The sequence below is a fragment of the Nocardia sp. NPDC058480 genome (assembly GCF_042720495.1).
In the GTDB taxonomy this organism is placed as follows: domain Bacteria; phylum Actinomycetota; class Actinomycetes; order Mycobacteriales; family Mycobacteriaceae; genus Nocardia.
In genome coordinates this window covers 454,078-509,703 of sequence record NZ_JBHXMN010000003.1, presented here as the reverse complement: position 1 = coordinate 509,703, position 55,626 = coordinate 454,078, and the positions used below count along the sequence as shown (strand labels likewise).

Sequence of the window (55,626 nt, the reverse complement as noted above, 5' to 3'; positions counted from 1 at the left end):
CAGGCTGTGGCCGATAATGAAACCGTCCGCGCCGCCTAGGGACACGCCGAGCGACACCGCAGCGACCAGCACGGAGTACAGCCCGGCGATGCTCACCGTGATCCATACACCGGTGACAAGCGCGGGATCGTCGCACCGTCGCAATCGCGGCACAGTCCACGCCACCATCGCCGCCACGCCAAGCCCGACCACGGCGGCCACCGCCGTCGAGACATCGAGTTTGTCGTCGGCAAGTCGTTGCAGTGCAAGCGTTTCCGGTGTGGCGATCGCCAGCATCACCAGCCCGCCAAGCAATGCGAAGGCGATTCCGAGCCCAGCGGCCACCCGCGTGCGAGTCGCCGCGGCAACCGCGAGAAACGCGAGGCCCACTGCGAACAACAGAGTCGGGAGCAGTCGAGGGTGACCGCCCGCTGCGATGGTGCAGGTCTGCAACAGAGCGACGGCTCCGGTCAATCCCGCCACCAGCGCTGTGTGCCGCGCAATCCGCAACGGTCCGGCAAGCCCTGAACCTACGGGACCCGGAACTACCGCGGCACGCGCGGGGCCGGGAACTGTCGCGGCATTCGCGGGACCGGGAACTGTCGCGGCATTCGCGGGACCGGGAACTGTCGCGGCATTCGCGGGACCGGGAACTGTCGCGGCATTCGCGGCGCCCGCCGGCGACTGCGCGTGCCTATGGATCTCAGCCGAAAGACGCGGCATCAGCGCGGTGGCCGCGAGGCCGAGCAGCACAGTGGCCAGCACCGCGGTGATCGAAGCGCTCACCACGCGGTCGAACAGCACGGCGGCGGCGAGCACCGGCAGCGCGGTCAGCGCGAGCGTGATGCTCGCGGTGATGTCGCCTGACCTGCGCCGCACCGCGAGCAGCGCACCTACCAGCCCAACCACCGCACACGCGATCGCCGCAACCAGCAGCCCTTGTCGCTGCTGCGCCTCCGAGCCGGAGATCGCCCCCTCGATCCCGCTGAGTACCACCATCCCCAGCACGGCGAGCACCACCGGCAAGGTGCGCGCCACGTGCAGCACCGGCCAATCCCTGCGCATCTGCACCGGAACCCCCGCGGCCTGCAACACCACCAAGAACCCGAGCAACATCAATTCGGTGGTCAACGCCGGTGACAACACCGCCGCTCCCAACACCACCCCCACCGCCAACGGCTGAGACTGCCACCGCACCGCGATCCCCACCCCGGCCAACGCCACCACAAGTGCCACCGCGAGCCCGACTCCACCTGGAATCCACCGGTAATACCCGGTGACCGCGACAACATCCAGATACAACCCGGCAATACCGGTGGCCACCAAGGCAATTCCACCAACGCGACCACCCGGCCGCCCGAATACCCGCCAGCCGAGTCCAACCAACACCACCGACAGTCCAGCTCCGGCAACAACTCTCGCCCCCGGACCGAAGAACCCCGCCTGCGCGGCCAACACCAAAAGCATCAACACCCCGACCAAGGTCACCCCGACCCCGGCCACCGCCAGCACCCGAGAAATCACCCCTTCCCGCTGCCACCACGGCACCCGAGCCTCCCGCGTCGGCCCAACTTGCCCGCCACGCCCCGCAACCCACCCCGCAGCACCAGGCCGGGTCGCCTGCCCTACCTGCCCGTACGGCACTGCACGCCCAGCATGCGGCCGAGTCGGACCCATCCAATTCGTCGGGACCCCTCCCGACCCGTACGGCGCAGCACGGCCACCGTGCGTCCCGGCCGGACCCACCCAATTCGCAGGCACTCCACTCGGCGCGTACGGCGCGGCACCCATCGGCACGCCGTGCCGCACACCCGCCTGCCATTCCGCCGGGCCACCAGCCGGACCTACATACCCAGGAGCCGCACCCGGAACTGCCTGTCTCGCAACACTGTGCGCGCCGCCAGCATCGTGGGCCGCACCCGCGACAGGCGACACCTCCGCCCGCAGCTGCGCGGACAGCACGTCCAGATCGCCCCCCAGCTGCCCCATACGGGCGCCGAGCGCGGTGAACTCACCCGAGAGCCGCGCAACCAGCGCGGGATCGATACCAGTACTCATAACCCAATAGTCGGCGCGCGAGGAACGCCGAACATGAGTAGAAACCCCTGCCCTGCCCACTGTTCCTACCCGAATTCGAACCGCACCCCGAGCAGCCGCCTGCCGAGCCCGAGCCGGATGTGCCCCTACGAACCCAGGAACCGTCTCCACTGAACCATCAACGGATACTTCGCCGTCACCGACCCGAACCGAATCCGACCGTGCACAACAAGATGCAACGGTCCGATCGGCGGCCCAGTGCGGACCTTGTTATTGGCCGAAGACCCCACCAAATCCAGACCGTTGAGGTCGACGGTCGCCGCCGCCGGAACAAGCAACGTCAAACTCGTGCAGTAATCGTCGACCTGAATCTCGACGATCTGCGTCTGCATGACCGCCTCGGTGAAGTCCAAGGTCACCCCGGACATCAGGTTGTTGAGATGCAGCACCGGCGGCACCTGCCACGGTCCCCGTCGATGAACCCCCGACAGCCGACTACGGATCGCACTCGGATTGGACCCGCCGGGCGGGACCGGGACGTGTCGTGGGCGCGGCATCGCGGCGGGCTGCGGCGTACCCGCCACCCGCATCCCGGGCAGGTCGACCAGCACGGCGTTGAGTTCACCACGAGTCTTGGCGGCCAGCGCGGTGTCCATCCGCTCGGTGAACTCCCCGAGCGAGAGCATGCCGAGCCCGACGGCACGCTGTAGCAACTGGCCGACGTGTTCACGTTCGGCATCGGAAACACGCAGCTCACGGTCGCCGACGGGACCAGCCGTCGCGGCGCCGGGTACGAAGAGGGATTCAGGACCGCCCATACCATCGAGGGTAACCAGACACTCACCTCGAGCACATCAGGGCAAACCCCTAATCACTACGACTACTCCAGACCCTGCTCGATCGCATAGCGCGTGAGCTCCACCCGATTGGCAAGCTGCAACTTGCGCAACGTGGCCTGCACATGGTTCTCCACCGTCCGATGCGAGAGATTCAACCGGGTAGCGATCTGTTTGGCCGACAATCCCTTGGCCACCATCCGCAAGACCTCCGTCTCCCGCTCGGTCAACGACGGCCGATGCGGCTGATCAGCGGCTGCCGGCGCGGTCGCCATCCGCCGATACTCCCCGAGTACCAACCCGGCCAACCCGGGCGTGAACACCGGCTGACCTGCGGCAGTAGCCTTGACAGCGTCGATCAACTCGGTGACTGAAGCGCTCTTCACGAGATACCCGCTGGCCCCGGCCTTGATCGCGTCGAGCACATCGTCGCGCTCGGCCGAAGCCGACAGCACCAGCACCCGACTGTGCGGCGAAACCCGCAACACCTCCGCGGTCGCCGCGGCCCCGTTGCCGTCGGTGAGTTGCATATCCATCAAGACCACAGCCGGCTGCACGGCCGCGGCGCGCCGAGCAGCCGTCCCGACGCCGTCAGCGGTGGCCAGCACCTCGAAACCGGCTTCGGCGAGATCGCGCGAGACTCCCTCACGCCACATCGGATGATCGTCGACCACCATCACCGTAATGACCGGCATCGCCCTGCTCCTCTTCTCAGCGCGCCGGGTGGCGCGGAATCCGGAATTCCCACTCGGTACCCAGGTCCTCACCTTCGGCCAGCAACTCGGCACTACCGCCGAGCGCCTCGATCCGGCCGACGATCGACCGCGAAACCCCCATCCGCCCTTCGGCTTCGGCCGCTCGCAGGCGCCCCGCCGCGATCCCGACACCGTCGTCACGCACACTCACCACCAGCACATCGCCGGTGTCTTCCAGCAGCACATAGGCTTTCGCGTCGGTCCCGGCATGCAGCGCGACATTCGACAGCGCGGTGGTCACCGCCGCCGCGATCTCGTGCGCGACCACCCGTCCGACGAGCACCGGATCGCCCGGCGTGGCCACCGACACCTTCGGCGTAGCGCGCGCGGTGAGCAGCGGTCGCAGATCCACTTCCCCCGAACCGGAATCGGGCAGCTCCGCCTGCTCGGACAACAGCACCCGCAACGCCACCTCCTGCTCCCCCGCTCGCTGCGCGAGTTCCTGTGCGGGCCCGCCTATCTCGCCACCGCGCCGCTTGATGAACGCGAGCACCTGCAACACCCCGTCGTGCACCTCGCGAGCCAACCGCTCCCGCTCCTGCGCCGCCGCCGTGATCCGCAACGCCCGCTCGAGCTGTCCTTGCGCCCGCCTGGCGGTGTTGGCCGCCAGCCCGAGCGCCAACCCCACCGAAACGAGTACCGGCGCGGTCGCATCGCCCCACACGTCCTGTCCCCACTGATCGCGCACGGTCACCACGACAGCCGACATCGCCAGTCCCGCGACAACACCCGCGACCGGACCGCGCAGAATCGCCATCGAGATCACCGAGTTCGCGATCCACAACGTGGTCGGCAAGGTCTGATGCCCGTGATACCAATCGTAGTCCGCGACAAGCCGAGTCGAGGCGATCAGCGCGATCGTCACCACCTGATCGCCGAACACCACCCAGCCGCGGATCTGCCCGGTCGCCTCGGGGAAATACCACTGCGACAGCAGCAGCGCCGAGCTGCCCGACCAGATCGCCATCACCGCGATCAGCATCCAGCTCAGGCGCGGATGCTCGTAATACGACACCGAAGCGATCTGCTGCCCGATCGCATACAGCAGCGTGACCAGCCGAAACGCCTGCGCGGCCCGCCACAGCGGCGCGGTCGCGGCATCGGCCGAGCTCAGCTCAGCTGTGTGGGTCCGCATCGCCGGACTCGGCTTCTTCCTTGCGCAGCCGTTTCGCCACGTCGAAACGGCCTGGGGGCTCCGGTTTGTCGGGCTCGGCGGTGAACCGTTTTCGTTCCTCGGTGGCGACCAATTCGCCGAAGGCCTCCGCCGGGCTGTCGGCGAGCAGGTACCGAATCGCGGTGTTGCCCACCGCGATCAACGGCACCGCGAGCAGCGCTCCCGCGATCCCGCCCACGACCAAACCGGCGGTGATGGCCAGCACCACGGCCAGCGGATGGATGCTCACGGCCCGGCCGAGCAGCAGCGGTTGCAGCACATGGCCTTCCAGCTGCATCACCGCGATGATGATGCCGAGCACGATCAGCGCGGTCACCGGCCCCTTGGTGACAAGCGCGATGAACACCGCGACGAACCCGGCGAAGAACGCGCCGATGATCGGGATGAACGCACTGATGAACACCAGCGAGGCCAGCGGCAGAGCGAGTGGCACATGCAGAATCGCCAGCCCGGCTCCTATCCCGATCGCGTCGACCGCAGCCACCACCACGGTGGCGCGCACGAACCCGACCAACGTGCCGAAGCCCAATTCGCCAGCGGTGCGGACCTTTTCGCGGTGCGCGGTGGGGATGATCCGGGTGATGAAGTTCCAGATCTGATCTCCGCCGTAGAGGAAGAAGATGAGGATGAACAGGATCAGGAACGCGCCGGTGAGAATATGGCCGATGGCGGTGGCGGTGGTCAGCGCACCGCTGGTGAGGCTCTCGCGATTGTCCTGAATGGTGCGCACGATGGTGTCGCCCGCGCTGCGGATCTGCTGATCGCTCAGGTGCGGCGGACCGTTGATCAACCAGTCCTGCACCTTGTGCACGCTGTTGGTGACCTCGTTGGACAGTCCGGGCACACCGTCGACGAACTGTTCGACGACAAAGGTCAACACCCCCGCGAGCAGCCCGATCGACCCGAGCAGCGCGACGAACACGCCGAGCGAGCGCGGGATTCCCACCCGCTGCATCCAGTCGACCAGGGGCGCGAGCAGCGCGGCGGCGAGCAACGCGATGGCCAGCGGGATCACCACCGTGGCGAACCTCTGCACGAGCATCCCCACCGCGAGCAACGCGCCGAAGATGATCAGCAGCCGCCAGCTCCATGCCGCGGCTTTACGGACCAGGGGATGAACTGCCTCGGCATCGGAGCTCCACGACGATGACGTGGGCCCCGAAATTACCTTCTGGTCGGTCACCCGACAGAGCCTATCGGTCCGAACGCTAGATTGGTGGTCGTGTCGGCGCCCCTGGAAGCGGTCAAACAGACCATGCGAACGCGCTGGCCGCTGTATCTGACGTCGGTGCTGTTGGCCAATGCCTTCGGCGCGGTGCTGGTGTGGGCGTTCATCCAATACGGCCTGCCGGTTCCCGAGGGCGATCCGGGTGGGGTGCGCCAGACCGGTCTGCTCGCGCCGCTGCTCGTTTTCGGTGTCGCCGCGGTGCTGAGCATCACCGCCGCCGCACTCATGCTGCGGCCGGTGATGCGCTGGCAGATGCGCGGCGGGCCGCCGAGCAGACGCGAGCAGATGGCGGCGCTGCACGTGCCGCTGCGGCAGTCGATCGTGCACCTGGTGCTGTGGATCATCGGCGGCGGGATCCTGGCAGCGCTGATCATCAACGAATCACCCCAGCTGGCAGGCGCGGTGATCGTCACCGAATGCATGGCCGCCACCATTGTGTTCGGCTTCACCTACATGCTCGGCGAACGCATCCTGCGCCCGGTCGCCGCCGAGGCGCTGACCGAGGGCACCTTCGACCACACGCTGACCCCCGGTGTCGGCACGCGCATGGCGATGACCTGGGGCATGGGCACCTTCGCGCCGACCATCGCGATCGTGCTGCTGTGCGTCACCCAGATCTCCTCGGATGTGAAGTTCTCGGCGAAGTCCCTGGCGATCTCCATCCTGTTGCTGTGTGGCGTGGTGATCCTGCAGGCGCTGGCGCTGTCGATGCTGACCGGTTCGTCGATCTCCGACCCGGTGCGTCAGCTGTCCCAAGCCATCAACAGGGTGCAGGCCGGCTCGCGGGATGTGCAGGTCGAGGTCTACGACGGCAGCGAGATCGGACTGTTGCAGGTCGGCTTCAACCGGATGATGGACGAGGCGGCCAAGCGGCGCAAGCTGCAGGAACTGTTCGGCCAGCACGTGGGCGAGGACGTGGCGCAACGGGCACTGGACTACGGCACCGAACTGGGCGGTGAGACCCGATTCGTGGCCGTGCTGTTCGTGGACATGGTCGGCTCGACCGCCGCCGCGGCCGAACGCCCGCCGACCGAGGTGGTCAGCCTGCTCAACGAGTTCTTCCGGGTGGTGGTCGACGTGATCGACAGCCACCACGGGTTCGTCAACAAGTTCGTCGGCGACGCGGCGCTGGCCATCTTCGGCGCCCCGCTGGATCGCCCCGACGCACCGAGCGCCGCACTCGCGGCGGCCCGCGATCTGCGCGAGGCACTGCGCGAGGTGACCAGCCTCGACATCGGCATCGGCGTCTCGGCGGGCCTGGCGGTCGCCGGAAACATCGGTGCCGCAAACCGTTTCGAATACACCGTGATCGGCGACCCCGTCAACGAGGCGTCGCGGCTCACCGAATTGGCCAAAGATCATCCCGGCCGCGTTCTCGCTTCGGGCAGCGCGCTCTACTTCGCCGACGAAAGCGAGCAGGAACATTGGATAACCGGAGACGAGGTCCAGTTGCGCGGCAGACGCAGAAAAACCCGCCTGGCCTGGCCGAAGTCCGCGATCGCCGCGCCGCGCGAGGACGAGGGAGAACAGATCCGTTCGTTAGGCGTACCTCCGCCTTCGCTCCGGCCGTGCGCAGTCTGCGGACGGTCAGAGACCGACTGTGATCATTAGGCTGAGACCGTGACGGCCGACGGCGACCTAACAGGCGCACCGGCCGAGCGCCGCCGCCGGTTCGGGTGGGTCAAGTGGGTGCTCGGCGCGGTGGTCCTCGCGCTGCTCGTCGGCGAAGGCGTGTATCTGTGGCCCCGCCTGCACGAATCCTGGCGCACGCTCACCGAGATCCACTGGGGTTGGCTGTTGCTGTGCATCGTCTTGCAGGCGATGTCGATGAGCGGATTCGGACGCGTGCAGAAGCAACTGCTGCACGCGGGTGGGGTGGACGTCAGCCAGGGGAAATCGGTTTCGGTGGTCTACGGCGCGACCGCGATGTCGCTGACGCTGCCCGCGGGCCAGGTCTTCTCCACCGCGTTCACCTACCGCCAGACCCGGCGCTGGGGCGCGAGCCCGATCGTCGCCTCCTGGCAGCTGGTCTTCTCGGGTGTGGTCGCCGCCGCCGGGCTGGCACTGATCGGGATCGGCGGCGCCGCGCTGGTCGGGCAAGGGATCGGGTTCAAATTCGTCGTCTCGCTGGTGGTGCTCGGCCTGGTCGTGTTCATCGGCAACTATCTCGCCCGCCATCCCGGCACGCTGGAGGCCATGCTGCGGCGGGTGCTCGGGCTGGTCAACCGGTTGCGTAAGAAGCCCGCCGATCACGGCATCGCCAACCTGGCCGAGATCCGGGCGCAGCTCGAGTCGGTCGATCTGGGGAAGAAGGACGCGGCGCTCGTCGGGGTGTGGGCGCTGCTGCACCGGTTCGCCGACGTGGCGTGTCTCGGCGCCGCCTGTTTCGCGGTCGGTGCCGATCCCAAGTTGTCCGGGCTGCTCATCGCGTTCGCGGCGGGCAAGGCGGTGGGGTCCATTCCGTTCGCGCCGGGCGGCATCGTCTACGTGGACGCGACGCTGATCTACGGTCTCACTGTGGGCGCGGGGTTGCCCGCCTCGCAAGCCGTCGCGGCCGCGTTCGTCTACCGGCTGGTCAGCTTCATTCTGGTCGCCGTCGTCGGCTGGATCGTCTTCGCGTTCCTGTTCCGCACGCCCCAGGCCGACGACGAAGAATACGAACAGGAATTCAAGCAGCAACGACGAATCTGATCACCGCAGTGCGCGAATGGCCGCCCGCCAACCCAGCAGGAACAGCGCGAGCACACTGGCCGCGACGATCATGAAACTCAGGGCGACACCCTGGCCGCTGATGGCACGCAAGACCATTCCGCCGACGAGGGTACTGGCCCAGATCAGGATTCCGGCCGGCCACAACGCCGTGGCGTCGAACCTCGTATTCCGCGCGACGAGCACCGCTAACACCCAGCCGAATATCAGCCCTAACCCGAAGGGCCACACCGTTTTCAGAAGACCGGCGATGACAGCCGAATCATGGCTGCGCCTGCCGATCGCGCAGAAAACGATCACCAACAGGGCATCGATTCCGAACGGCGCGTATCTCTTCACCGAGGTAGCGTAACCGGTCAAGATCGACTGCGAGTCCAGCATTACACCCACTGACCAGTGAGTACATGGGTAACTCGCCGGCCTACGGCTCCGGCGTGGCCAGCGATTTCAGCAAGACGGCCGCGAGTCGTGAAGTGGCGTCACTACTGTCGACGTCGGCGATGTGCACCGCGAAGACCAGATCGCCCATCGTCGCCAGCAGCCAACCGTCGGTGTCGCCGGTCGCGGCGAACGCGGTGATATCGCGGAATCCACGCAGCGCAGCGGTTTCCGGCTTGCCGATGCCCTCGTTCATCATTCCGCGCAACCGGTCGACCGCGGGCTGAGGCAGCGCGGGAACGGGCGTATCGGTGGTGCCCGGGTTTCCTGCCACGATCATCGGCGGCACCACCGAGCCACGCGAGATCGCGGCGGCCGCGATGGCCATGCCGAAGGGGCTGACCTGCACCGCATCGGCACCCGCGCCTTGGCGCACCTGTTCGGTGCTGCGGCCGGGCGCGCTGATCCGCCCGGTCACCTCGTCGAGCCCGGCCACCTTGAAGTCGACGCCGACGCCGAGCGCGGTGGCCGCCTCGGCCGCTTCCTGCACCGTGACTTCCTGCGGCGGCTTGTTCTTGGTCGCCGCGGCGACGGCGCGGAACAGCTCCATCGTGCCGCCCGCCGGGAACAGCCCGGTGAAGGCGACCGGGCCCTTCGCGGTCGCGTAGGAGTTCTGCGCCACCGCGACGACCGCGCCGGTCGAGGGCTGGATGGCCACGACAGTGGCCGCGGTCCCCACGCTCACCACCGCGGACTCGGCGGCACGCTGCAGTCGCTGATCCAGCGTCGCGGCGATATCCGGCCCGGCAGGCCCCTGATATCCGGCCACCTGCTTGACGAACCTGCCGTCGGCCTCGAAGATCTGCACACCCCAGCCCGACGTCGCGTCGAGGCTGTCCTGCCATACCTCGTGCAGCGCGTCGAGCATCGGCGAGCGCGTGCGCCGGTCGGCGGAGATCAGTTTGGTCTGCTTCTCCATCACCACGCCCGGCACCTTGGCCATCTGCGGTTCCAAGATCGCGAAATCGCCCTCACGCAGGTTCACCGCGACGATCGGCTTGCCCTGTGAGCCCGCCAGCTGCTGCATCAGCGATGGCCCGGTGATGAGCGACGCGACCGGTTCGATGGCATCGGCGAGCGCGTTGGTGGTGCCGACGAGATCGCCGGTGCGGCTCGGGTCGATCTTGATGACGTTGAGTGTCTGCTCGGTCATCAGCGCCTCACCCGGCAGGTCGACAACCTTCGGCGGTGGGTTCGCGGTCGTACGCACGAGCTTGACGGTGCGATCGTTCTCCAGATACGGCATCACCACCGCGGGCTCCCAGGAGATCCGCCAGCCGATGGCGAGCTTGCGGACGGTGCCCTGCAGTGTGTAGGTCCAGTCCTTCTTCTCGCCGAAATTCCAGGCGACCTCCATGCTGAAGATCGCCGACTGCTTGTCGAGGTCGATAACCTGTGAGGCCTCGTAGTCGACGGTGCCCGATTGCATGCCCTCGAAGATTTGCTTCATGGTTGCCGATGCGGCAGCGGGGTACGAGGTCAGGTCGGCGGCCTTGCCGTAGTCCTGCGCATCGAGGAGCTCGGTGAACCGCTGGACCACCGTCTCCGACTCGCTCGTCTTCCCACCCACTCCGCACGAGCACAGTGTGATGGCGAGGGTCGCAACCCCCGCGATCGCCATTGCGCCCCGGACGCGAAAGCGGCGGGATCCCCACACATCCATATCGCCCACTCTTCACTCTTGCCACTCCGGTAACAAATCCACCGTACCGGAAGTTGACCCGTCTCCAATGCCCCGGTAAGTCGGGCCACTGCCCGACCTCGACGCTTCGATTGTGCCGGAAATCTCGCCCGAATGAGGGTCCGTTTTCCAACCTCGCCCAGTAAGCGGCAACAACTGCAGTGTCAACCGTACCGACAGCCGCGCCAGCTGGTGCGGATCTCGCATTTGTCCGGCGATTCAACGCGAGGGTACCCAGGCCGGCTACCTCCAACCGCCACGGCGTCGACCTCGCCGGGCCGGTACGCACCTGTTCACGCAGAGCGGAATCCACTGCACCGGTATCGGCGTAATCTTGTAATCAACGCAAAGTGCGCAACAGAGACAGCAGGTGATTTCCATGCGGAACGACCGACGCGAACGCGGATTCGGCCGACCCGGCGGTTGGCAGCAAGCCGACCTCCCCGATCCCGCCGACGCCCCCGACTGGTTCGCCGGACGATTGCCCGCCGACTGGTTCACCGGACCGGTGGAGATCGAGATCGACCGCGACGAGATCGTCGTGGTCGGCGAACTGCCCGTCCCCGGCGACGCGAGCACCCCAACAGCCACCAAAGAAGGCGCACTCGCCCGCTTCCGCGAGTCGACCCGCCCGGCCCGCATGCAGATCGCCGACGAGGCCCAGCGCCGTTACGGCCGCAGCGTCGCCTGGGGTGTGCGAGTAGACGGCGAACGGATCCTGTTCACCCACTTGGCCGTCCCCGTGATGACCCGCCTACGCCAGCCCGAACGCCAGGTCCTCGACACCCTCATCGACGCCGGCGTAGCCCGCTCCCGCGCCGACGCCCTGGCCTGGACGGTCAAACTCGCGGGCAAACACGCCGAAACCTGGCTGGCCGAACTCCGCGAAGCCATGCGCAAGGTCGACGACCTGCGCTCAGAGGGACCAACGGGCTTGTAATCGCCACCCCCACCGGAACGGGTACAGCCCTGTAAGTCTCTACCCAAAGGGCCCCGCCCTGATCTGGACTGACCGGAGGGTGCGACGAAGGAGTGCCCGGAGGGAGGGAAGATCAGGGCCCCCCAGGGGCCCGCTCGAGCGCGCCAGCGCTCCAAAAACACAGCCACCATACGACCCGTGGCGGGTACACCTAGATACAGTGGCCTGCATGCAAACCGAGCAGACCACTGGTCCGATCCTGATAATCAACGGCCCGAACCTCAACATGCTCGGTACCCGTCAGCCCGAGATCTACGGCGCCGACACCCTCGACGATGTCGTCGCGCTGTGCGAACAAACCGCCACCCGATTCGGCCGCAAGATCGTCGCGTTCCAGTCCAATCACGAAGGCGCGCTGATCGATCGAATCCAGCAGGCCCGCGGTGAGGTATCGGCCATCGTCATCAACCCCGGCGGCCTCACGCACACCTCGGTCGCGCTGCGCGACGCCCTGGTGATCCCGGAGGTGCCGATCGTCGAGGTGCACATCAGTAATGTGCACGCGCGCGAGGAGTTCCGGCACCACTCGTTCGTCTCCCCGATCGCCACCGCGGTTGTCGCGGGGCTGGGAATCCATGGCTATGCCGCCGCCATCGAGTTCTTGAGCAAGCACTAGGAGAGTCGGAAAACGGGGAAACCCGGTGCGATAGCGACCAATTCGGCATCGGTCGCGTCCTTGGTGACGCCGTCGAAGAACTTGCCGACCTCCCAGCCCCACTTCTCCAGGTACAGCCGAAGCAGCGGTACCTTGTCGGCGTCGACGACCTCGGTGGCACTGAACTGTTCGGTTTTGCGGCCGAGGCGCAGTTCGCCGTCGCCTGCCACCCGCAGATTGCGCACCCACTGGACGTGCCCACGCGGCGCGACCAGGTAGCGCTCCCCGTCGGCGGCCGTCATCACGTTGACCATGGTGGTGCGCCATTCACCGCTCTTGCGGCCGCGCACGGCCAGCAGTCGCGAACCCATGATGCTGATCCCCAGCTTGGGCAGCAGGTTGGCGATCTTGTTGACGATCGGATCGATGCCGGTCGGGGGGAGGTGGCGGGTGGCGTTGTCCATGTTGATCACTCCTGAACTGTGAGCACTGCTCTCTGTTGAGAACAATCATGCGCGGCTCGTGGTTCAAAGTCAAGAGCAGTGCTCACGGTTTTCGAAGTGCCCCCTTTTCGGCGAAGTATTGCCGCGATAAAATGTAGTACGTATGCTACATTTCATCGAAGGTTGATGACTGGGAGGACTCATGACTTCGAACAACAACGTCGTTCTCGATGTCGCGCAACTACGGATGCGATACGACGAGACAGACGTCCTGCACGATGTGACATTTCAGGCCGAGCGCGGCGAAGTGCTCGTGATGCTCGGACCCAACGGCGCGGGCAAAACCACCACGATCGAGATCCTCGAGGGGTTCCGCAGGAGGTCGGCCGGCCGGGTCGACGTGCTGGGGGCCGATCCCGAACACGGTGACGAACTCTGGCGCGCCCGCATCGGCGTCGTGCTCCAGTCCTGGCGTGACCACGCGAGATGGCGGGTGCGCGAACTGCTCAACCATCTCGGTGGGTACTACCTGCCGTATTCCACAGACCGCGTCGTAAGACCCTGGGACACCGATGAACTCATCGAGCTGGTCGGCCTGACCGAACAGCGCGATGCGAAGATCGCCACCCTCTCGGGGGGCCAGCGACGCAGACTCGATGTGGCGATCGGCATCGTCGGCAGACCGGAACTGCTCTTCATGGACGAACCGACGGCCGGCTTCGATCCCGCCGCCCGGCGCGACTTCCACGACCTGGTGCATCGACTGGCCGATCTGGACGAGACCACCGTCCTGCTCACCACCCACGACCTGGACGAAGCCGCGAAACTGGCCGATCGGATCCTGATCCTGGCCGGCGGCCGGATCATCGCCGACGGCTCCCCGGAGGAGCTCAGCGCCGCCACCGCGGGCGAGGCCGAGGTGCGCTGGACCCGCGACGGTCAGCGTTTCGTCCATACGACGACCGAGTCGACCAAATACGTCCATGAACTGTTCAAACAGCACGGTGAACTGATCGAGGACCTCGAGGTGCAGCGCGCGTCGCTCGAGGACACCTACATGGCGCTGGTCCGCCGTTTCGAATCCGATACCGATGCCGAACCCGTCCGTTCACTGCAGGAGGTCACGCGATGAATCCCACGCTGGTAGCGGTCAGGGGTGGCTTGGCCGCGATGTGGATCGAACTGCGGCAGCTGTACACCAACGGGACTGGCCTGATCGGCCAGTTCCTCACTCCCACACTGTTTCTGATCGCGATCTTCTTCCTGCGCGACCGTTCCTACCACGATACCGAGCTATCTCTCGGTGAACTGGCGGTGCCCGGCCTGCTCGGCAGCATCATCGCGTTCAACGGCCTGTACGGGATCGCCGAAGTCCTCGCCCTAGACCGGGAGGACGGAACCTTGTTGCGCGCCAAGACGATTCCGAACGGCATCCTCGGCTACCTCATCGGCAAGATCGGTACGAACGCGGGCGCGGTACTCGTACAGCTGGTGGTGGTGCTGGCCATCGGTGCCGTGATAGTCGGTGGCTTGTCGGCGCCCGGCGGCGCCGTGATCACGCTCGCCTGGGTGATCGTGCTCGGCCTGCTGGCCACCCTGCCGATCGGCGCCATCCTCGGCGGGTTGATCGTCGGCGCCCGTGACATCTTCCTGCTCACCCTGCCGTTGATGGGACTGATCGCCATCTCCGGCATCTGGTACCCGATCACCGCACTCCCCGGCTGGGTGCAGGGACTGGCCCAGCTCTTCCCGATGTACTGGCTCGGCCTCGGCATGCGCTCGGCGCTGCTGCCCGCCGAGGCGGCGGCGATCGAGATCGACGGGTCGTGGCGGCACCTCGAGACCGTCGCGGTGCTCGGCGTATGGTCGATCGTCGGGTTGTTGCTCGCGCCGATCGTGTTGCGGCGTGCGGCCCGCCACGAGTCGGGATCCAGCGTGGCCGTCCGCCGCGAGAAAGCGATGCAGCGTGCCTTCTGAGGTCATCTACAACCGCATCGCGATGTTGCGCGCCGAACGCGGCATCTCGCGGCGGGACCTGGCCGAAGCACTCGGCGTGCACTACCAAACCGTCGGCTACCTCGAACGCGGCGAATACAGCCCCAGCCTGCACCTCGCCCTGCGACTCGCGGCCTATTTCGAGGTAGCGGTGGAAGTGGTGTTCTCCACCGAGCCGTTCCCGAGACTGGGCGCCGAGACCGCATGAAAACCGTCCAGCACTGTTGTGCTGGACGGTTTTTCGCGGATCAGGGACAGTCGCCGACGGATTTCACGACGCCTCGCCGCGCATCAACGCATAGGTCGAAACCGCATTGCCCGAAGATTCGCTGGCGATGAGGGCCTTGCGCCAGTACGACTGCGCGAGATGCGAGAACCCCGCGTCGACGCCGACTTCCTCGCTGGCGTCGATGATGTGCTGAGCGCCCGCGTCCATCATCCTGAGGTTCGCCACGTCGGCCCAGCCGCCGTCCTGGTTCGCCACGGAGAACTGCTCCATGAAGAACGGGAACGCCTCGCTCGAGCGGATCGCGAACGGCACGAACTGGGCGATGTCATGACCGGACTTCGCGATCACCGCGGTCGCCTGGTCGAAGGCGAGCAGCCACGGATGGAAAATCGTCAACAGTGCCTGGTAGAAGACCTGCGCGAGGCCGTCGTCGGCGCCCAGGTATTCCTGCGGGCTGAGCGGGCGCAGGAGTTCGGCGTGCGCGTCGAATACGGCTTTCGGGCCGCTGTAGAAGATGTAGGACGCCGGATGGACGATATTGTCGCCCGCCGACATCACGCCGCCGGAGAGGAATTCGGCGCCGCGCTCACGGACCCACTTCGCGCCTGCTCGCGCCTTGTCCGGCGAATCGGAGGACAGGTTGGCGATCACCTTGCCCGGCAGCTGGTCGACGGCCTGACCGAGCACGTCGTACATGGCGTCGTAGTGGGTCAGGCTGAGTACGGAGACCTCGTTGGCGGCGAGCGCCTCGGCGACGGTGTCGGCGCGCTTGGCACCCAGCGCCACCAGCGCGTCGACCTTGGCGGTGCTGCGATTCCATACCGTCACCTCGACGCCTGCTTCGAGGAAGGCCTTGACCATGGCCTGACCCATCGGGCCGAGGCCGAGAACGGAAACGGAACGGGGATTGGTCTGCTCGGACATTGTGTGGCCCTTCGATTCTCGCTATTGGATGGTTCGGCGCCGCTTTCCATGGTGTCCGCGCGGGTATCGTTCGGGAAGACCGAACGTTCCGGTGTGGTTGCTTACCTAGAGGTTCGAAATACGGTCAGAAGGGTGCGCCGAAGATGAGTAGTGACGCAGATCACGATGTGTGTGGCATGAGCCTGGCTATCGATGTTGTCGGCGGTAAATGGAAGCTGCACCTGATGTGGGTGCTCGGCGCCGGGCCGCAGCGGTTCGGCCAGATCCGGCGGCTGCTCGACGGCGTGAGCGAGAAGGTGCTCGCCGAGAACCTGCGCCATCTGGAGAGCACCGGCGTGGTGCGCCGCGAGATCTTCCCCGAGATCCCGCCGCGGGTGGAGTACTCGCTCACCCAGCTGGGCGAAACCCTGCGCCTGGCACTGGAGCCGCTCGAATCCTGGGGCGATGAGCACCGCGCGGCGTTGAGCACCGCCGCCCGCACGTCCGCCCCAGCGCCTTCGCCCTCGGCGAATCGCGCGGTGGGTGTCAGCGCGTCATAGCAAGTGTTCCACGGCGATTCGCTCGCCGATTCGCTCGAGCAGGTTCGCCGCGGCCATGATCGAGCGCGCGGGATCGGGCTCCAGGTCGCTGAGCGGATAGCAAGCGGCGAACCCCGCGGCTCGAATCTCCCCTGGCGACAACAGAGTTCGACCCACCGCCGCGACCACCGGCACCCCCGCTCTCTTGGCCGCGGCCGCGACCCCGACGGGCGCCTTCCCGTGCATGCTCTGATGATCCAGCGAGCCCTCACCGGTGACAACCAGCGTGGCCCCGTCGACCAGCGTCGTGAATTCCAGCAGCTCGAGCAGCACATCGATCCCGCTGCGCACCTGCGCCCCCAGCACCGCGAGCACCCCGAACCCGGTACCACCCGCCGCACCCGCTCCACCGATCTCGGCATAGCCGGTACCCAGCACGGCAGCCCAATTAGTGAGCCCTGCTTCGAGTTTCACCATCTGCCGAGCATTGGCCCCCTTCTGCGGCGCGTACACCGCCACCGCACCGGCAGGTCCGAGCAACGGATTGTCCACATCGCAGGCAAGCGTGAACACAGCCGTGGAGACCGCCGGATGCAACCCGCTTCGATCCACCGAGGCAACCTGCTCGAGCATCGCGGCCACATCCCCGACCCCCGCCAATTCCCGCCCCTCCCGATCGAGCAGCCGCAATCCGAGCGCCCGCAACAATCCCGCCCCGCCATCGGTCGACGCACTCCCACCGAGCCCGAGCACGATCTCACGAGCCCCCGCGTCGAGCGCGTGCGCGATAGCCACCCCCAACCCGAACGTGTCGGACCGCAGCGGATCCAGCCGCCCACCCGGCAACTTCACCAGCCCCACGGCAGCCGCCAACTCCACCACCGCGGTATCGCCGCGCACCGCGTACACCGCCGTCGAAACCTCCCCCGTCGGCCCAGGCGCGGCGAGCTCAACGCGCTTCCACCCCGACGCCACGAAAGCGTCGACCATCCCATCGCCCCCATCGGCCACCGGCACACACCGCACCCGCGCCCCCGGCGCCCGCCGAGCAATCCCCCGCCCCAACGCCTCAGCAACCTCAGGTGCCGACAGCGAACCCTTGAACTTGTCCGGTGCAAGCACAACGAGCGGTCCACGAGTCATCCCGACATCCTCCGCCCTGAGACCAAAACCCGCATCCCCGCAGTTCCAGCCACACCGCACACCCAGATCCGCCACGCGAACGCAGCACCAACCACACCACGCACCCCAAGACCACCATGACCACACGCCCCAACCACACCGCAAACCCCGAAGTCCGCAGCCCGACCGCACTCCCAGCCTCACCCCACACCCCGAAGACCACAGCCCTACCGCACTCCCAGCCTCACCCCACACCCCGAAGACCACAGCCCTACCGCACTCCCAGCCCCACCGTGCACCCCAGGTCCGCCATGACCGCACTCCCAGCCCCACCGTGCACCCCAGGTCCGCCATGACCGCACTCCCAGCCCCGCACCCGCGACCCCTGGGGAGCGGCGGCCACGAAGTGGCCGGTCCGCGGCCGGGTCGCCGGTTAGCGCTCGAAAGCGCTGCGCCGAAGGCGCTAGTCTCGAGCGCTAACCGGCGGCCCTCAGGGCCGCGGACACGCGCGCGCCAGCGCGCCAATAAACACAGCGTCAAACCTGCCTGGGACTACCACCGCCCGGTCCTCCCCCAACGACCACCGAACAATAAGGGCCAAAACCAACCAACACGGTAACGTCGACCTATGGCGACCGAGGTCCGCAACAACACCGCACTCGAGCGGTTCGAACTCACCGCCGACGGTCAACCCGCCGGCTACATCGAATACCAGGACACCGGTGACGAACGCGCGCTGGTCCACACCGAGATCTACCCCCGATTCGAAGGCCGCGGCTTGGCGAACATCCTGGTCAAGTCCGCACTCGACGCCAGCCGCGACCAAGGTTTCAGTGTGCTGCCGATGTGCCCGGTGGTGCTGCATTTCATCACCACCCATCCCGATTACATCGCCTACGTCCCGCAGCGAGCCAGAGAGCTGTTCGGCCTACCTCAGTAGCGCGCGACGGCCCCGTCGACAGCCAGTTGCAGCTCTTCTTTGACGAGCCTGGCGATGTCGGCGGGCCGCTGCGGCAGCTCGAGAATCGGCGCGCGGAAGTACGCGACCCCGGACACCGCCTCGGCCGCGGTCGTTTCGACGGTAGCGTCGCGGTTCCCGTAGTTCATCCCGATGGCGACCAGCGCGGGCGCGGCATCCAGTTTGGCGGCGCGGAACGCGATATGCCCGATCCCGCTACCGACCGCCTGCACCTTGGTGTGATCTACCTCATTGCAGGTCCCCTCGGGGAAGATCGCGAGGTGATCACCGGCCGCCAACCGCTGCGCGCACACATCCATCATGCGCTGACCTGCGGCATTGACCGCCCGAATCCCGTGATCCTTGCCGCGGAACACCGGAATCCCGCCCATCATGTCCACCTTGCGACGCTGCTCGGGATCGAGAAAGAGCTCGTCCTTGGCCAGCACCCGGATCCGCCCGATCTTCGAGCGCAACGGTGAGCGCCACGCCGTCGCCGCGATCGTGTACGGGTCGCTGGTCGACAGATGGTTGATCGCGAAGATCACCGGCCGCCCACTGCGGACCAGCGCCTTCAACTGCCGTTTCGCGCCGTCGGCGAACGTCACGCGCGGCCGGAATCGCCGGGCCAGCACCGCATACGAGGCCAGCGCCTTCCATCTGTTCTGCTGATGCCGCAGGTAGTAGTCGTACACGGCGTCGTTATCGTCGAGCAGGACCTCGGGCAAGTGCATAGCGCGACCCTACCGGGCGATCCCACGGGTCCGCGCACGAAGAAATTCCGGTTCCGATCCGGTCTGCGGGAAGCGCGCATCGCCGCTCCAATGCGATGATGGCTCGGTGGCAGGCGGAGACGACCCGGACGAGCGCCGGACTCGCGACGGGCACGGTGACGACCGGCGGCGCGGTCAGCCCGCGATGAGCGTCCGCGCGGGCAACCTGCTGGTGTCCGCGATCGACCTGGTGGAACCTACGTTCCGCCGCACCGTGGTGTACGTGATCGAGCACAACGACGCGGGCAGCCTCGGCGTGGTGCTGAACCGGCCGAGCGAGACCCCGGTCGTCGATGTGCTGCCCGCCTGGGCCAACCTGGCCGCCACCCCGACCGACCTCTACATCGGCGGTCCGGTCAAACGCGATGCCGCGCTGTGCCTGGCGGTGCTGCACGCGGGCGTCGACATTTCCGAGATCCGCGGGCTGCGCCGGGTCGACGGCCGCGTGGTGCTGGTCGATCTGGACGCCGACCCCGCCGAGATCGGCCCGCTCATCGAGCAGGTCCGGATCTTCGCCGGGTACGCGGGCTGGTCGATGGGCCAGCTCGACGGCGAACTCGACAACGGCGACTGGATCGTGGTGTCGGCGCTGCCGTCGGACCCGATCGCCACCGACCGCCACGATCTGTGGGCCGCGGTACTGCGGCGCCAGCCGTTGCCGCTGGCATTGCTGGCGACACACCCGATTGAACTCGAACGCAACTGACACCGTTACTCCTTCGACGAGCAGGAGTGACAGATGAATTACGACGAGCAGTGACCAGGGCCGCCGATGAACGACGGTCGAGACGAATTGATGCGCGCGCTCTACGCCGAGCACGCACCCGCACTGTGGCGTTTCACCCTCTGTCTGGTGCGCGATCCCGGCCGGGCCGAGGACATCGTGCAGGAGACGCTGCTACGCGCCTGGCAGCGCCCCGCCGTCCTGGAACAGACCGAAACCTCCCCGCGCGCATGGTTGTTCACCGTGGCTCGTAATCTCGCGGTCGACGAGCATCGCAGCGCCAGGCACCGGCGCGAGTTCGGTACCGACACCCCGCCGGAGCAGGTGAGCCCCGACCAATCGGATCGGGCGCTCGACGGCTGGCTGGTCGCCGACGCGCTGAGCACGCTGAGCCCGGATCATCGCGAGGTGATCGTGCGGGCCTACTATCGCGGCCTCGGCATGGCCCAGATCGCCGACGAATTGGGCATCCCACCGGGAACGGTGAAATCGCGCCTGCATTACGGCATGCGCGCCATGCGACTGGCGCTACAGGAGATGGGGGTGACGAACCGATGACCGACCTCGCCGACGAGTACAGCACCTGGGATGCTGCCTATGTCCTCGGTTCCCTCGGTGCCGCCGAGCGGCGCGAATACGAGACGCATCTGCTCGATTGCGCGCACTGCCAGCAGGCGGTCGCCGAACTGTCCGGGATGCCGGGCATGCTCGGTCTGGTCGACCGTGAGACCGCGCTGTCGATGATCGAATCGCCGGATCCGGTCGCCCCGCAGGTCCCCGACCTGATCCCGGCTCTGGCCGCGGCCGCCGAACGGCGCAGGAAGCGGCGGCGCTGGGTGAGTGTCGGGAGCGCGGTGGCGGCTGCCGCGGCCGCGGTGGCGATCGCGATTCCGGTGACGGTCACCGTGGCGAACTCGGAGACCTCGACCGAACAGATCGTCGCGGAGCAGCAGATGCAGGCGGTGGAGCAGACACCGGTGAGCGCGCAGGTGAAGCTGGTCCGCGACGGCGACCGCACGCGCCTGGTAATGACCTGCCGCTACGCGCCGAGCGCCTACGGCTCCGGCTACAACCGAACGTACGGGCTGGTGGTGACCGCGGGTGAGCAGCGGCTCGAACTCGACCAGTGGCCGGCGGGCCCCGGCACCGAGTTGACGGTTGATCGCACCATCGACGCCCCACCGGATTCGATCAGCAAGGTGGAGATCACTTCCATCGATTCCGGCCGGACTGTCCTGGTCGCCCAGGTCTGAACACAGAACGGTCCGGCCTCCGCGAGGAGACCGGACCGTGTGCGCGACAGGCTACTTCGCTTGTTTGCTGAAGATCGACTTCGACCACAGGAAGCCGCCGCCCGCGATCACCGCGCACCAAGCCAGCGCGATCCAGCCGTTGGCGCCGATCTCGGTGCCCATCAGCAGCCCGCGCAGCGTCTCGGTGATGGGGGTGAAGGGCTGGTATTCGGCGAACTGGCGCATCCCGACCGGCATCGTGTCGGTGGCTACCAGGCCACTGCCGAGGAAGGGCAGCAGCACGATGGGAAATGGTGCGTTGCTGGCACTTTCGGGAGTCGGCGAGAGCAGGCCGAGCGCGATGGCCAGCCAGGTGAAGGCGAACGTCACCAGTGCGAGCAGCCCGAACGCGCCCACCCACTCCACCACGTTCGCGTTCGGCCGGAAGCCGACCAGCATCGCGACGGCGGTCATCGCGACAACACCCGCCATCGCCTGGATGAGCGCGCCGAGCACGTGCCCGGTGAGTACCGAGGACTGCGAGATCGCCATTACCCGAAAGCGATTCACGATCCCCTTGCTCGCGTCGGTGGCGATCGAGACCGCTACCGACACCGTCAGATAGGCGGGCAACAGCAACATCATGCCCGGCGCCAGATAGTCGATATAGCTACCGCCCGACGACTTCTCGAGCGCCCCGCCGAAGACGTACTTGAACACGAGCATCAGCACGATCGGCATGATGATGATGCTGAACGTCATGCTCGGATAGCGCTTGACGTGAATCATGTTGCGCCGCAACATCGTCATCGTGTCGGCGAAGGCGTAGGACTTGGACTTGGTCAAAGTGGTCATCGCAGTGACTCCTGCTCGATGGTGGCGCGGCCGGTGAGGGTGAGGAAGACGTCGTCGAGGTTCGGGGTGTGCACGGAAATGCCGCCCGCTTCGATGTTTTCGGTATCGAGCAGGTCGAGCACGGCGCGCAGGGAGCGCACGCCGCCGTCGCTCGGCACGGCGAGGGTCAGCCCGTCGGTGCCCTCGACGACCTTCGCCGTCGGGCCGAACGCGCGCTGGGCGGCCGCCACGTCGGGCTGATCGGTGAAGTCGATGCGGATGTGGCCGCCCGGGATCAGTCGCTTCAGTTCTGCCGCGGTGCCTTCGGCGACGATCCGGCCGTTGTCGAGTACGGCGATGCGATCGGCCAGGTGGTCGGCCTCCTCGAGGTACTGGGTGGTGAGGAAGACGGTGACGCCGAGATCGTCGACCAGGCCGCGGATGATCTCCCAGATGGAGCGGCGGCTGCGCGGGTCGAGGCCGGTGGTCGGTTCGTCGAGGAAGATCACCCGCGGATTGCCGACCAGCGTCATCGCCAGATCGAGCCTGCGGGTCATGCCGCCGGAGTAGGTGCTCGCGGGCTTGTCGGCGGCCTCGACCAGGTCGAACCGTTCCAGCAGTTCCACTGCCAGAGCGCGGGTTTCGCGGCGCGGTAGATGGTTCAGGTCGCCCATCATCTGCAGGTTCTCCCGGCCGGTCAGCAGCTCGTCGACCGCGGCGAACTGCCCGGTGACGCCGATCAGCTCACGCACCGCGCCGCGTTCGGTCACCACATCGTGGCCGCCAACGGCGCACTCCCCCGCATCGCCGGCGATCAGCGTGGTGAGGATCTGCACGGTGGTGGTCTTGCCCGCGCCGTTGGGGCCGAGCAGGGAGAAGACGGTGCCCTCGGCGACGGTGATGTCGATGCCGTCGAGAACTGTTTTGTCGCCGTATGCCTTGTGCAGGCCCCGGGCGGTGATGGCCGGGTTGACCATGATCGTCCCTTTCCATTAGATTGCATTCATTGTTGCGAATATGTGCATGAGTTATCGACACAGCCCCCAGGGGCTGCGGTTCGGGTGTTCGGCGTGTGGTTGTGGTCGAGGAGTTAGATGTCGAGTTCCTCGATCTGCGGGTGCGCGACGATGTCTTCGACCTTGCGGAACAGCTTGTCGGGGATGCGACCCTTGAGCGCCTTCAGGTCGTCGAGGATCTCGTATTCGTAATCGCCCCAGTCCCAAGGCCGGTCACCGATGCCGAACATCCGGCGCCAGTACTTCCAGTCCTTCATGTCACCGGCAGCCTCGCCGGTCGGGTAGTCCTCCCACCGCGCGATGTGCGTATGCAGCACCAGCTTGCCCTTGCGGCTGCGATAGACCTTCTGGTCCACCACCTCCCCGTCGCCGATGTCGCGCCATTCGCCCAGCAGGGAGCCGAGGAAGCGCACCTGCCGAACACCGTCGCGACCCACCTGCAAGACGACCTCCTCGAAGCCGGCCTCGCGGCCTTCTTCCAGCTCGATAAGCCTGCGCAGCGCGCTGACCACCGTGCTGGAGAGGTTGCCGCCGACGAGCTCCTGAGCCCGCTGGAACACCGGGAGATCGTCGTCGGATACGTAGATCGTCTTGTTGGGCATGAACTCACTATACGTATATGTGTACGTACACACAAGGGGTTGTTTTCGCCCACCCTCTGAACTCCCCCTCGGCGCGCCTCGTAGTCCAGGCAGACGCGGTGCGCAGCGGCGTCACATTTCGTCGCGGAGAAGGAGGGCCGATGCCGGACAGAGTGGTGGACTACCTGGTACGAACGGTAGCCGACCGGGGAATCACCCAGATCTTCGGCGTCGACGGCGCCAATATCGAGGACCTGTACGACGCGATCTTCGACGCGGGCGGTTCGCCTGCCGGAATCGTCGCCAAACACGAGTTCTCCGCGGCCACGATGGCTGACGGGTACGCGCGCAGCACCGGCGGGATGGGGGTCGTCGCAGCCACTTCGGGTGGTGGGGCCATGAATCTCGTTGCTGGTCTTGCCGAGTCGTTCACCTCGCGAGTGCCGGTACTGGCCTTGGTCGGACAGGCGCCAACCGGTCTCGAAGGGATCGGCGCATTTCAGGATTCGAGCGGCCTGGCCGAGTCCATCGACGCGGCAGCACTGTTCGCCACGGTGAGCCGGTATTGCGCCCGCGTGACCGACCCGGCCGAGCTACCCGCCCAGCTCGCGGCGGCGATCGCCGCGGCCGAGGGCGGCGGACCCGCGGTATTGCTGATTCCGAAAGATGTTCAGCAGCAGGTGATGCCGGAAGTTTCGATCTTGTCGCCGGTCCGAGATTCTTCGATTTCCCCCCTTGCGCCCGGAGTCTCCGCGCGCACCGTCGCGGCCGAACTCGCCGACGCCCGGCGTATCGGAAAGGTGGTGATCATCGCCGGTGATCAGATCGCTCGCGACAACGCCCGCGACGAACTCGCCGACCTGGTCGCCGCGCTCGACGCCGCCATCGGCGTAGCCCCCGATGCCAAGGATGCCTATTCCAACACCGGCCCCGGCTACTGCGGTGTCGCGGGCACCATGGGCCATCCCGAGCTGGTCGAGGCTTTGGGGGCGGCGAGCGCCTGCCTGCTGATCGGCACCCGACTGCCGGTCACCGCCCGCGCCGGCCTCGACGCCGCCCTCGCCGAGCTGCCGGTACTCAGCATCGGCGCACTACCGCCCTATCTGGCGACGACCCACACCACCAGCGCGGATCTCGCTGGAACCATCACCACGCTGCTGACCGGCCTCGGCGCGACGCCGACCACGAGCGCGCGCTCCGCCGAGCTCACCGCGATGACCGTCCCCGAAGCCGCGGGCCCCGGCCTGCGCTATCGCACCGTCGTCGAGGCCATCCAGCGCGCGCTGCCCGATGGCGCCGATGTTTTCGCCGACGCGGGTAACACCGGCGCCTCGGTGGTGCATTACCTACGGGTACCCGAGCGCGGACGTTTCACGGTCGCGCTCGGGATGGGCGGAATGGGTTACGCCTTCGGCGCGGGTATCGGTTCCGCGTTCGCCCGCCGCGCCGCGCCCGACGGCCCGCACCGCACCGTCGTCATCGCAGGTGACGGCTCGTTCTTCATGCACGGCATGGAGATTCACACCGCCATCGAACACGACCTGCCCATCACCTTCGTGGTGTTCAACAACAACGCGCACGCCATGTGCGTCACCCGCGAACAGCTCTACTACCGGGATCGCTACAGCTTCAATCGCTTTCAACCGTCCCATCTGGGAGCGGGCATCGCGGCCATGTTCCCCGGCCTGCCCGCCCGCACCGTCTCCGACGCCAACCGGTTGTCCGGCGCACTGGATCACAGCTTCGCCGCCACCGGACCGTCGTTTCTCGAAATCCTCTGTGACCCAGACGAAGTCCCGCCGTTTCAGCCCTTCCTGTCCGCCCTCGAATCATCCAGGAGCACCCCGTGACCACTAGCGCCCTGCCTGCCCTGTCCGACATTCCCGAGGAGGTGGTGCCCGGCGTGATCCGAATCGAGAACTCCGACCGGGAGACCACCACGCCGATCATCATGGACATGTTGCGTTCGGTGTACCCGCACGACCAGATCTTCGGCGACTACTGCCCGGTGCAGGCCTACATCGCCGCCCCGCCACGTGAGGTCTACGAATACCTCGCCGATACCCGCTCGCTGGAGGAGTGGACCTACAGCCTGCGCGGATTCACCGAAACCGCCGAGCCCGGCCTGTGGCTGTCCTACGACCGCCTCGGTGACGCGACCAAATGTTTCACCCGCACCGTCGCCCATCCCGACGCGATGACCGTCGACTATCACTGCGCGTGGGACCAGTCCGAGCACCTCTGGATGATCTATCTGATGCGGGTGGTCGACGCCCAGGTGGTGTTCAACAAGCCCGGTTCGGTGGTGACGTGGGTCAACTGCAAACACCCCTTCTACGACGAAAACGGTTATCCCGAAACAGCTCCGCCGAAGCGCCCGGTCTGGGTCGGCGATTTCTGGGAGATGTTCTCCGCCGGACACCAGCTCGAGCTGGACAACCTCAAAGCCATTTGTGAATACCGCGCGGCCAACGGGCTGCCGATCAAGCCGGAGTGGATGCAGTGAATATGCCGCAGGTGAGTCTGGTCGATGTCGCGAGCTATCTGCCCGGTGACCCCGTCCCGACCGACTACTTCACCCAGTTCTCGCGTTCGGAGCGGATGGCGAAGAACGTGATGTTCCGTTCGCCGACCGGCCGCCACCACATCGGCCGCGACGAAACCGCCGTCGACATGGCCGAGCAGGCGTTCGCCGTGCTGCGCGAGCGCCACGGCGCCGACCTCGCCGCCGAGATCGACATCATCATCACCCACACCCAACTGCCCGATAATCCGGTGCTCGGCGCAGGCCCCGAACTGGCTCGTCGACTGGGCGCTCATCCGTCGCAGGTACTCGACGTACACAACAGCGGTTGCGCGGCGTTCGTCCAGATGATGGCGATTGCCCGGATGATGATGGCCACCAGCGACGCGAAGACCGCGCTGATCGTCGCCGCGCAGAATTGCGCGGGCCCGGTGTTCACCCAGCCCGATATCCGGAAACTGGCGCAGGCGCCGGTGCCCGGTGACGGGTGCGGAATCGGCCTGCTGCGCAAGGACGATTCGGGCCCGATCCTCGATATCGAAACCCGGACCTATCCCGAATTCGCCGGTGATATGGACTTCTCCACAAATGGTTCGCGCAAGTACTGGGAGCCGGGCGAGGGCCAGGGCTGCGTGAGCTTCTCCGAATCCAAGATCACCAAGGTGTTCGCGCGCGGCAACCGGCTCGTGCCCGAGGTGGCGCTGGCGGTGTGTGCGCGGATCGGGGTGAAGAGCAAAGACATCGACACCTTCATCACCAATCAGCCGAATCGGCTGTTCCTGCGCAACTGGCACGACGCGCTGGAACTGCCCGCCGAACGTCATCCCGATACCTTCGATCAGTGCGGAAACCTGTTCGCAGCGGGCATTCCCGTGACACTCGACGCGGAGAACCGGGCAGGCCGGTTGCGCAACGGGTCGGTGGTGCTGCTGTCGGCGTTCGCGCACGCGGGCGATTTCGCCGGTGCGGCGGCCATTCGCTGGGGCGCCGCGCGATGACTGTGCGGCTGGTGGAACCGACGATCCCCTCCCGTCGGTTCCACACCACGGCGACACCAACGCTGTTCGACCTCGGTCTCAGCGAGAATCCCTTCCCGCCACTGCCTTCCATTCTGGTGGCGGTGACTACGGCGCTGACCCAGGCCAACCGGTATCCGGAGTTCCTTCCGGAGGAACTGCCGCGGGTGATCGCTGATCATCTCGGGGTCTCGCCCGACGACGTGGTGGTCGGTGCGGGAGCCACCGGTGTCGCGATGCAGGTGATGCGGGCACTCGGCGGCGGTGAACTGCTGACCAGCACACCGACTTTCGACGGCTACCTGATCATGGCCGACATGGCCGGGATGACGCTGGTCCCGGTCCCGCTCGACATCGGCGGCAATCAGGACCTGACCGCCATGCGCCGCTCGGTGAACCGGCGCACCTCGCTGGTCGTGCTGTGCCGACCCCACAACCCCACCGGGACTGTCCTCGACGCGGCGGCGGTCCGATCCTTCCTCGCCGCGATCCCCCGCCGCGCGCCGGTACTCCTCGACGAGGCCTATGTCGAATTCCTCGATCCGACAGACCGTCTCGACATCCGCACCCTGCTGCACCAGCATCCGAACCTGCTGATTCTGCGCACCTTCTCCAAGGCGTACGGATTGGCCGGGCTGCGGATCGGCTACTGCGTTGGCCGCGGCAAGCTGATCGAACGAATCCGACACCAGCAGTTGCCCTTCGGCATCCCCACCGCATCCATCGCCGCGGTGCGCGCCGCCTACGCCGCGGGCACAGAACTCCGCGACCGTATCGACCACATCAACCGCGAACGAGAGCTCCTACGAATGACATTGCGCGCCTGCGGCATCGACGTGCCCCGCAGTTACGCGAACTTCCTCTACCTGCCCGGCCCCGGCGTGGCCACCGCCCTCCGCCGCGCCGGCATCAAGGCAAAGGCTTACCCCGACGGTAGCGCCCGTATCGCGGTCGGCGACCCCGTCGCAGGCCGCGCCGTCCACGCCGCCCTCGTCGACCTGCGGTAATCAGTTCGGCAACGGAACCCGACCCGGTCCTGCCGCCGGGTCATCACGACCGGGACCTGGATCCCTCCACCAGGTCCCGGTCATCCGCGGTTCAATCCCCGCCGCCGCCCCCACCACAGCTGCTGCAACTACTGCAACTGCCCGAGCTCCCGCTGTCGCTCAACCCGCCGTCGGCCAACGTCCAATCCCCGATGTCGCCCTGTACCAACGAAGTGCTGGGTCCGCGCAGTTCAGCAGCTGCTACTGCCACCGCCACAACTGCTACTACTTCCACCGCCACAACTGCTGCTGCTCGACCCGGAGTCGCAGCTACCTGACCAACTGCCGCTGTCGCTGCTGCTGCTGCTGTACCAGCCGTCAGCGGAACTCCAACTGGTCGACCCGGAGCTGTATTGCCGCTGACGAGCACGAGCCAGCTCCCGAGCCCGCCTGTTCGCCGCGATGCGGGCGCGCCTCTCCGGCCTGCCCTGCGGGTCGCTTACCTGCTGGGCGATCGCCACGATGATCATGATCGGCACCGTCACGAACCCGATCAGTCCGACCACTCCGACAAAAAGCGCAAGAAACGTTGCGATCACGTCGCCGATACTCATGGGCCCCTCCTCGCTCGACCAGCATGTCGAGGCCGACCGTAACCGCGAGTTCTTGCAATCCCCTTTCGGCCGACCAGCAGTCAGATCCACCGCTGATCTCGCCACATTCCTTGTCCCACAGGTCAGCCCGACGCGTCAGCGGCGCCGCGATTCGCCGTTCGCACTGGCAGGTCGGTGATGGTGGCTGTCAGCCACCGCCTCCACCACCGCCACCGCCACATCCGCCGCCACCACCGCTACTACCACCGCCGCCACAACTGCTGCCGCCACCGCCACAACTGCTGCCGCTGTCGCCCGTGCCGAAGGTGGCCGCACCGGCCCCGCCCGCGCTCCAACCGCTATTGCTGCGCCCGGCCCGGCCGGAGTTTCCGGAACCGCGAGCGAGTTGGACGCAACCAGTCCCGAGGAAGCCCAACGCGACCGCCACGGTCAGCACACCGATCAATGGCGCGAATACGCCAACGAATATGCCGATGAACAACAGGGCAAGCCCAGAACCGAATACCTTCATGATTTCCCCCCAATTCAGTCGTTACTACGGTGTACCCCAACGCTTTCAGCGAAACCCGGTAGAGCCGCCCCTCAACCGCGCTTTGCCTGCCCCGAGGCACGCCCACGCGCCCGACGTCCCGCGGCCGCGTGTCGTTCGTTCTTGGCTTCCGGTGTGGCGCTGAGCATGACGAGCCCGAACAGCACCAGCACGATCGTGGTCGCCAGTAGGACGGCTCCCGTCCCACCGCCGACCAAGAGACCGACTACAGCGACGATGAACGCGACGACAAAGACCATGGTTCCTCCCCCGAGAAGTGCATCGCCGAATACCGGCGACACCGAATTGCCTACCGATAGAACGCGGCGCCGATTATTCGCCGCCGCCGCCACCACCACAACCGCCGCCCCCGCAGCCGCTGCCACCGCCGCAGCCAGTGCCACCCTTTCCGCTGCTGCCCCCACCGCCGCCACCGTGATGCTGGCCGCCGCCGTCACCGAACCAGCTGACTCCGGCCGCGGACGTACCAACACCCCACCGCCGCTTCGACTTCCGTGACCCTCCTGGATCGCGAAGGACGAGAACACCACCGACCGCGAAGACAACCGCCGCGATGACGAGCATGACAATCCCCGCGACCGCCGAATAGCTGGTAGTGATCGCGCCGACCAATGCGAGCAAGAGCCCCGCCCCGACAACCTTCACGATTCCCCCGATCAAGTTCCTGCTTCAGTTGTACCGGAGTGCGGCACCCGTCGCCACCACCTATTACCGCTACCCGACGGGCGCGGCAGTGGTATGCCGACGATCAGTCCCCACCCCCGCCGGAACCGCCACCACCGGAATTCCCACCGTCGTAGGTGGTACTGAGCGAGTCCGCGTCGTCGATCCCGCGCCGACCTGCTTTCCCACCGGTACCGAAGCGCAAGCGCTGATACCTGGACCGCAGACGACGGGCGTTGCGTATTTGCAGAACCGCACCGGTCACCAGCAGCACCACCGCGATGCCCACTATCGCGAGACCGACTGTCAACGCGTGGCCGGCGACAATCACGCCGACCAATCCTACGAGAAACGCAGCGCCGACAATCATGACGAACTCCCCCTGCTCAGATCGTACTTTCGTTGTACGGGATCGCAGGGCCTGCCGCCAGGGTCAGTTTGCGGGGGCGCAGGTGTCGCGGAGGGAGCAGCCGCCGCAGGAGGAGCCGCAGCCACCGACGGGCGCGGGGGGCAGCAGGGGTTCGACTGTTCGGGCGGCGGCGTTGGCGCCTGCGCCGAGGGTGAAGATCGCGATCACCGCGACCAGTGCGGCGACGCCGAGGCCGGCGAAACCGCCAGCTACCAGCACGACCAGCCCGCCGGCGAACAGCAGGGCGCCCGCGCCGACCGAGGTGGGGGCGGCGATGCGGTTGGCGATCCGGAAATTGTCGTCGCTGTGCAGCGCGGCTTCAGTGGTGACACCGATGAAGCGGTTGCGGGGCAGTTTGCCGAGCAGTCCGAGCACGCCGGTCACGATGGCGACCGCGGCCAGCGCGAACAACAGGAGAGCGACGACGACCATTCATGCAGGCTAGCGCACCCGTAAAGACCCGAAATCAGGGCTCCCCGCCGAGCGTGACCGGCCACACACCGCCGGCGAACACCACCGTGGCCGCAGAAGACCGGGCGGCACGTTCTCGGCCCTTGGGAAATCACCTCGCACCGACGTTCTACGCTGTTAGACGATGTTTACCGGGGATCGGCGAGAACAAGAAGGCAGGACCGTGCAGGACACTCGTGCAACCGAGACTGACGTACCTCAGCACCGGTACAACGCCGAGCTGGCTGGGCGGATCGAGCGACGCTGGCAGCAGAACTGGACCGAGCGCGGGACGTTCAACGCGCCCAACCCGGTCGGACCGCTGGCCGGCGAGACGCCGCCCGACAAGCTGTTCATCCAGGACATGTTCCCGTTCCCCTCGGGCGCGGGCCTGCACGTGGGCCACCCGCTCGGCTATATCGCCACCGACGTGTTCGGTCGCTACCACCGCATGCGCGGCCGCAACGTGCTGCACGCGCTCGGCTACGACGCCTTCGGTCTGCCCGCCGAGCAGTACGCCGTGCAGACCGGCGCGCACCCGCGGGTGACCACCGAGGCCAATATCGCGACGATGCAGCGTCAGCTGGACCGGCTCGGCCTCGGCCACGATCCGCGGCGCTCGTTCGCCACGACCGATCCCGAGTACTACCGGTGGACGCAGTGGATCTTCCTGCGCATCTACAACGCCTGGTACGACCAGGAAGCCGGTCGCGCCCGCCCGATCGCCGAGCTGGAAGAGCAGTTCGCCACAGGCGCGCGTCCGGTTCCCGACGGTGCCTGGACCACCATGTCGGCCGCCGAGCGTGGCGCGCTGATCGACTCGTATCGCCTGGTGTACCAGTCGGATTCGATCGTCAACTGGTGCCCCGGGCTCGGCACGGTGCTGTCCAACGAAGAGGTCACCTCCGACGGACGCAGTGAGCGCGGGAACTTCCCCGTGTTCCGTAAGCGCATGTGGCAGTGGATGATGCGCATCACCTCCTACTCCGATCGCCTGGTCGACGACCTGGACACGCTGGACTGGCCGGACAACGTGAAGTCCATGCAGCGCAACTGGATCGGGCGCTCGCGTGGCGCACAGGTGCGGTTCGACGCGGATGGCGAGACCATCGAGGTGTTCACCACCCGACCCGACACCCTGTTCGGCGCGACCTATGTCGTGCTGGCCCCCGAGCACGAGCTGGTCGACAAGCTGACCGCCGACGCCTGGCCCGCCGACACCGACACCCGCTGGACCAACGACAGCGCCACCCCCACGGAAGCTGTTGGCGCATACCGCAAGTCGATCGCGGCGAAGTCGGATCTGGAACGTCAGGAGAACAAGGAGAAGACCGGCGTCTTCCTCGGCTCCTACGCCACCAACCCGGCCGACGGCACGCAGGTGCCGATCTTCATCGCCGACTACGTGCTGAGCGGCTACGGCACGGGCGCCATCATGGCGGTGCCCGGCCACGACCACCGCGACTGGGATTTCGCGACCACACTCGGACTGCCGATCATCGAGGTGATCGACGGCGGTAACGTCGCCGAAGCGGTCCACTCCGGCGAGGGCAAGCTGGTGAATTCCGGCTTCCTGAACGGACTTTCGGTCGACGAGGCCAAGGCCACCATGATCGGGCACCTCGAAGCCGAGGGCCACGGCACCGGCACTGTCCAGTACAAGCTGCGCGACTGGCTGTTCGCGCGTCAGCGGTACTGGGGCGAGCCGTTCCCGATCGTCTACGACGCCGACGGCGTGGCGCACGCGCTGCCGGAATCCATGCTGCCCGTGGAACTTCCGGAGATGGAGGATTTCGCGCCGGTCACCTTCGACGCCGACGACGCGAACTCCGAGCCGTCCCCGCCGCTGGCCAAGGCCACCGACTGGGTCAATGTCGAGCTGGATCTTGGTGACGGGCCCAAGCAGTACCGCCGCGACACCAATGTCATGCCCAACTGGGCCGGTTCCTCCTGGTACCAGCTGCGCTACGCCGACCCGACCAACGCCGAGACGTTCTGCGCCGAGGAGAACGAGCAGTACTGGCTCGGCCCGCGCACAGCCGAGCACGGCCCGAACGACCCGGGCGGTGTCGACCTGTACATCGGTGGTGTGGAGCACGCGGTGCTGCACCTGCTGTACGCGCGTTTCTGGCAGAAAGTGCTCTTCGACCTGGGCGATGTGTCCGGCAGCGAGCCCTACCGTCGCCTGTACAACCAGGGCATGGTGCAGGCTTACGCGTATACGGACTCCCGTGGCGCGTACGTGCCCGCCGCCGAGGTCGTCGAGCGTGACGCGAAGTTCTTCTGGACCGGTGCCGACGGCATCGAGATCGAGGTCTCCCAGGAGTACGGCAAGATCGGCAAGTCGCTGAAGAACGCTATCTCGCCCGACGAGATGTGCGATCTGTACGGCGCCGACACCTTCCGTTTCTACGAGATGTCGATGGGCCCGCTGGACACCTCGCGCCCGTGGGCGACCAAGGATGTCGTCGGCGCGCACCGCTTCCTGCAGCGCGTCTGGCGCCTGGTGGTCGACGAGGAGACCGGCACGGTGAAGGCCACCGATGCCGCCCCGTCGGACGAAACCCTGCGCCTGGTGCACCGCACCATCGCCGGTGTCGACGAAGACCTGGCCGCCCTGCGCGATAATACGGCGGGCGCGAAGCTGATCGAGCTCACCAACCACCTCACCAAGAACTACCCCACCGGCGCACCCCGCGCCGCGGTGGAACCCCTGGTGCTGATGCTCGCTCCGCTGGCCCCCCACATCGCCGAGGAACTCTGGGAACGCCTGGGCCACAACACTTCCCTGGCTCACGGCCCCTTCCCCGCCGCCGACCCCGCACTACTGGTCGCGGATTCGGTGGAATACCCGATCCAGGTAAAAGGCAAGGTGCGCAGCCGAATCCAGGTCCCCGCCGACGCCGACCCCGCGTCGATCGAGGCTGCCGCGCTGGCCGACGAGAAGGTCATCGCCCTGCTCGAGGGTCAAGCGCCCCGCAAGATCATCGTGGTGCCGGGGAAGATGGTCAATATCGTCCCCTGAGCTGCGATACCGCCGACGACGAAGGCCCCGGAACGATCACTGACAAGAGTCATATCGCCGGGGCAATCGCCGGTAAGAGTCCGCGAATCACCCGAAGGTGACCGGGCGCGGCATGGCGGCTGTCATTCGACAAAACCGATGCCGGTCGCGATGCCGGAAGGACCGAGGCACATTCCGTTGACGAATCCCGGACCGAAAAAGAGACCAGTTACAGGTCCGGCAGCGGGCGCATTCGAGCCGAAACCGATTCCGGGGCCCACCCAAACACAGGTGTAAGCGTTTACCCCGCCGCTGTCTGCTTGAAGTCCGTCGATCGGCGCCCCAGCCGGTCCAGGCGACACGATGGGTACTGCCGCCGCAGTCCCGGCCCCCAGTGCGACCATTGGCACGATAGCCGCTGCCGCGATCGCCGCGCGCACAATATTCTTGTTCATGATGCCTTCTCCTTGAGATAGTGCCGAAGTCTCGGCGCTTCTTTGCTCGTAGGGAAAACATACGAAGGTAAGGACTGTGTCCGCGTCCGTGCTGACGCCGGAAATCCCTGCGTGCTAGCACGCAGTTGGTGAGACAACCGGCCCTCAGGCTTGCACTTGCAGGACGTCGTTCAACGTCACCAACGACAAATTGCGTTCCTTGATGATGTCGACCAATTGCCCGTAGCAATGGGTGACCGGGGGGAAGTTGGCATGGCCGATGATGATCGACTGGGCGGCGAAGTATTTGTAGGCGCATTCGATCAGGTATTCCTCGGTGATGAGGCCTGAGTCGGAGAGCGAGCCGTACCACATGGTGGGAACGGTGTAGCCGAGGTCGGCGGCCACCTTGTCTACGGTGGCGTTGTGATAGCCGAACGGCGGACGATAGAACGGGGTGCCGTCGACGCCGAAGTTGTTGCGCAGGAAGGTTTTCGTGCGGCTGAGCTGGTCGGCGACCGCCGTGGTGCCGATCTTGGTCAAGGCGGCGTGGTCCCAGGTGTGGTTGCCGAGCTGGATCTGGCCCGAGTCCACCAGCGGGCGCAGCGCCTCGCGGTGGATGGTCCAGGATTCGTAGTATCCGGTGACGAAGAAGGTGAAGCGGGCGCCGGTGTCCCTCGCCCATTTCACATAGGCGCCAACGACTTCGGGACTGGCTCCGTCATCGACGGTCAGTGCCATGGAAAGACCCTGACCTGGGAGCGCGGTGATGGGTTTCGGGGGAATGATCGACTTCGGGCCGCCCGGCGGGGGCGGGAGCAGTGGCCGCGCGGGGGTGGGAACGGGCGGCGGCGTGGGGATCTCACCGGCGGACCCGGCCTCGACGGCCTCGCCTTCGGCGGTCGCGCAGCCGGTCAGCGCCACGGCGGTACCCGCGGCCAACATCGCCAGCATTCGACGTCTGTCCACTTACGACCCCTATTCGAACCAGGTGCACCTCGCCGCGAGCCAGGGCACGATCAAATCAGCGGGACGGTACCCACCGAATCCATCGAGCACCTGAACCGGCGGATACCTCTGCGCGAACTCCAGCGTCGACCCCCTGGACGCAGCTATCGGCGACCATACCCAATCGCATGGTCTCTCTCAGCGAGGACGCAGCACGATCTCGGTCGGATGCCCGTCACGCGGTGTGTCGACGGCGGTTCGCACAGCACCGGCCACCGTCTCGGCGGTGAGAAATTCCTCCGGCCGGTACTCGCGCCCCTCGCCGGCAACGATCGCGCGCTGCATATCGGTGTCGATGCGGCCGGGGAACAGCGAGGTCACCCGCAGCGAGGGCTCCTCTTGACGCAGCGCGTCGGCGAGGGCACGCAGCCCGAACTTGCTCGCCGCGTAGGAACCCCAACCGGGGTGCGCGCGCAGCCCCGCACCCGAATTGATCAGCACCACATGTCCGTTCGCGGCGCGCAACGCGGGCAGCAACACCCGGGTCAGCTCGGCGACGGCGATCAGATTGACCTCGAGAGTTTCGCGCCACTGCTCGACCGAGGACTCGGCGACCGTACCGAGGTCAGCGACACCCGCGTTGTGAACGAGGACATCGAGCCGCGAGATCCGTTCGGCGGCCGCCGCCACGGCGGGGTAGTCGGTGAGCGCGACCGGCCAGCCCGTCGCATCGGGCAGCTCGGTGAGGATCGGCTTCAGCGCGTCGGCGGAGCGGGCGCCGAGCAACAGGTCGTGGGTGGGCGCGAGTTCGCGGGCGATCGCGGCACCGAGTCCACGGCTCGCGCCGGTGATGAGAGCGGTCTGGGCGGGCGTACTGGTCACCGTCATACTTCCCACGCTAGCGGGCCCGGAGATCTCGACACCCTGGCCGTTTCCCCGCGCGGATGACAGCACCGACTAGTACCGTCTGACTATGACCGATCCCCGGTACAACTACGGACCAGACAACCCGCAGCACCCCCAGCACCCGGGTCAGCCGCAGTATCCCCACCAGGGAGAGCCCAAACCCAATGTCAATGTGGGCAAGCTCTGGGCGGGCGGTATCGGCACGGCCGCTGTTGCCGCATTGCTGGTGGTCGTCGCGATCATGCTGATCCGCGGGGTGCTCGGCATTTCGATCCTGTCGCCGGAAGGCGCGGGTGCGTACGGCACCGTCTCCACCACCTCCTACGCCATCGCCGCCGCGGGCGCCGCGCTGCTGGCGACGGCCCTGCTGATGGTGCTGCTGCTGGCCATGCCGAGCCCGCTCACCTTCTTCACCTGGATCTGCCTGCTCCTCACCGCCGTCGCGGTGATTCTGCCGTTCACGCTGGTCGCCGATCTGGACGCCAAGATCGCGACCGCGGCGATCAACCTGGTGGTCGGCCTGTGCATCACCACCATGCTCAGCTCGGTCGGATCGGCCGCCCAGAACACGCCACGTCAAGCCGGGTACTGATCGTCACACTGCGCCGAGATGCCTTGGGGCCTGCTCCGCCGCAGAATAGAGAGATGACCGACCCAGGTTTCACCCCGACGCAGCTCGCGGCCCGCGCCGCCTACCTCCTGCGCGGCAACGACCTGGGCACGATGACCAGCGCCGCGCCCCGCCTCTACCCACACATGTGGAGCTGGGACGCGGCGTTCGTCGCGGTCGGGCTGGCGCCGTTGAGCGTGGAGCGGGCCGTGGTCGAGCTCGACACGCTGCTGTCGGCGCAGTGGAAGAACGGGATGATCCCGCACATCGTGTTCGCCAACGGTGTCGACGGGTATTTCCCCGGGCCCGCGCGCTGGGAGTGTCGCAAGCTGGCCGCGAACGCACCCGATGGACCCGACACCTCCGGCATCACCCAGCCGCCGGTGCACGCCATCGCCGTGCAGCGCATCCTCGACCATTCCCGCAGGCACGGCCGCTCCACCCGCGCGGTCGCCGAGGAATTCCTGAACCGGCGCTGGCCGGATCTGGTGCGCTGGCACCGCTGGCTCGCGCATGCCCGCGACCCCAAGGAAACCGGGCGGGTCACGCTGTACCACGGCTGGGAATCCGGGATGGACAACTCGCCGCGCTGGGACCGCGCCTACGCCAATGTTGTTCCGGGGAAAGATCTTCCGCCGTACCGCCGCGCGGACACCTCGATCGTGTCCGACCCGACCCAGCGTCCGAGCGACCGCGAATACGACCGCTACCTGTGGCTGGTCGAACAGATGCGGCGCGCGAACTACGACGATTTCCAGCTCACCTCGGTGATGAGTTTCGCCGTGGAGGACGTGTTCGTCTCGGCGATCTTCGCGCTGGCCTGCGAGGTGCTTGCCGACATCGGCGAGGAGTACAAACAACCACACGCCGACGTCCGGGAACTCCATGGCTGGGCCGAACGCTTCCGTCAGGGCGTTATCGCTACCACCGACGAAAGGACCGGCGCCGCACGGGATTACGATGTCCGCCTGCAACGCTGGATCAGCACCGAAACCCTGGCCATGTTCGCGCCGCTGATCTCGGGCGGGCTGTCCCGCCACGCCGAGCGCGCCCTCCTCAACACCTTCGAAGGCCCGCGCTTCTGCGGGCACCCCGACCTCCGCTACGCCCTGCCCCCATCGACCTCCCCCGTTTCCGGAGACTTCCGCCCCCGCGAATACTGGCGCGGCCCGGTCTGGCCGGTGATGAGCTGGCTGTTCTCCTGGGCCTTCGCCCGCCGAGGCTGGGCCGAGCGCTCCTATATGCTCCGCGCCGAAGGTTTGCGCCAGGCCAGCGACGGCAGTTTCGCCGAGTACTACGAGCCGTTCACCGGCGCTCCGCTCGGCAGCATGCAGCAATCATGGACCGCCGCTTCGGTTCTCGATTGGCTCGGCTAGTTCTCGCCGACGTCGGTGTGCCATTCGACGGTGATGCCGAGTTCGCGCGCGAGCGTCGACGCCAGCCCTTCCGGGTCGCCGCCGTTGATGGTGGCACCGCGCAACGCGGTGATGCCGTAGATGCCGGTGAGGTCGCAGTCTTCGAAGCGGAGGTTCTGCTGGATGCGCGCGCCGGTGAAGCGGGCACCGACGAGGTTGCAGCGTTCGAAGCGGACATTGCGGAACTCGGTGCCCTGGAAGTCGGCTTGGCGTAGGTCGCAGTCACGGAAAACCACTGTGCGCATCCGTGATTGGGCGAAGGAGGACAGGTCGGCGCGCGTGGACTCGATCAGCACATCGCGGAGAACACCTGCGGTCCAGGACAATCCGGTGAGACGACCGTGTTCGATCAGGGTTTCGATCATCGAGGAATCGTCGGCCTGCACGTTGGCCAGATCGCAGACACGCAGCGTGGATTCGGCGATGGTGCTGTGGCGCAGGGTGCTCGGAAATCGAACGCTGTCGAACAGGCAAGCTTCGACGCTCACGCCGGAGACGTGCAGCTCGGCGAAATCCGCGTCGCGATATTCGACGTCGGTCACGCTCAGCTCGTCGATCGGGTCGTCGCCGGGCGAGACCGCCGGGCGCAACGACCCCGGCTTCGCCACCGCAGGCTCGAACCGCACCTCACGCTTGCGCGCCATGCCTACCACTCCCTGTCAGCCGATGTCCGCACCAAGATACGGGCTCGGACCGACACGGTAACTATTCACAGACACCCACCAGCACCACTGGTCACACCAGCAACAAGCCACTACGGTCGACGACCATGGACACCAAGCGCTGGAGTTCGACGGTTCGCGGTTGTGTTGTGCTCGTCGCCCTGGCCTGCGCGCTCCCCGCCACCGCGCAGGCGGAGCCCAGCGGGCCGGATGTGTCGTCCTGGCAGCATGTGGACGGCCGGATGATCGACTGGCACGCGGTGCGCGCGGCCGGACATCAGTTCGCGATGGTGAAGGCCACCGAGGGCCTGCACTACGTCAATCCGTACTTCGTGCAGGACAGCATTCTGATGCGAACCGCCGGGGTGGCGCGCGGCACCTACCATTTCGCCCGCCCCGAACTGCCGCCCGAACCGCAGGCCGCGATGTACGCGGCGACGGTCCTCGGCCAGAACGGCCCCCTCGACCTCCCACCGGTGCTCGACCTGGAAACCTCCGGCGGCCTCGCCCCCGCCGACCTCATCGACTGGACCCACCGCTACCTCGACGCACTGCAAATCCTCACCGGCCGCACCCCGATCATCTACACGTATCCGAACTTCTGGAAGACCGCGATGGCCGACACCAGCGTCTTCACCGGATACCCGCTCTGGATCGCCGACTACAGCGGCAACGACCAGCCCGAAGTCCCCGGCAACTGGCCCACCTGGACCTTCTGGCAAACCACCGACCGCGGCGCCGTCCCCGGCATCGGCGGCGCCACCGACGTCAACATCTACAGCGGAGCCCAGGGCGACCTGGCCCGCTTCGCCAACATGTCGGGATTGTTCGGCAGCAGCTAGGTTGTCAGCGAACGTTGGGGAAGTACGGGCTCACGGCCATACACGGCACCGGAGTGGCCGTGCTCGGCGAGAGCGCGTTGAGCACGAAGCGCCACGCTCGTTCGCTGTACATGGTCGCCAGATGCTCTGACATGTCGATCGAGCACCCGTCCTGAAGGGTGATATTGGTGACGTTCGGACCGGAAAGGTACTGCTGGTCGTACGGGGTCACGATCTGGTCGTATTTGGTGACGATCGTGGTGTAGGTGACGCCGGGGCGCGTGTCACCGTTGCCGTAGATCTCCGCCGACAATCCGTCGCCGATCGCCTGCTGGGTCAGCGCGGGTGCGACAGCGCCGAGACCGTCGTAGATCCACCACCCCACCGGCGGGATGAAACTGCGCAGGAACGCGATCGTGCTCAACGTGGTGCCGTGATTGCTGGGCGAGATACCGACCATCTTGTCGACCTTGGCGTCACCGCCGAGCACGTTGAGGTAGTACAGCGGCATGATTCCGCCGCCTTGGGAGTGGCCGACCAGGTCCACCTTCTCGACGCCGGTAGCCGCGCGCACCCGGTCGACCATGACGGCCAACTCGCGCGCCGAACTTCGGATGTCACCGAAAGCCTGCAACGGGATCTGGCCGGGCAGCCAGGCCAGGTTGCCGTAGTTGAAGGTGAACACGCAGTAGCCGTTGTTCTTCAGGTAGGGCGCCCCGGCCTGAAACGCGATCGCCTGCGACGTCGACGTGGAGTTCACCAGCACAACCGGATTCGGATGCTCGGCGCTGGGTCGGCAGTTCCAGTCGTTGGCGCCCGGCGGTGCCTGGGCGGGAAACAGGCCGGCGGGCAGGATGCCGGCCCCCAGATCGAAAGGCACCGGCAGCGGCCCCGTCGCAGGTTCCTGCGGTTGCGCTGCGGCAGGCCCTGCCGCCAGCGCGAAAACCGTACCGAGCGCCACAACAACACTGTTGACCCATGCGCGCATTTCAAAGCCCCACTAACCCGCTGCACCTGTGGCAGCAATCTGCCGCAGCCTACCCACGCAAGTGACACGTGTTACAAAAGGCAGAGCAGATTGTGATTGCCCACAAAAGCGATAAGTGCTGTTCGGGCGACCGGCGCCGCCCCGAGATCGACCGTGAAATGACGAAACCGCTACTCGCCCAGCCGAGTAGCGGTTTCATCAGCGGATCGGTGGTCGGCTAGACGCCGATACGACCGCCGTTCTTCTTCCAGACCACCGCGACCGAGGGGCGGGGTTGGGCAGTGCCACCGTCGGGCCAGTTCGACAGCGGCTTGTCGATGGAAGCATCGTCGGACTCACCGGGGTGCTGCACGCAGACGATGACCTGCTTCTCGGTGATGATCGGGCCGCAGGTTTCGCCACCGCGGGGGACGGTGAGGAACTGCTTGGTCTCACCGCGGTTGGGGCCGTCGAGGACCACCGAGAACAGGCCGTCGTTGGACTTCAGCGCGTTGCCGTCGGTGGAGATCCACAGGTTGCCGTACGGATCGAAGGCCAGGTTGTCCGGGCAGGAGATGGGGCTGACCTTGGACTTGTCGAAGCCGCTGAAGTAGGTGTCGGCGGTGGTGGGGTCACCGCAGACCAGCAGCAGGGTCCAGGTGAAGTCGGTGCCGGTGTGGTTGTCGGTGAGCTCGAGGACCTGGCCGTTCTTGTTCAGCTTGCGCGGGTTGGCCTCGTCCACACCCGGCTTGCCGTCGGCGCCGCGGTTGGAGTTGTTGGTCAGCGCGACATAGACCTTGCCGGTCTTCGGGTTGGTCTCGAAGTCCTCGGGACGGTCCATCTTGGTGGCGCCGACCTTGTCACCGGCCTGGCGGGTGAACACCGCGACCTCTTCGGCGGACATCCCGTCGACCAGGGACTTGCCCTTGCCGTCGGCACCGGTCTCCAGCAGCGGAATCCACTGGCCCTTGCCGGTGAAGCCGCCGTTGGGAACCTTGCCGGAGCCGTCGATCTCGGCGGCGTGATCGCCGGTCAGCTTGGCGACGTACAGGGTGCCCTCGTCGAGGATGGTCATGTTGTGGCGCATGCTCGACGCGCCGACGCCCGGCTGCACCTTCTTGGTGGAGACGAACTTGTACATGTAGTCGAAACGCTCGTCGTCACCGCTGTAGGCCACGACGCTGCCGTCGCCGGTCACGTGGATGGTGGCGGCCTCGTGCTTGAACCGGCCGAGCGAGGTGTGCTTGACCGGAGCCGAGCTCGCGTCCCACGGGTTGACCTCGACGACGTAACCGAAACGGTTGACCTCGTTGGGTTCGGCCGCGACATCGAAGCGCGGGTCGAAGCTCTCCCACTTGCGCTCGGAAGCCGCGCCCTCGATGCCGTAGCGCTTCAGGCGCGCCGCGGCGGCGGGTTCGGTGACGCTCGCGGCGTTGCCGAAGTACTGGTTGAAGTTCTCTTCGCCCGAAAGCACGGTGCCCCAAGGGGTTACACCGCCAGAGCAGTTGTTCAGGGTACCGAGCACCTTGGTGCCGGTCGGGTCGGCCTTGGTCTTCAGCAGCGCACTACCCGCGGCCGGACCCTTGACCTCGAACTCGGTGGTCGCGGTGATCCGCCGGTTGTACTTGCCGAACGCGGGTTTCAGCTGGCCCGAGCCGGACTGCCCGTGCACCTCGACGACGCTGAGGCCGTGCGAGGCCAGCGCGATGTCGAACTGCTCACGGGTCGGCGCGTCCTTCTTGTAGCCGCGGAACATCATCGGCTCGGTGCTGTACTCATGGCTCACGACCAGCAGGTACTTGTCTGCCTGGCCCTCGATCGGCAGCAGACCGGCGAAGTCGCAGTTGTAACCGAACTGCTTGGCCGCGGCAGCGGCAGTCTGCTTGTCGAAGTCGAACGCCGGTGCGCCTTCGATGACCGCGTCACCCCAGCGGATCAGCACCGACTGCTCGTAGCCCGCCGGAATGACCAGCGCGTCTTCCTTGTTCGGCGCGACGGCGGTGAAACCGGTGCCGGTGCCGGGCGAGCCGGTGGGGCTCGAGCCGGTGCCGGAGCTGTCGTCGCCACAGGCGGCCAGCACGCTCACCGCGCCGACTCCGAGCACGACGGCGGCGCCGCCCTTGATCAGGCCACGACGGTTGAGCCCGGCGACGATGTCACCGAAGTACTCACCGCCGGAGGTGTTGGGCACCTCGTGGAAGCAGGCGTTGCCGCACTTGTATTCACAGGTCAGGGCGGCGCGTGCCGACTGACCGTCGTGCTTGACGAACAGGGCGAGCGGTTTCGGACTCACGGTGACTCCTGAGTAGAACGGACTTCGGGCACCGTAAGCAGCCCAAGCGAGCCATCGGGAACGCGTAGATGAACGGATGACCAAAACTCGGCGCGCGCTGTGACCGATCACGGATGGATCAGCGATAGCACGCGCCGAGCGCGTATGAGGTTGTCATCAGGCGTTGACCGGAAGGGAGATCACCACCTCCTGCTCGTTGCCGGGCAGGTAGTGCACAGCCACGATCCGGCCCACCTGCACCGCCCCGACCGCCGACGGGGGCAGGTACTTCTCGGCGCGGGTCTCGAAAGTTGTGCCGTCGGGCCGGGTTACCACCAGGCCGAGCGCGATCTCGGTGTAGCCGCCGCGGATGCGACCGGGGACGTCGAGGCTGCGGACCACCGCCTGGGCGGCCAGCCCGCGTTCGGCGATGTCGAGCTTGCCGCGGGTGGTGATGCCCTTGCGGATGAGCGATTCGTTCATCGCCCGCTGGGCGGCGCCGTTGTCGCCGGAGCGGTCGACCTCGACCTTGTCGGTGCGGCCAGGGAGATACCGGACCGGCAGGACTACGCCCGGCTGGAGCAGTGCCAGTTCGGTGAGCGGGACAATCATCTTGGCGTGCGAATCGAAGACCTTCCCATCGGCGCCTTCGACCCGGAAGGCGATCTTGACCTGGGGTTGGTCGTTCACCGAGACACCGGTCTGACGGAACGAGGTAATGGTGCCGATACCAACGGCGGCGTCGCGGAACTCGCTGCTGTTGCGGCCGGTGAAGGCTTGGAGAATGCCGTCGCCGGTGAAGGCGAAGACGATCGGGACGATGGTGAACGCGATGATCGGCAGGGCCATCTGGGGACCGACCCAGCCGAGCATCGTGCCGGTGTATTCGTCAGGGGTGTAGGTGATTCCGTAGTAGAGGTAGTAGCCGATGGCGAGGATTCCGAAGGCGACCGCGGCCGCACGCAGCTTGGATTTCATGATTTCTCCTTGTCTAATTGCGGCTGGTGCCGCGGTTCTCGGCGCTTAACTCCGCCTCTTCCCTCCCTCCGGGCACTCCTTCGTCGCACCCTCCGGTCAGTCCAGAGGCGGAGGCGCGCCGAGAACTGCGGTGTGTGCCCGGGTCGCAGATGAGGTCAGGCGCCGACGATGGTGGAGCAGGCGAAGGTGATGTCGAACTCGACCGTCGACGGACCCGCCAGCGGGTTGGTCATGTCGGCGCTGATGCCCTCGCCGGTGATGCGGTAGGTGTTGCCGTCCTTGGCCAGCGTCGCGGAGCCGCCGGGCTGGCCGTTGCCGTAGCCGACGGCGTAGGGCAGGCCGTTGGCGCCGCCCTGGCTACCGCCGATGGCGACCGCCTGGACCTTCTCGCCTTCGACCGACGCGCTGACCGAGAGGCTGCCGTAGGTGGCGTTGGCCATGTCGGTGAGCGCGAGGGCGAGGGTGCCGCCCTGCTTGGCGCAGGTGGTGTCGAACTTCGCGGTGAAGTCCTTGCCGTCGACGCTGGCGGTGGACTTACCCGCGGCCGGGGCGGGCGCCGCCGATCCGGGCGTGCTCGGGGAGGCGGTACCCGCGTCGTCGCTGCAACCGGTGACGAACAGCGCGGTGGCGGCGGCGGAAGCGGCGAGGGCGGCGATCAGCTTGGTGTTCATGATGGTTCCGTTTCACTCGGTATCGGCGGGTTGATAACCCGTTGAGAGAAAGGTAGAAATCCCGCGCCGCCTACCGATCCCAACTTTCAGGCTTCGCAACCGCCGCACCGACCGCCGAAAATACCTATAACCTGGTCGGATGCGGAGACCGCGCGCCATGGTGCTCGATGAGGTGTGGCGGGGGCTCGACGGTGTCGACGCGTTGAGTGGGGCCGATGGCGGACCGTTGCGGCGGACCGTGAAGTTGATTCTGGATCCGCTGGTGCTTCGGCCGATGCAGCACCCGGTGTTGGCCTCGAGCGTGCTCGATGAGGACGGGATCACGTTGCTCACCGCGCTCGTGCACGCGCGCTCCGATGCGCTGCGGGCATGTGCGGCGTGGTTTGTGGTCATGAAGCAGGCACGGCGGGCGCTGCGGATCACCGAGGGGAACGCACAGGATCTGTACTTCCAGCGCTGCTTCGAACTCGCGACCGTGTGGGGCGCTCCGACGGGTGACGGACGAGCGCGGGCCGAGGCGACCTTGCGAGAAGTCCACGAGAGCACGGGCGGGCGCACCACCGCCGCCCTGAAAAGCTATGTGACCGCGCCACATCGAGCGGCCGAGCTGGCCGAGCTGCTGGAGGTCGCCTGGGCGCGACGGCCTCTCGCGCCCTACGGCGCTCGTGATCTGGCCGCCGAACTGACCGAGTTGCTCGAAGCGTGCACGCTGGCCCGCGCAGGGGATCCGGCAGATGCCGGGCCGCTGTTCGATGACATCGTCGACGACCGTGCCGGCACCCATCGCGGGATCGCCCTGTGGCTGGAGCATCCAGCCGACGGTGCCGATCACCTGGGACTCACCACGCATTCGAGCCCTCAGCGACCCGAACTGGGCGCGTCCGCGTCGACCTCGAATCTCGGACTGCCGTTCGACCGAACCGTCTACGAGCGGGTGTTCACGGTGTTGCAGGGCAGTCTCGATCGGACCGACCTGCCCGAGATTCCAGAGCTGGTGACGCGTGAGATCTCGCGCAGTTGTTCGCCGTGGGGGTTGCTGGATGAATCGTTGCGGGTTGCCGCTGCAGCGGGTTGTGAACTGGCGCTCGGTCTCTCACCGATGCTCGACGAAGTCGCCCCGGGCAGGTCGGAAAACTCCGGCGCATCACCGACTTCGATCGAATCCCGCGGCGACGAACCGCGGAAGGCGGACTCGCACCAGGTGGTCGAGCCTGGCGCGATGACCTCCCGTGCGCACCACGTGGTCAACAGCCGGTGGCGGCGAGAAGGGTATGTGCTGCAGGCGCGGCGGTATGCGGTGCATGTGGTCGACGGGGTAGATCCGCTGGCGGCGGTCGCGGCCGAGTTGCGCACCCCGTGGCGGCCGTATCTGCGCCGGTTGTGGGTGCGATTGCACGGGCGGGATGTACGGGAGATGCCGATTTACGAGCCCGGTGAGCTGTGGGATCTGCTCGATGGTGTCGCCCGGTCGGTGATGCTGGATCACCGCGCGCGGGTCAAACAGGCGCTGACCGCCGACGCCGCGGCCGTTGCGGAAGCGAGGGCCAGCTGATGACTGTCGTCCATCTGCGCCATGCGGACCCGGGCCTGCTCGTCATCGCTCCCGAGGGGGCGCCACTGGTGACCGATGGCGCGCCAGGGCTCGATGTGCTGGTGCTCGAAGTTATTGGGGGACACCTGACTTGGAGCCTGCTCGATGGCGGGATGGTGCCGGCGGCGGTGCTCGATGATGTTGCGGCGGCACATGATTGGGTGTGGGCGGTGTACGGCGAGCAAGTCGCCGTGGCCGTCGCTGACAACAATCCCCGAGCACTGGCAGCCTCGCCTGCTCAGCCGGAGACGGTGGCAGCACTCCGTCGACTTGCTTACGCGCACTGGGCAAGTCGATGGTGGCCCGCGTCGACTGTCGACGGGATTGCGGCCCTGAATCCGCGGCTGCTGCTCGAGGAGATCGAGGTGCTCACCGAGCGGTGCGAGATGATGTTCGACGAGCGATCCAGTGCGGTGGGGCCCTACGTAGGCCGCGAAGCAGAGGAGACCTCCGGCGGCGCAGCTCCGGGGGGCGGGTCGGGGATTCGTGGATCGATGCCGGGGTCATCGGGTGACTTCGGGATATCGGACCGCCTCGGACTCGATGGCGATTCCGCATCGATCGGTCGATCACGCGGTCGTGCCGCGGATTACGCGTTGGCGGCCGGCGGCGCGGATACGGCCGACGGGCTGATCGTCGCGCGGGGTAGCTTGGGCTGGGACTGGCGGCGTTGTCCGCCCGGCATTCTCGACGCGGGCGAGAACGCGGTGTCGTGGCAGGTGACGCGGGCGGCCGGGGTATCGACGGTGCGGGTCAGTGTCGTTGCCGCGCCGGATTGTCGGGGCATTATCCCCGAACATCTTCGCCCGTACGCGTGGGTGCGGTCGGCCGACGCGCAACCCGCACGCGCGGGGCACAACCCAGCGGCGCCATCGACGTACGCCGACGCAGAGTTCACTACGCCATTACGCCTGAGCGGAGACTCCTGGACGGGAGCGGTGCGAATCCTCGGTACACCTGAAATACCGCCTGAGATCATCGTTTTCGTCCCGGGTGTCGGTCCGGCCGACCCGGTGGACGAGTCGGCGGCTCGCGATCGAATCCGCCGGTTCGCCCGGCTGCGCCTCACCGAACCCACCGGCGACCCACGCCTGAGCGCCGAAACGTCCGCAGCCGAATCGGACGAGGACTTCTGATGCCTGCGGGCGGACTGCACCTCGACCGCGAAACCTGCGCTGCTCATTCAGCGAAAAGTGTGCACCCCACGCGGATCAGGAGCAGATAGATGGCAGCAACAGGTAGAACGTCGGACCAAGACGATGCGCAGCTCACCGCGGGGTACGCGGCGTATCAGCGTGGCGATGTGGTCGCGGCGCTGGAGATCTTCGAGCAGGCGGCCGACGGTGCGGCACCGCGGTTGCGGAGCGCGGCGCTGATCAATGCCGCGAGTATGGCCGATGAGCTCGGGGATCACCGGCGGTCGGTGGTGCTGTTCCGGACGGCACTCGCTGAGATGCCCGAAGACGCCGCGCATCAGCGACCTGCGGCGTTGGTGAATTTGTCGCAGGCTTTCCAGCACCTGGGCGAGTTCGATGCCGCGCAGGATGTGCTCGAGGAGGCGCGCGCGCTGCTTGCCGACAGTACCGATCAGGGGCTGTTGCGGGTGGCGTGCCTGCTGTCGCTGACAGCGGTAGCGCTGCACCGGCAGCAGTGGGCGCGGGCCGGTGAGTTGGCAGGCGACTCTCTCGGTGTGACAGCACGTTTCGCGCCGGAGCTGGCCGGTCACCCGTTGATGAACCTGGCCGCCTGCTCGTTCGAAACCGGGCGATGGGAACTGGCCATCGACTTCGCCCGGCAGGGGGTGGCCGCTTTCGCCGCAGCGGGCGAGGAGGCCTCAGTGGCCGAGTCGCGGCAGAATCTGGCCACCATGCTGGTGCGTGCGGGGCGTTTCGACGAGGCAGAAGAGCCCTTGCTGGCCAGTCAGGAGTTCTTCGAGGCCGGGGAATTGGGACATTGGTCCGGGATCGGGGCCAAGACAATGGGCTTTCTTGCCGAACGCCGGGAGGACTTCACCACGGCGCGTCGCCATTACGAGCGCGCGCTGGAACGGTTCGACGCCACCGGCGCGGTGGTGGACGCGGCGGACGTTCGACTGCGCCTGGCCACCCTCGCCGGTGCGGAAGATGATCTCGCTGTCGCCGAAGAGCTACTCGACGCGTCGTTCTCGGTCTACGCCGACCACGGGCTCGGGCTGCACTGTGCCCAACTCGACTACTGGCACGCCGAACTCCTCTGCGCCTCGATCGACCGAGCAGCACAACCGGATCCGGCGCTCCTGGCCCGCGCGGTCTCCCTGTCGGTCCCGGCCGCCCTCGCCATCGACGCCGTCCGCCACACCCTCCCCAACGGCAACCAGCGTGCACACTGGCACCGCACTGTCGCCGAACCGGCCATGCGCCTGGCCTTCCACTGCGCCGCCCGCTCCGGCAACGGCCAACTGGTCAGCGACTTGATCGATACCCAGTGCGCTGGAACGACTCTCGACCTGGCCGCCTACACCGACGCGGACACACCCAGCCTTGATTTCGAACTACTCGATCCCATCCCGGCCGAGCAGATAACCACGCCCGCACTACAACTCGGTGCCGCACTCGCCAACGTGGCGGCAGCGGCGGGAATCCCTGTCGCACTCCCGCCTCGACTCGCCGACGGCGATCGAATAGTGCTGGCGGACTTCATCACCTACGCCGAACAACGGTACCGCCGCGCGGTCCGCGACCAACGGGTAGTCGCGCTGTGATCGCCCAACCACCTGCCCCGAACACACCGACCGCGCTCGTCAGAATGGCTGACGCGGGCGATGTCTACGTGTCGTGGCGATGGGTCGACGATGTGCTCGCACGCGGAGTAGCGACGCTGCCACGCGATCAGGTGCGTAAGACATTGCGGATGCTGGCCGGGGCGGTGCCCGATCCCACCCGGTCCGAGGATCTGCGGCGCGTGATGACCGAGGGCGCACTGGTCGACCCAACTGCGGAAAGCACTCTGGCGCAGGCATTGTCACGCACCCTGTTGCCGTATGGATTGGCTGTGCAGCTCCACGAACTCTCGCAGCGCGGGATTCGGCCGCATCTGCGGATTCAGCCTTCGCCGCGGCTGGCGCAGGTGCCGTGGGAGATCATCGCCCCCGATCCCGCGATCCGGCTGCTCGATATCGCCGACGTGAGCCTGCTCGCGCCGGTGTCGGTGGTGCACGCACCGCAGCGAATCGTGCGCCACTGGAATGACACTCGCGATCTACCGGTGGTCGCGGTACTAGATCCTCGGGTACCCGGATTCCGCGCCGACTCAGAGCTCGGATCGGTGCTCGGCCGACCGAGCGGGGAATCTCTGGTGGCCCAGCATTTCGACCGCTACGGCGATCGCGTAGTCCCCCGCGTCGACAATCCTGTTGAGCTGTTCCGTCGCGCCGACACCGACCGCGTCTGGCTGTCCGAAGTTCTCCGGGCAGGTGCGAGCCGACTCGTCTACGTCGGCCATGTCACCGCCCCCGCACCGGAATCCGGCCAGAGCGAACACGCCGAACTCCACCTCAGCTGCACCACCGACACCCGCGGCTTCGCGGCGACCAACCGCACCCACCGCCCCCTCTCGGCCAAAGACCTCCTACTCGGCACCCACTCCATCGACCCGGCCCCGACATCGGGCCGCGACCTCTGGCCGATGCCGAGCCGCGTCGCCCTCATCGCCTGCGAAAGCGGCGGCGACCTGCGCTTCACCGAGGCCCTCGGCCTCACCACCGCCGCCATGGCAGCGGGCGCGGAACTGGTGACGGCCACCCGCTGGCCCCTCCCCACCGACCACGCCTTCCACACCCTCACCCCCACCACGACCTACCCCCTGCAATCGGCCATCTGCGCCGTGGACACCGCCCACGATTCACCCACACCCATCCCCACCCTGCTGACCTGGCAAAGGTCGCGACTGGCCGCCTGGCGAGACGCCCCGACACCGGAGAACTCACCCCTGCTGTGGTCCGCCTTCGCCACCGTCACCGGCTGACCGGCGCACGGCTATTCGGGAAGTCCCAATCCCGCGGCGAGCACCGGCCACGACCGGTAGAACGCGTCTCGCCAGTAGCCCCAGGAGTGCGTGCCGCTCGGTTGACGGTCGAAGGTCGCGGGAATCCCCAACTCGGCAAGCCGGGACTCGAGATTGCGGGTGCACCAGTTGACCGCCGCCTCGATGACGCCGCCGACGACGAGCTGATTGGCCAGGCCGAACGGTGTCGGATTCATCATGTACGGGTCGTCGACGCGGTCGTGCGGGCCGGGCAGACCGGAGGCATCCGAGACGAACAGCCTTGTGCCACGCAGCTTCTCAGCGTGAACGACGGGGTCGTTGGCCACCCAGGCAGGGTCGTCGTCGGCACCGTACATATTGCTGACATCGCCCCCACCGTAGGTTTCCACGACCAACTTGGTGAACTGCTTACCGATCGGGTCCGAGATCTGCGCACAGCCGCTGTAGCCGGCGACGGACTGGTAGAAGCCCGGCCTGGCCTGCGCCAATTGCAGGACGGCCGTGGCGGTCATCGAATTGGCGGCGATGGCGTTGACGCCGTTGGTGCCAAGGGCCGCGTCGACCAGGGGTGGGAGTTCGTCGAGGAGGAAGGTACGCCATTTGTTGCGGCCCAGCGCGGGGTCGTCTCGCTGCCAGTCGGTGTAGTACGCCCAGGCGCCGCCGATCGGCATCACCACATTGACGTCCTTGGTCGCGAGGAAATCGCCGACATCGGTGTTCTGCCACCAGGTTGCGCGGTCCTCGCCGCCACCGGCGCCGTTGAGGAGGTAGAGCGCCGGGCGCGGCACAGAGGCGTCCTTGGGGCGCTGCACCTTCACGGTAACGGGCTTGTTCATCGCGGCGGAGAAGACCAACATGGTCAGATTTCGATCATCGACCCTGCTCGAGATGATGTTCGAGCCGTTCGCGGTGGTCGGCGTCGCGAGGAGCTTCTTGGTTTCGATGATCGGATCGCGCCCGTCGGCCAGGCCGCTGCCCGCGCCGAAGGTGGTGACGCACGCGGCCAGCACGCTGCCAACGACACCGAAAGTCAGTGTGCGCCTGAATGTTTTGCCCATCGGCCGAAAATTCCCCATCCATGAATCGGCAGGCGTGACGCAGGCCGCAGGGCACAGACAGTATCCGGGGAACCGATCGATCGTCGAGCCAGAGGTAATACGGGCAGCCGACCCCGCCCGAGGCGGGGTCGGACCCAGTGGTTAATGGTCGTCGTAGTGGTCCGCGTGGGCTGCGTGGCGGTGACCGTCGTGGATGTAGTCGACGTGGTCGCCGTGCGGGACGGCGACGTGCCCGCAGCCGGGGCCGTGCTCGTGGGTGTGGGCGGTGTGCTCGACGTGTGCTGAGCTCTCGCACTCGTCGAAATGGCCCTCGTGTTCGCGGTGCAGATGGCCGTCGTGGACGTAGTCGACGTGGTCCTCGTGCGGAACCGCGACGTGGCCGCAAGTGGGCCCGTGGACGTGGGTGTGCTGCGGATGTTCGGCGTGCGTGGTGGTCATCGGCTCTCTCTTTCCGGTTTCCCGGAACACGGTCCGGTACTGATCGAATGGAGCTCCAAGCACTTCTGACATTAGCAGTTGCGCATGCGTTGCTGCGAGGCCCCTTACCTGGTCAGAGGACCTGATCGAGGAAGCGGCGCAGGCGTGGGGTCTTGGCGTCGTCGAACAGGGCGTCGGGGGTGCCGGTCTCCACGACGACGCCCTGATCCATGAACACGACACTGTCGGAGACCTCGCGGGCGAAGCCCATCTCGTGGGTCACCACGATCATCGACATGCCACCGGCGGCGAGCTCGGCCATCAGCGCGAGCACGCCCTTGACCAGCTCCGGGTCCAGCGCGGAGGTGGCCTCGTCGAAGAACATCAGCTCCGGTTTCATGGCCAGCGCGCGGGCGATGGCCACGCGCTGCTGCTGGCCGCCCGACAGTGAAGCGGGCCTGGCGTCGGCCTTATCGGCCAGGCCGACGATCTCGAGCTGCTCGATCGCCAGCGCGCGGGCCTCGTCGGCGGACAGGCCGCGCAGTTTGCGGGGGCCGAGGACGATGTTGTCGGCGACGGTCTTGTGCGGGAACAGGTTGAACTGCTGGAAGACCATGCCGATGCGCTGGCGCAGCTTGTCGGGGTTGTCTTCGAGCACCGACTTGCCGTCGAGGAGCACGTCACCGGAATCGGGTTCGTGCAGGCGGTTGAGCACGCGCAGCAGGGTCGATTTACCCGAGCCCGACGGGCCGATGACGGTGGTGGCGTGGCCTGCCTCGACGTGGATATCGACACCGCGCAGGATGTGGTTGTTGCCGAGCGTCAAGTTGAGCCCGGTGCCGGTCAGCGATGCACTCATGCCCCTCGCCCTTCTGTGATGACTGCCTGCTCGATCGGGTCGGCGGGAGTGGGTTTGCCGGTGCGCATGCGCTGGTCGATGTAGTTCACCAGGTGGGTGAGCGGGATGGTGAGCACCAGATACATCAGGCCCGCGGCGACCAGCGGGGACAGATTGCCGGTCTGGGCATTGAGGTCGCGGCCGACGGCGAACAGCTCACGCTGGGAGGCGAGCAGGCCGAGGAAGTAGATCAGCGACGAGTCCTTGATCAGCGCGATGAACTGGTTCATCAGCGCGGGCAGCACCCGGCGCACGCCCTGCGGGATCACCACCAGCGTCATCGACTGGCGGTACCCGAAACCGATGGCGCGCGCGGCTTCGAGCTGACCGGGCTCCACCGACTGGATGCCCGAGCGGAAGATCTCGCCGATATAGGCCGACGAGAGCAGGGCCAGCGCCACCGCGCCGAGCCAGTACGGGTTACCGCCGGTGATATTGCGGACCACCGGACCGATGCCGAGGCCGATGAGCAGGATGATCACCACGGCGGGCAGGCCACGGAAGATGTCGGTGTAGACGCGGGCCGGCCAGCGCAACCAGCGGGTGCGGGAAATACCCATCACCGCGAGCAGCATGCCGATCACGGTGCCGAGGACACCCGAAACCACTGCCAGGATCAGAGTATTCGGCAGACCGGTCTTGATCAGATCGGGAAACGCCTTGCGGTACAACGACCAGTCGAAGAAGGTGTCCTTCAGCTGTTGCATGGTCGACTTCTGTGCGACCTGTTCGGTATCGGCAGGCTGATTCTCGGCCGCGAGCGCATTGAAGTCCGGAAGTTGGGGTGTGGGTGCGGCTTTCGAACCGGGCTTCCAGCCCGGCGGCAGTTCGCGTGGCACCCAGTCGGCGTAGAGGCGGGCGTAGGTGCCGTCGGCGATCACCGCGTCCAAGCCGGAATTGAGCGCGTCGATCAGGGGCTGGTTGTTCTCGGCCACCGCGTAGCCGACGAAGTTGTCGAGGCTGAAGGTGTTCTGCGAGACCACGATTCCGTCGCCGGGCTTGATCGCGCCCTCGGCTTGCGCCGACGGTGCGACCCAGGCGTCGACCTGGCCGGACTTCAGGTTCGCGTAGGCGGTGTTGTAGTCGGGGAACTTCACCGGATCCAGCTTCAGCTGGTTCACCACGAATTCGTCCTGCACGGTGCCCTGCACCACCGCGATGCGCGAGCTCTGGTTCAGGTCGCCGAAGCCCTTCACCGCGCTGCCCTGCGGGACGACCAGGGAGAAGTAGCCGAAGTCGTAGCCGTTGGTGAAGCCGACGAGTTCGCGGCGGGCATCGGTGGTGGTGATGTTGGACGAACCCACATCGAAGCGCTTGCCCGCCACCTGGGCGAGCAGACCGGCGAACTCGGTGCCGGAGAACTCTACGCGCAGACCGAGTTTCGCGCCGATCGCGGTGAGAAGTTCATTGTCGAAGCCGGTGAAGACGCCCTGCCCGTTGACGCAGATGCTCGGCGGCGCGTCGGACAGGGTGCCGACGCTCAGGGTGCCCGGGTTGAGCAGACCGAGTTTCGCGGTGTCGATCGAGTCGACCGGTGCCGTTGTCGCGGTGGTGTAGCGGTCGGCGCCCGCCGTCTCGCCCGCGGCCAGATTGGTCGGTGCGGCGGCGGCAGCTGACGGCCCGGGTGGGGAACAGAGATCGCGCGCCGAGCTGCTGTCGGAGCCACCGCAACCGGTCGCCGCGACACCGACGAGGAGCAAGAGGGCAGCGATCCGCGCCCGAGTTCGTACACCTGCCATGCCGATAGACCCTAGTCGCAACCTTGCACATCGAAGGTTGCGCATCGCGGCGCCACGGGGTGGTCAGGGCTTATGCGAGGCCCTCGAGCAGCGAGGGGTTCACGTCATCTCGCCATTCGATGGCGTGGTGCACCGGGGTGAGGTCGTAGTCGGGACCGGAGACACCGACGGTGAACAGGGTGGCACCGGCGTCGTGCAGCGCCTTCGCGCCGTCGCGCCCCCGCCACGGCACCGAGCGTTCGATTCTTGACTCATCGGTGCCGACGTCGGCCGCGTGCTCGGCCAGGACCTTGTTCTTGTGCACCAGGGTCGCCGCGTCGGCGAAGGAATGCCAGATGTCGGCGTACTCGGCGACCAGCCGCAGCGTTTTGCGCTCACCGCCGCCGCCGATCAGGATCGGGATCTCCCTGACCGGTGGCGGATTCAGCTTCGCGAGCCGGGCGGTGATGCGAGACATGCTGTCCTTCAACAGTTTCAGTCTGCTGCCCGGTGTGCCGAACTCGTAGCCGTATTCGTCGTAGTCACGCTCGAACCAGCCCGCGCCGATGCTGAGGATCAGCCTGCCGCCGCTGATGTTGTCCACCGTGCGCGCCATATCGGCGAGCAGGTCGGGATTGCGGTAGCCGCCGCCGGTCACCAATGCGCCGAGCTCGACCCGCTCGGTCTGCTCCGCCCAGGCACCGAGCATCGTCCAGCACTCGAAATGCGCGCCCGCGGGGTCACCGGTGAGCGGGAAGAAGTGATCCCAGTTGAAGACAATGTCGACTCCGGCGTCCTCGGCCCGCAATACGGCATCGCGAATGAGCCCGTAATCGGGCGCATGCTGGGGCTGAAGCTGGACTCCGATACGCACCGGACGACTCATACCGTTGGCTCCTAGAGGGCTCGGGTTGGCTCCGCGACCGAGGCTACCCGGCGCCATCGATGGCCGCTACGATCCCTCCCGACCCACTACTCGGATCGTCCGGCACGTTCCTGCCGGGATGGGATGTTGATCTACGCATGGCTACCGTGACTTTCGACCGCGCTACCCGGCTCTATGCCGGTGCCACCAAACCCGCGGTCGACGCACTCGACCTGGAGATCGCCGACGGCGAATTCCTGGTGCTCGTCGGCCCCTCGGGGTGTGGCAAATCGACCTCGCTGCGCATGCTGGCCGGCCTCGAGGAGGTCAACGGCGGGTGCATCCGGATCGGCGACAAGGACGTGACCCACGCCGAGCCCAAGGATCGCGATATCG

General features: G+C 66.8%; 57 protein-coding genes (2 of these 57 cut by a window edge). 25 read left to right on the top strand and 32 right to left on the bottom strand.

The window, feature by feature from the left end:
• The 5 genes from ACFWO8_RS11190 to ACFWO8_RS11170 all read right to left on the bottom strand — a co-directional run.
• On the bottom strand, window positions 1-1,770 hold the 5' portion of the coding sequence (locus ACFWO8_RS11190) for a DUF2339 domain-containing protein (RefSeq protein ID WP_378948237.1). 273 nt of this gene lie to the left of the window's left edge; 1,770 of the gene's 2,043 nt are visible here — the first part of the coding sequence; the start codon lies at window positions 1,768-1,770; the stop codon falls past the left edge of the window.
• 392 nt (window positions 1,771-2,162) lie between these two features.
• Window positions 2,163-2,834, bottom strand: a complete 672-nt coding sequence (locus ACFWO8_RS11185) for a DUF1707 domain-containing protein (RefSeq protein WP_378947837.1) — start codon at window positions 2,832-2,834, stop codon at window positions 2,163-2,165.
• A 62-nt stretch (window positions 2,835-2,896) separates the two neighbouring features.
• Window positions 2,897-3,547 carry a LuxR C-terminal-related transcriptional regulator gene (locus ACFWO8_RS11180; protein ID WP_378947834.1) on the bottom strand — a complete coding sequence of 217 codons (651 nt, stop codon included), beginning with the start codon at window positions 3,545-3,547 and terminating at the stop codon, window positions 2,897-2,899.
• 16 nt (window positions 3,548-3,563) lie between these two features.
• Complete coding sequence (gene macS, locus ACFWO8_RS11175; protein ID WP_378947831.1) at window positions 3,564-4,742, bottom strand: MacS family sensor histidine kinase; 1,179 nt, start codon at window positions 4,740-4,742, stop codon at window positions 3,564-3,566.
• Window positions 4,723-5,964 (bottom strand): AI-2E family transporter, encoded by a 1,242-nt coding sequence (locus ACFWO8_RS11170; protein WP_378947827.1) that lies wholly within the window; start codon window positions 5,962-5,964, stop codon window positions 4,723-4,725. Before ACFWO8_RS11170 ends, macS begins: the two co-directional genes overlap by 20 nt.
• Window positions 5,965-6,003: 39 nt before the next feature.
• Here ACFWO8_RS11170 and ACFWO8_RS11165 point away from each other — a divergent pair, with 39 nt between their 5' ends.
• Both ACFWO8_RS11165 and ACFWO8_RS11160 read left to right on the top strand, forming a co-directional pair.
• Window positions 6,004-7,620 carry an adenylate/guanylate cyclase domain-containing protein gene (locus ACFWO8_RS11165; RefSeq protein WP_378947823.1) on the top strand — a complete coding sequence of 539 codons (1,617 nt, stop codon included), beginning with the start codon at window positions 6,004-6,006 and terminating at the stop codon, window positions 7,618-7,620.
• Between the two features lie 9 nt (window positions 7,621-7,629).
• Window positions 7,630-8,700 (top strand): YbhN family protein, encoded by a 1,071-nt coding sequence (locus tag ACFWO8_RS11160; protein ID WP_378947818.1) that lies wholly within the window; start codon window positions 7,630-7,632, stop codon window positions 8,698-8,700.
• Here ACFWO8_RS11160 and ACFWO8_RS11155 read toward each other — a convergent pair whose 3' ends face one another.
• Both ACFWO8_RS11155 and ACFWO8_RS11150 read right to left on the bottom strand, forming a co-directional pair.
• The gene (locus tag ACFWO8_RS11155; protein ID WP_378947814.1) at window positions 8,701-9,057 is read right to left on the bottom strand and encodes a DUF3054 domain-containing protein; all 357 of its coding nucleotides are present in this window, start codon (window positions 9,055-9,057) and stop codon (window positions 8,701-8,703) included. It lies immediately after the preceding gene.
• 82 nt (window positions 9,058-9,139) lie between these two features.
• Entirely contained in the window at window positions 9,140-10,726 is a 1,587-nt protein-coding gene (locus ACFWO8_RS11150; protein ID WP_378947810.1) for an NTF2-like N-terminal transpeptidase domain-containing protein, read from the bottom strand.
• A 490-nt stretch (window positions 10,727-11,216) separates the two neighbouring features.
• Here ACFWO8_RS11150 and ACFWO8_RS11145 point away from each other — a divergent pair, with 490 nt between their 5' ends.
• Window positions 11,217-11,777 (top strand): hypothetical protein, encoded by a 561-nt coding sequence (locus ACFWO8_RS11145; RefSeq protein ID WP_378947807.1) that lies wholly within the window; start codon window positions 11,217-11,219, stop codon window positions 11,775-11,777.
• A 208-nt stretch (window positions 11,778-11,985) separates the two neighbouring features.
• Entirely contained in the window at window positions 11,986-12,432 is a 447-nt protein-coding gene (gene aroQ / locus ACFWO8_RS11140) for a type II 3-dehydroquinate dehydratase (protein WP_378947804.1), read from the top strand.
• Here aroQ and ACFWO8_RS11135 read toward each other — a convergent pair.
• Complete coding sequence (locus ACFWO8_RS11135; RefSeq protein ID WP_378948234.1) at window positions 12,429-12,875, bottom strand: nitroreductase/quinone reductase family protein; 447 nt, start codon at window positions 12,873-12,875, stop codon at window positions 12,429-12,431. The two genes, aroQ and ACFWO8_RS11135, sit on opposite strands and share 4 nt — an antisense overlap.
• A 181-nt stretch (window positions 12,876-13,056) precedes the next feature.
• On the opposite strand from ACFWO8_RS11135, the gene ACFWO8_RS11130 reads away from it, so the two are divergent.
• From ACFWO8_RS11130 to ACFWO8_RS11120, 3 genes are read left to right on the top strand one after another with little or no spacing between them, the layout of a single operon-like run.
• Window positions 13,057-13,986 (top strand): ABC transporter ATP-binding protein, encoded by a 930-nt coding sequence (locus ACFWO8_RS11130; protein ID WP_378947801.1) that lies wholly within the window; start codon window positions 13,057-13,059, stop codon window positions 13,984-13,986.
• Window positions 13,983-14,831 (top strand): ABC transporter permease, encoded by an 849-nt coding sequence (locus ACFWO8_RS11125; protein WP_378947798.1) that lies wholly within the window; start codon window positions 13,983-13,985, stop codon window positions 14,829-14,831. Before ACFWO8_RS11130 ends, ACFWO8_RS11125 begins: the two co-directional genes overlap by 4 nt.
• On the top strand, window positions 14,821-15,057 hold the full coding sequence (locus ACFWO8_RS11120) for a helix-turn-helix transcriptional regulator (protein ID WP_067455043.1): 237 nt from the start codon (window positions 14,821-14,823) through the stop codon (window positions 15,055-15,057). The genes ACFWO8_RS11125 and ACFWO8_RS11120 overlap by 11 nt, the downstream gene beginning before the upstream one ends.
• Before the next feature lie 63 nt (window positions 15,058-15,120).
• Here ACFWO8_RS11120 and ACFWO8_RS11115 read toward each other — a convergent pair whose 3' ends face one another.
• Window positions 15,121-16,002, bottom strand: coding sequence for an NAD(P)-dependent oxidoreductase (locus tag ACFWO8_RS11115; protein ID WP_378947793.1), 882 nt, complete (start codon window positions 16,000-16,002; stop codon window positions 15,121-15,123).
• Between the two features lie 143 nt (window positions 16,003-16,145).
• On the opposite strand from ACFWO8_RS11115, the gene ACFWO8_RS11110 reads away from it, so the two are divergent.
• Window positions 16,146-16,541 (top strand): winged helix-turn-helix transcriptional regulator, encoded by a 396-nt coding sequence (locus tag ACFWO8_RS11110; protein ID WP_378947790.1) that lies wholly within the window; start codon window positions 16,146-16,148, stop codon window positions 16,539-16,541.
• Here ACFWO8_RS11110 and ACFWO8_RS11105 read toward each other — a convergent pair.
• On the bottom strand, window positions 16,536-17,663 hold the full coding sequence (locus ACFWO8_RS11105) for a glycerate kinase (RefSeq protein WP_378947787.1): 1,128 nt from the start codon (window positions 17,661-17,663) through the stop codon (window positions 16,536-16,538). The two genes, ACFWO8_RS11110 and ACFWO8_RS11105, sit on opposite strands and share 6 nt — an antisense overlap.
• A gap of 607 nt (window positions 17,664-18,270) precedes the next feature.
• On the opposite strand from ACFWO8_RS11105, the gene ACFWO8_RS11100 reads away from it, so the two are divergent.
• Window positions 18,271-18,582 (top strand): GNAT family N-acetyltransferase, encoded by a 312-nt coding sequence (locus ACFWO8_RS11100; RefSeq protein WP_378947784.1) that lies wholly within the window; start codon window positions 18,271-18,273, stop codon window positions 18,580-18,582.
• Here ACFWO8_RS11100 and ACFWO8_RS11095 read toward each other — a convergent pair.
• Window positions 18,576-19,334, bottom strand: a complete 759-nt coding sequence (locus ACFWO8_RS11095; protein WP_378947780.1) for a lysophospholipid acyltransferase family protein — start codon at window positions 19,332-19,334, stop codon at window positions 18,576-18,578. The genes ACFWO8_RS11100 and ACFWO8_RS11095 overlap by 7 nt on opposite strands.
• Before the next feature lie 106 nt (window positions 19,335-19,440).
• Here ACFWO8_RS11095 and ACFWO8_RS11090 point away from each other — a divergent pair, with 106 nt between their 5' ends.
• The 3 genes from ACFWO8_RS11090 (at window position 19,441) to ACFWO8_RS11080 (ending at window position 21,350) form a co-directional block, all read left to right on the top strand.
• Window positions 19,441-20,079 carry a YqgE/AlgH family protein gene (locus ACFWO8_RS11090; protein ID WP_378947777.1) on the top strand — a complete coding sequence of 213 codons (639 nt, stop codon included), beginning with the start codon at window positions 19,441-19,443 and terminating at the stop codon, window positions 20,077-20,079.
• Window positions 20,080-20,145: 66 nt separating this feature from the next.
• Window positions 20,146-20,655 (top strand): sigma-70 family RNA polymerase sigma factor, encoded by a 510-nt coding sequence (locus ACFWO8_RS11085; protein ID WP_378947774.1) that lies wholly within the window; start codon window positions 20,146-20,148, stop codon window positions 20,653-20,655.
• Window positions 20,652-21,350: a zf-HC2 domain-containing protein gene (locus ACFWO8_RS11080; RefSeq protein ID WP_378947771.1), complete on the top strand. Its 699-nt coding sequence runs from the start codon at window positions 20,652-20,654 to the stop codon at window positions 21,348-21,350. Before ACFWO8_RS11085 ends, ACFWO8_RS11080 begins: the two co-directional genes overlap by 4 nt.
• Window positions 21,351-21,401: 51 nt before the next feature.
• Here ACFWO8_RS11080 and ACFWO8_RS11075 read toward each other — a convergent pair whose 3' ends face one another.
• From ACFWO8_RS11075 to ACFWO8_RS11065, 3 genes are all read right to left on the bottom strand, one after another.
• Window positions 21,402-22,184: an ABC transporter permease gene (locus tag ACFWO8_RS11075; RefSeq protein WP_378947768.1), complete on the bottom strand. Its 783-nt coding sequence runs from the start codon at window positions 22,182-22,184 to the stop codon at window positions 21,402-21,404.
• Complete coding sequence (locus ACFWO8_RS11070) at window positions 22,181-23,140, bottom strand: ATP-binding cassette domain-containing protein (RefSeq protein ID WP_378947764.1); 960 nt, start codon at window positions 23,138-23,140, stop codon at window positions 22,181-22,183. The genes ACFWO8_RS11075 and ACFWO8_RS11070 overlap by 4 nt, the downstream gene beginning before the upstream one ends.
• Before the next feature lie 113 nt (window positions 23,141-23,253).
• A complete protein-coding gene (locus tag ACFWO8_RS11065) occupies window positions 23,254-23,781 on the bottom strand; it encodes an EXLDI protein (RefSeq protein WP_378916194.1) in 528 nt (175 codons plus the stop codon).
• Window positions 23,782-23,921: 140 nt separating this feature from the next.
• Between ACFWO8_RS11065 and ACFWO8_RS11060 the strand changes: the two genes are divergently transcribed.
• Genes ACFWO8_RS11060 through ACFWO8_RS11045 form a run of 4 tightly spaced genes read left to right on the top strand, consistent with a single transcriptional unit; the run spans window position 23,922 to window position 28,307 of the window.
• Window positions 23,922-25,610 (top strand): thiamine pyrophosphate-binding protein, encoded by a 1,689-nt coding sequence (locus ACFWO8_RS11060; RefSeq protein ID WP_378947760.1) that lies wholly within the window; start codon window positions 23,922-23,924, stop codon window positions 25,608-25,610.
• Complete coding sequence (locus tag ACFWO8_RS11055) at window positions 25,607-26,266, top strand: SRPBCC family protein (RefSeq protein WP_378947757.1); 660 nt, start codon at window positions 25,607-25,609, stop codon at window positions 26,264-26,266. The genes ACFWO8_RS11060 and ACFWO8_RS11055 overlap by 4 nt, the downstream gene beginning before the upstream one ends.
• Before the next feature lie 2 nt (window positions 26,267-26,268).
• Entirely contained in the window at window positions 26,269-27,282 is a 1,014-nt protein-coding gene (locus ACFWO8_RS11050) for a 3-oxoacyl-ACP synthase III family protein (RefSeq protein WP_378948231.1), read from the top strand.
• A complete protein-coding gene (locus tag ACFWO8_RS11045; RefSeq protein ID WP_378947754.1) occupies window positions 27,279-28,307 on the top strand; it encodes a pyridoxal phosphate-dependent aminotransferase in 1,029 nt (342 codons plus the stop codon). Before ACFWO8_RS11050 ends, ACFWO8_RS11045 begins: the two co-directional genes overlap by 4 nt.
• Window positions 28,308-29,087: 780 nt before the next feature.
• Here ACFWO8_RS11045 and ACFWO8_RS11040 read toward each other — a convergent pair.
• The 5 genes from ACFWO8_RS11040 to ACFWO8_RS11020 form a co-directional block, all read right to left on the bottom strand.
• Window positions 29,088-29,411: a hypothetical protein gene (locus tag ACFWO8_RS11040; RefSeq protein ID WP_378947750.1), complete on the bottom strand. Its 324-nt coding sequence runs from the start codon at window positions 29,409-29,411 to the stop codon at window positions 29,088-29,090.
• 71 nt (window positions 29,412-29,482) lie between these two features.
• Complete coding sequence (locus ACFWO8_RS11035) at window positions 29,483-29,689, bottom strand: hypothetical protein (RefSeq protein WP_378947747.1); 207 nt, start codon at window positions 29,687-29,689, stop codon at window positions 29,483-29,485.
• A gap of 73 nt (window positions 29,690-29,762) precedes the next feature.
• The gene (locus ACFWO8_RS11030) at window positions 29,763-30,095 is read right to left on the bottom strand and encodes a hypothetical protein (RefSeq protein WP_378947744.1); all 333 of its coding nucleotides are present in this window, start codon (window positions 30,093-30,095) and stop codon (window positions 29,763-29,765) included.
• A gap of 103 nt (window positions 30,096-30,198) precedes the next feature.
• Entirely contained in the window at window positions 30,199-30,483 is a 285-nt protein-coding gene (locus tag ACFWO8_RS11025) for a hypothetical protein (RefSeq protein ID WP_378947741.1), read from the bottom strand.
• Between the two features lie 63 nt (window positions 30,484-30,546).
• Window positions 30,547-30,954: an SdpI family protein gene (locus tag ACFWO8_RS11020; protein WP_378947738.1), complete on the bottom strand. Its 408-nt coding sequence runs from the start codon at window positions 30,952-30,954 to the stop codon at window positions 30,547-30,549.
• Window positions 30,955-31,156: 202 nt separating this feature from the next.
• Between ACFWO8_RS11020 and leuS the strand changes: the two genes are divergently transcribed.
• Entirely contained in the window at window positions 31,157-33,997 is a 2,841-nt protein-coding gene (gene leuS, locus ACFWO8_RS11015; protein WP_378947735.1) for a leucine--tRNA ligase, read from the top strand.
• A 122-nt stretch (window positions 33,998-34,119) separates the two neighbouring features.
• Here the strand turns inward: leuS and ACFWO8_RS11010 are convergent, their stop codons facing one another.
• From ACFWO8_RS11010 to ACFWO8_RS11000, 3 genes are all read right to left on the bottom strand, one after another.
• A complete protein-coding gene (locus tag ACFWO8_RS11010; protein WP_378947732.1) occupies window positions 34,120-34,431 on the bottom strand; it encodes a hypothetical protein in 312 nt (103 codons plus the stop codon).
• A gap of 144 nt (window positions 34,432-34,575) precedes the next feature.
• Window positions 34,576-35,364 (bottom strand): polysaccharide deacetylase family protein, encoded by a 789-nt coding sequence (locus ACFWO8_RS11005; protein WP_378948227.1) that lies wholly within the window; start codon window positions 35,362-35,364, stop codon window positions 34,576-34,578.
• 192 nt (window positions 35,365-35,556) lie between these two features.
• The gene (locus ACFWO8_RS11000) at window positions 35,557-36,246 is read right to left on the bottom strand and encodes an SDR family oxidoreductase (RefSeq protein ID WP_378947729.1); all 690 of its coding nucleotides are present in this window, start codon (window positions 36,244-36,246) and stop codon (window positions 35,557-35,559) included.
• 85 nt (window positions 36,247-36,331) lie between these two features.
• Here ACFWO8_RS11000 and ACFWO8_RS10995 point away from each other — a divergent pair, with 85 nt between their 5' ends.
• Both ACFWO8_RS10995 and ACFWO8_RS10990 read left to right on the top strand, forming a co-directional pair.
• Window positions 36,332-36,856 carry a DUF6069 family protein gene (locus tag ACFWO8_RS10995; protein ID WP_378947726.1) on the top strand — a complete coding sequence of 175 codons (525 nt, stop codon included), beginning with the start codon at window positions 36,332-36,334 and terminating at the stop codon, window positions 36,854-36,856.
• 53 nt (window positions 36,857-36,909) lie between these two features.
• Window positions 36,910-38,250, top strand: a complete 1,341-nt coding sequence (locus tag ACFWO8_RS10990; protein WP_378947723.1) for an amylo-alpha-1,6-glucosidase — start codon at window positions 36,910-36,912, stop codon at window positions 38,248-38,250.
• Here the strand turns inward: ACFWO8_RS10990 and ACFWO8_RS10985 are convergent.
• Window positions 38,247-38,933, bottom strand: coding sequence for a pentapeptide repeat-containing protein (locus ACFWO8_RS10985; RefSeq protein WP_378947720.1), 687 nt, complete (start codon window positions 38,931-38,933; stop codon window positions 38,247-38,249). The genes ACFWO8_RS10990 and ACFWO8_RS10985 overlap by 4 nt on opposite strands.
• A gap of 125 nt (window positions 38,934-39,058) precedes the next feature.
• Between ACFWO8_RS10985 and ACFWO8_RS10980 the strand changes: the two genes are divergently transcribed.
• The gene (locus ACFWO8_RS10980; protein ID WP_378947716.1) at window positions 39,059-39,793 is read left to right on the top strand and encodes a glycoside hydrolase family 25 protein; all 735 of its coding nucleotides are present in this window, start codon (window positions 39,059-39,061) and stop codon (window positions 39,791-39,793) included.
• Between the two features lie 4 nt (window positions 39,794-39,797).
• On the opposite strand, the gene ACFWO8_RS10975 is transcribed toward ACFWO8_RS10980, so the two are convergent.
• The 4 genes from ACFWO8_RS10975 to ACFWO8_RS10960 all read right to left on the bottom strand — a co-directional run bounded on the left by ACFWO8_RS10975 (window position 39,798) and on the right by ACFWO8_RS10960 (window position 44,660).
• Window positions 39,798-40,733, bottom strand: coding sequence for an esterase/lipase family protein (locus ACFWO8_RS10975; protein ID WP_378947712.1), 936 nt, complete (start codon window positions 40,731-40,733; stop codon window positions 39,798-39,800).
• 244 nt (window positions 40,734-40,977) lie between these two features.
• On the bottom strand, window positions 40,978-43,032 hold the full coding sequence (locus ACFWO8_RS10970) for a PhoX family protein (protein ID WP_378947707.1): 2,055 nt from the start codon (window positions 43,030-43,032) through the stop codon (window positions 40,978-40,980).
• 156 nt (window positions 43,033-43,188) lie between these two features.
• On the bottom strand, window positions 43,189-43,989 hold the full coding sequence (locus tag ACFWO8_RS10965; RefSeq protein WP_378947704.1) for a hypothetical protein: 801 nt from the start codon (window positions 43,987-43,989) through the stop codon (window positions 43,189-43,191).
• 155 nt (window positions 43,990-44,144) lie between these two features.
• Entirely contained in the window at window positions 44,145-44,660 is a 516-nt protein-coding gene (locus ACFWO8_RS10960; RefSeq protein WP_378947701.1) for a lipoprotein LpqH, read from the bottom strand.
• A 157-nt stretch (window positions 44,661-44,817) separates the two neighbouring features.
• Between ACFWO8_RS10960 and ACFWO8_RS10955 the strand changes: the two genes are divergently transcribed.
• The 4 genes from ACFWO8_RS10955 (at window position 44,818) to ACFWO8_RS10940 (ending at window position 50,253) form a co-directional block, all read left to right on the top strand.
• Window positions 44,818-46,212, top strand: a complete 1,395-nt coding sequence (locus ACFWO8_RS10955; protein ID WP_378948224.1) for a hypothetical protein — start codon at window positions 44,818-44,820, stop codon at window positions 46,210-46,212.
• Entirely contained in the window at window positions 46,212-47,387 is a 1,176-nt protein-coding gene (locus tag ACFWO8_RS10950; RefSeq protein ID WP_378947697.1) for a hypothetical protein, read from the top strand. Before ACFWO8_RS10955 ends, ACFWO8_RS10950 begins: the two co-directional genes overlap by 1 nt.
• Before the next feature lie 89 nt (window positions 47,388-47,476).
• Window positions 47,477-48,991: a tetratricopeptide repeat protein gene (locus ACFWO8_RS10945; RefSeq protein WP_378947694.1), complete on the top strand. Its 1,515-nt coding sequence runs from the start codon at window positions 47,477-47,479 to the stop codon at window positions 48,989-48,991.
• 44 nt (window positions 48,992-49,035) lie between these two features.
• The gene (locus ACFWO8_RS10940) at window positions 49,036-50,253 is read left to right on the top strand and encodes a CHAT domain-containing protein (RefSeq protein ID WP_378947691.1); all 1,218 of its coding nucleotides are present in this window, start codon (window positions 49,036-49,038) and stop codon (window positions 50,251-50,253) included.
• An 11-nt stretch (window positions 50,254-50,264) separates the two neighbouring features.
• Here ACFWO8_RS10940 and ACFWO8_RS10935 read toward each other — a convergent pair whose 3' ends face one another.
• The 5 genes from ACFWO8_RS10935 to ACFWO8_RS10915 form a co-directional block, all read right to left on the bottom strand.
• Window positions 50,265-51,332, bottom strand: a complete 1,068-nt coding sequence (locus tag ACFWO8_RS10935) for an alpha/beta hydrolase (RefSeq protein ID WP_378947688.1) — start codon at window positions 51,330-51,332, stop codon at window positions 50,265-50,267.
• Between the two features lie 141 nt (window positions 51,333-51,473).
• Entirely contained in the window at window positions 51,474-51,770 is a 297-nt protein-coding gene (locus tag ACFWO8_RS10930; protein ID WP_378947685.1) for a hypothetical protein, read from the bottom strand.
• Between the two features lie 112 nt (window positions 51,771-51,882).
• Entirely contained in the window at window positions 51,883-52,608 is a 726-nt protein-coding gene (locus ACFWO8_RS10925) for an amino acid ABC transporter ATP-binding protein (RefSeq protein WP_378947682.1), read from the bottom strand.
• Window positions 52,605-54,386: an ABC transporter substrate-binding protein/permease gene (locus tag ACFWO8_RS10920; protein ID WP_378947677.1), complete on the bottom strand. Its 1,782-nt coding sequence runs from the start codon at window positions 54,384-54,386 to the stop codon at window positions 52,605-52,607. Before ACFWO8_RS10920 ends, ACFWO8_RS10925 begins: the two co-directional genes overlap by 4 nt.
• A gap of 70 nt (window positions 54,387-54,456) precedes the next feature.
• On the bottom strand, window positions 54,457-55,251 hold the full coding sequence (locus ACFWO8_RS10915; protein ID WP_378947674.1) for an LLM class F420-dependent oxidoreductase: 795 nt from the start codon (window positions 55,249-55,251) through the stop codon (window positions 54,457-54,459).
• Between the two features lie 137 nt (window positions 55,252-55,388).
• Between ACFWO8_RS10915 and ACFWO8_RS10910 the strand changes: the two genes are divergently transcribed.
• Window positions 55,389-55,626, top strand: partial view of an ABC transporter ATP-binding protein gene (locus ACFWO8_RS10910; RefSeq protein ID WP_378947669.1) — the start only. The gene runs 842 nt beyond the window's last position; the window shows 238 of its 1,080 coding nt (coding positions 1-238); its start codon is at window positions 55,389-55,391; its stop codon lies off the right edge, out of view.

Bases quoted from the DNA above. Each gene is read 5' to 3' on its own strand.
- ACFWO8_RS11145 (WP_378947807.1), top strand. From the start codon at position 11,217: ATGCGGAACGACCGACGCGAACGCGGATTCGGCCGACCCGGCGGTTGG.
- ACFWO8_RS10945 (WP_378947694.1), top strand. From the start codon at position 47,477: ATGGCAGCAACAGGTAGAACGTCGGACCAAGACGATGCGCAGCTCACC.
- ACFWO8_RS11085 (WP_378947774.1), top strand. From the start codon at position 20,146: ATGAACGACGGTCGAGACGAATTGATGCGCGCGCTCTACGCCGAGCAC.
- ACFWO8_RS11100 (WP_378947784.1), top strand. From the start codon at position 18,271: ATGGCGACCGAGGTCCGCAACAACACCGCACTCGAGCGGTTCGAACTC.
- ACFWO8_RS11115 (WP_378947793.1), bottom strand. From the start codon at position 16,002: ATGTCCGAGCAGACCAATCCCCGTTCCGTTTCCGTTCTCGGCCTCGGC.
- ACFWO8_RS10955 (WP_378948224.1), top strand. From the start codon at position 44,818: ATGGTGCTCGATGAGGTGTGGCGGGGGCTCGACGGTGTCGACGCGTTG.
- ACFWO8_RS11180 (WP_378947834.1), bottom strand. From the start codon at position 3,547: ATGCCGGTCATTACGGTGATGGTGGTCGACGATCATCCGATGTGGCGT.
- ACFWO8_RS10935 (WP_378947688.1), bottom strand. From the start codon at position 51,332: ATGGGCAAAACATTCAGGCGCACACTGACTTTCGGTGTCGTTGGCAGC.
- ACFWO8_RS11025 (WP_378947741.1), bottom strand. From the start codon at position 30,483: ATGATTGTCGGCGCTGCGTTTCTCGTAGGATTGGTCGGCGTGATTGTC.
- ACFWO8_RS10915 (WP_378947674.1), bottom strand. From the start codon at position 55,251: ATGAGTCGTCCGGTGCGTATCGGAGTCCAGCTTCAGCCCCAGCATGCG.
- ACFWO8_RS10940 (WP_378947691.1), top strand. From the start codon at position 49,036: ATGGCTGACGCGGGCGATGTCTACGTGTCGTGGCGATGGGTCGACGAT.
- ACFWO8_RS11075 (WP_378947768.1), bottom strand. From the start codon at position 22,184: ATGACCACTTTGACCAAGTCCAAGTCCTACGCCTTCGCCGACACGATG.
- ACFWO8_RS11070 (WP_378947764.1), bottom strand. From the start codon at position 23,140: ATGGTCAACCCGGCCATCACCGCCCGGGGCCTGCACAAGGCATACGGC.
- ACFWO8_RS10950 (WP_378947697.1), top strand. From the start codon at position 46,212: ATGACTGTCGTCCATCTGCGCCATGCGGACCCGGGCCTGCTCGTCATC.
- ACFWO8_RS11185 (WP_378947837.1), bottom strand. From the start codon at position 2,834: ATGGGCGGTCCTGAATCCCTCTTCGTACCCGGCGCCGCGACGGCTGGT.
- macS (WP_378947831.1), bottom strand. From the start codon at position 4,742: ATGCGGACCCACACAGCTGAGCTGAGCTCGGCCGATGCCGCGACCGCG.
- ACFWO8_RS11110 (WP_378947790.1), top strand. From the start codon at position 16,146: ATGAGTAGTGACGCAGATCACGATGTGTGTGGCATGAGCCTGGCTATC.
- ACFWO8_RS11000 (WP_378947729.1), bottom strand. From the start codon at position 36,246: ATGACGGTGACCAGTACGCCCGCCCAGACCGCTCTCATCACCGGCGCG.
- ACFWO8_RS11125 (WP_378947798.1), top strand. From the start codon at position 13,983: ATGAATCCCACGCTGGTAGCGGTCAGGGGTGGCTTGGCCGCGATGTGG.
- ACFWO8_RS11005 (WP_378948227.1), bottom strand. From the start codon at position 35,364: ATGCTGGCGATGTTGGCCGCGGGTACCGCCGTGGCGCTGACCGGCTGC.
- ACFWO8_RS10960 (WP_378947701.1), bottom strand. From the start codon at position 44,660: ATGAACACCAAGCTGATCGCCGCCCTCGCCGCTTCCGCCGCCGCCACC.
- ACFWO8_RS11035 (WP_378947747.1), bottom strand. From the start codon at position 29,689: ATGGTCTTTGTCGTCGCGTTCATCGTCGCTGTAGTCGGTCTCTTGGTC.
- ACFWO8_RS10930 (WP_378947685.1), bottom strand. From the start codon at position 51,770: ATGACCACCACGCACGCCGAACATCCGCAGCACACCCACGTCCACGGG.
- aroQ (WP_378947804.1), top strand. From the start codon at position 11,986: ATGCAAACCGAGCAGACCACTGGTCCGATCCTGATAATCAACGGCCCG.
- ACFWO8_RS11105 (WP_378947787.1), bottom strand. From the start codon at position 17,663: ATGACTCGTGGACCGCTCGTTGTGCTTGCACCGGACAAGTTCAAGGGT.
- ACFWO8_RS10980 (WP_378947716.1), top strand. From the start codon at position 39,059: ATGGACACCAAGCGCTGGAGTTCGACGGTTCGCGGTTGTGTTGTGCTC.
- ACFWO8_RS11060 (WP_378947760.1), top strand. From the start codon at position 23,922: ATGCCGGACAGAGTGGTGGACTACCTGGTACGAACGGTAGCCGACCGG.
- ACFWO8_RS11040 (WP_378947750.1), bottom strand. From the start codon at position 29,411: ATGAAGGTATTCGGTTCTGGGCTTGCCCTGTTGTTCATCGGCATATTC.
- ACFWO8_RS11065 (WP_378916194.1), bottom strand. From the start codon at position 23,781: ATGCCCAACAAGACGATCTACGTATCCGACGACGATCTCCCGGTGTTC.
- ACFWO8_RS10925 (WP_378947682.1), bottom strand. From the start codon at position 52,608: ATGAGTGCATCGCTGACCGGCACCGGGCTCAACTTGACGCTCGGCAAC.
- ACFWO8_RS11050 (WP_378948231.1), top strand. From the start codon at position 26,269: ATGCCGCAGGTGAGTCTGGTCGATGTCGCGAGCTATCTGCCCGGTGAC.
- ACFWO8_RS11080 (WP_378947771.1), top strand. From the start codon at position 20,652: ATGACCGACCTCGCCGACGAGTACAGCACCTGGGATGCTGCCTATGTC.
- ACFWO8_RS10920 (WP_378947677.1), bottom strand. From the start codon at position 54,386: ATGGCAGGTGTACGAACTCGGGCGCGGATCGCTGCCCTCTTGCTCCTC.
- ACFWO8_RS11095 (WP_378947780.1), bottom strand. From the start codon at position 19,334: ATGCACTTGCCCGAGGTCCTGCTCGACGATAACGACGCCGTGTACGAC.
- ACFWO8_RS10995 (WP_378947726.1), top strand. From the start codon at position 36,332: ATGACCGATCCCCGGTACAACTACGGACCAGACAACCCGCAGCACCCC.
- ACFWO8_RS10985 (WP_378947720.1), bottom strand. From the start codon at position 38,933: ATGGCGCGCAAGCGTGAGGTGCGGTTCGAGCCTGCGGTGGCGAAGCCG.
- ACFWO8_RS11010 (WP_378947732.1), bottom strand. From the start codon at position 34,431: ATGAACAAGAATATTGTGCGCGCGGCGATCGCGGCAGCGGCTATCGTG.
- ACFWO8_RS11045 (WP_378947754.1), top strand. From the start codon at position 27,279: ATGACTGTGCGGCTGGTGGAACCGACGATCCCCTCCCGTCGGTTCCAC.
- ACFWO8_RS11135 (WP_378948234.1), bottom strand. From the start codon at position 12,875: ATGGACAACGCCACCCGCCACCTCCCCCCGACCGGCATCGATCCGATC.
- ACFWO8_RS10965 (WP_378947704.1), bottom strand. From the start codon at position 43,989: ATGAAATCCAAGCTGCGTGCGGCCGCGGTCGCCTTCGGAATCCTCGCC.
- ACFWO8_RS10990 (WP_378947723.1), top strand. From the start codon at position 36,910: ATGACCGACCCAGGTTTCACCCCGACGCAGCTCGCGGCCCGCGCCGCC.
- ACFWO8_RS11020 (WP_378947738.1), bottom strand. From the start codon at position 30,954: ATGGTCGTCGTCGCTCTCCTGTTGTTCGCGCTGGCCGCGGTCGCCATC.
- ACFWO8_RS11130 (WP_378947801.1), top strand. From the start codon at position 13,057: ATGACTTCGAACAACAACGTCGTTCTCGATGTCGCGCAACTACGGATG.